Raw genomic sequence first — 44,195 nt, 5'->3', positions numbered from 1 at the left:
GGCGGGTCTAGTGGGACCCGCCCCGCTGGGTGGCTACTTGACGTACGAGCTCTTCAGGTCGGCCGGTGCCTCCTCGTGGTAGACCTGCTTCCACGCCTCGAGGACGTTCGAGTGGTCGACGGGCAGGGAGCTCAGGGCGATGTACGCCGGTGCCTTCTTGCCCAGGAGTGCGCCGGCGCCCAGCCTTGCCTCGGTGACACCCTGGTCGAACGGCACCTGGGCGCCGAGACCGACCACGAGCTGGTTCTTGGCAAGGGCGATGGCAACGTTCTTGCCCAGGTCCTCGGTCGCGATCTTGAGGTCCGTGCGGCCGGAGGCGCGAGCCGCGGCCATGATGCCCTCGGCGGGAACGTCCCAGACTCCCCAGATGCCGGACAGGTTGGGGTGCTTGCTCAGCATCGCGTTGGCCGCGCCCTGGGCGTCGCCGGCGAAGTCAGGTCCGGCGATCCCCTTCTCCTCCACGATCTTGATGTCGGGGTAGTCCTTGGTGATGGTCGTCTTGAACCCGTCGTAGCGCTGCTTCGTGACGAAGAAGTCGGCCTCGTGGAAGACGAGACCGATCTCGCCCTTGCCGCCCAGCGCCTTGGCCATGAGGTGGGCCGAGGTGACGCCGTTGCCGTAGTTGTCGGCGGACACGACGGAGACGTAGTCAGTGCCGGCCTTCATCCCCTGGGGGACGTTGTCCATGAAGACGAGCTTGGCTCCAGACGCTGCCGCCTTCTTGAAGGCGGAGGCAGTGGCCACCGGGTCGGTGGGGATGGAGACGATGATGTCGGGCTTGAGGTTGAGCACCGTCTCGAGGTCGGAGACCTGCTTGTCCGGCTTGAAGTTGGCGTCGGTGACGGCGACGACATCGATGCCCATCTTGCCGAACTCGCTCTTCAGGCCGGCCACCTGCGCGTTGGCCCAGTCGTTGCCGCCGTAGTGCATGACGATCGCAGCCTTGGCCTTGAGGCCCTTCACCTTGGCGATCTCGTCGGCGCTGAGGTCAGCCGCCGAGGCCGGCGACGGGTCCTCGCCGTTGGGTCCCTTGCTGAGCACGGTGCCCTTGATGTTCGCCAGGGCCGCCTCCGCCTTGGAGGACACGCCGGCGTCTGCCGTGGTGGTGGTGGTGGTCGCTGCGCTGCAACCGGCCGTAGCCAGGGCGAACGAGGCAGCCAGGCCCGCCAGGCGGTACGTGGACTTCTTCATGGAGTTTCTCCTGAGGGAAGGGTGCCGCCGGCGGTCGCGAGCAGCTCGTCGAGGTACTTCTTGCTGGTGGCGGCCGCCTCGCGGGGGTCGCCGTCGTAGGAGTCCAGCTCGACGACGATCCAGCCGTCGTAGCCGCTCTCGTTGACGGCCGCGATGACGTCGTGGAAGTCGACGTCCCCCTGGCCGAGAGGGAGGAACTGCGTGGTCGCCCGATCGACGTCCTTGAGGTGCACGTGACGCAGCCGATCCGCATACCGCCGGATCAGCTCGGCAGGGTCGCCGCCACCCGCAGTCAGGTGGGCCGTGTCGGGGCAGAAGCCGATCCGGGTCAGCGGCATCAGCCGGTCGAGCTCGTCGGGGCTCTCCACGATCGTGCTGAGGTGCGGGTGGTAGCACGCCGCGAGGCCATGCTCCTCCGCGATGTCCGTGACCTGGTCCAGGGCGGCACCCAGGGCTGCGTAGTCGTCGCCGGTGGTTCCGGAGGCCCGGCGGGCGCCGCCGCCCACGACGAGGTTCGCGGCTCCGAACTGGGCGGCCAGGCGGGCCGCCTGACGGACGCGGTGCAGCTCGTCGGCCAGGATGTCCGGGTAGATGAAGTTGCCGCCGGTGTAGACCCCTGCCAGCGCCAGGCCGGCATCGGCCAGCAGCGTCCGCAGCTCGTCGGGACGGTCCGCATAGTCGGCGACGTTGCCGTCGAACATCTCGACGCCGTCGTACCCCGCAGCCGCGATGTCACCGATCGCGCGGTCCATCGGGCCGTTCACGCGGTAGACGAGGTCCTTGACGCTGGTCACGCCGGTGGCGTCGCCGACGACGCCGCCCCAGGTGATGGTGTGGTAGCCGAGCCTCATCGTCGAGTCCGTCCTGTTCGCCGCGTCATCGCGTTCGTCGTCCGTTTGTGCTTCTTTCGTGCATACTTCTGCATGCTGTGTGCAAAAGTCAAGGGTTTGCGTGCTGATATCTTGTCGCGACCACAACAGAAGGAGCAGGAGTGGTGGAGCCCAGATCCGCCGGGGCCCTGGCCCCGGACCATGTCGACGACCTCGTCCGCGTGCTCGAAGCGGTGCGTTCCGGTCGGGCCGGCACGCGCCCCGAGCTCGCCCACGTCACGGGCATGGGCCGGAACGTCGTGACGCAGAGGGTGGCCCACCTGATGGACGCGGGCCTCCTGGCCGAAGGGCCGACGCTGCGCTCGACCGGCGGCCGCGCTCCACGGGGGCTGCGCTTTCCGGCCGAAGCTGGCCGGATCCTGGTCGCCGAGCTCGGTGCGACGAGCATCGGAGCGGCGGTCAGCGACCTCGAAGGGACGCTGCTCGCCCAGCGAGAGGAAGAGGCCGACGTGACGCTGGGACCGGACGCGGTGCTGTCGCGGGTGGCAGAGATCTTCGAGCAGCTCCTGCAGCAGGTCGGTGCGGGCCCCGCAGTCTGGGGTGTGGGGGTCGGGCTACCGGGTCCGGTCGAGTTCGCGACGGGAAGGCCGGTCGCGCCACCGATCATGCCCGGATGGGACGGATTCGACGTCCGTAGCTTCTTCGCGAAGCAGTTCCGCGCCCCGGTGTGGGTGGACAACGACGTCAACGTGATGGCGCTGGGTGAGCTGCGAGCTGGTTTGGCCAAGGGGCTGAGTGACGTCGTCTACATCAAGATCGGCTCCGGCATCGGCGCCGGACTCGTGTCCCAGGGGCGCCTGCACCGAGGGGCCCAGGGTTGCGCAGGCGACATCGGACACGTCACGGCGGAGGAAGGGTCTTCGGTGCTGTGCCGCTGCGGGAAGTTCGGCTGCCTCGAAGCCTTGGCTGGTGGTGCGGCACTGGCGCGCGATGGTGAGGCCGCCGCGCGCGAGGGTGCAAGCAGCTACCTCGCTGCAGTGCTCGAGCGCGGCAGCGCGATCGATGGGCGCGCCGTGAGTAAGGCCGCCGTCCACGGTGACCCCGTAGCCATCAACCTCCTCGGCGACTCTGCTCGGCTGGTGGGGCTGACGCTGGCGCGGATCGTGAACTTCTTCAACCCCTCCTTGATCCTGGTCGGAGGGGGCGTCGCAGAGGCGGGCGACTACTACCTCGCGGAGGTCCGGCAGACCGTCCTCAGCCGGTCACTTCCCCTGGCCACGCGCTCGCTCCAGGTCGTCCGCTCCCGCATCGACGACCGCGCAGGTCTGCGCGGAGCCGCCCACATGGTCATGGACGCGCTGCTGTCCGCAGAGATCCTCCCGACGTGGCTGGGCCAGGGAACCCCGGCGGGCCGCGCCGAGCTGACTGCCTGACCTGGTGTCCACGGAGGGGGCCTGACCGGTTGCGCCGGCCGCTTCGCCAGATGGCTCCCACGCTGATGCGTGTGGAGCGCCCGAGTGACTCAGTGAGTGACGACAGGTGCGGATTTGACGGACGTCGGGGGACTGTGGGGGAGTGGCTCGTGCTCAGTCGGAACCCCGATGACGGCTACGGTGTGAAGTTCGCGACGCACCGCCGCGGCGGTCATGAGTGTTCGGGTCCCTCGGACCGCACGTTCTCACCCCCCAACCGCCGCCTCAGCGTCTGGGGAGCGCAGCAGGAGTAGCTCTCGGTCACGAGCTCGGCCACCTCGTCCCAGTCGGTGTCCTTGTCAAGCACCATGCCGACGACGGTGGGGGACCACGGTGGCTTGTAGAACGGCGGGCCCGCGTTGGACAGCGCCGCCAGCTCGTCACCGGATGACCGAAAGGTCAGCACGGTGGTTGGCTCGGTCAACCCCGGTGACATCGCGGTAGGCCGACGTGTAGCCCTCCTGGGCGACGAGGATGTGCGCGAGGGTCTTGCTCCGGATCCGCCATCTCACGCCGGTCCAGGCGTCCGCCTCGTAGGACTCGGGCAGCGCCAGTGCCGTGGCGGCGACGCGGGCGACCAGGTCGCCAGGAGGCTCGATGCGCGGCGGCTTGGTCATGCCTTGAGTCTGTCAGCGGATGCAGACAGGTGGCCGTTGGTTCCTCCTGATCAACAGAGCGCTCCCACAGTCCCAATGATCGAGTGTGGATGCCCTGGCCCGACGGTCCACGACGTGAGCGTCGGACTGAACGACGACAGAGGACGAATATCCTTCCAATCCAGTAGGCGTTCAAGGCGTCCCCGACCTCCCGCAGTTCGGACGGCGCTTGCCTGTGTTCCCGTTGATCGCAGAAGATCGCCACGGCGACAACCGCTCACGATCGTGTTCGCTCCCGAGAGGAGTTTCTCCATGGCTGTCTCCACCGGCCGTCGACTCATCACTTTTGCCCTCGTCGGTAGCGCCTTGGCGATGGCCGCGGCGTGCGGCGCTCCCACCGACGAGTCGTCTGCTGCGTCGTCCAGCTCAACGGGGTCGACCTGCGAGGCCGCGACCTTGCCCACGGTGAAGGCCGGCACCCTGACCGTGGCGACGGACAAGCCGGCATACGGTCCGTGGTTCCAGGATGACGACCCGGCCAACGGCAAGGGGTATGAGTCGGCCGTGGCGTATGCGATCGCAGACAAGCTCGGCTTCGCCAAGGAGAAGGTGACCTGGGTGGTTGCCCCGTTCAACACGGTCATAGCTCCAGGACAGAAGTCCTTCGACTTCGACCTCAACCAGGTGTCGATCACCGACGACCGCAAGAAGGCCGTCGACTTCTCATCGGGTTACTACGACGTCCGGCAGACGGTCGTGTCCTTCAAGGGCAGCAAGCTCGACGGCAAGACCACCGTCGCCGACCTCAAGGGCGCAAAGCTGGGTGCGCAGGTGGGGACCACGTCGTACGCCGCGGCGACAGATCAGATCAAGCCGGACGCCAAGGTGGCGGTGTACGACTCGAACGACCTGGCGGTGCAGGCTCTGAAGAACAGGCAGATCGACGGCATCGTGGTGGACCTGCCGACCGCGTTCTACATGACCGGGGCGCAGCTCGACGACGGAGTCATCGTGGGGCAGCTGCCCTCGGCGTCCAGCAGTCCTGAGCAGTTCGGTGCGGTCCTGGACAAGGGCAGCAAGCTGACCGCGTGCGTCACCCAGGCGGTGGACGCCCTGCGCGCTGATGGCACCCTCACGCGGCTCGTGGACCAGTGGCTCTCCACCCAGGGCGCTCCCGAGCTGAAGTGACTCACGTGAGCAAGAGGCCGTCACCGGTTGGCGTGAGCCGCACCCTGGATCGGTGGGCGCCTTCGCCGGTGGAGCGCGAACGGCGGTCCCTTCGTCAGCGACAGGCTCGACGCTCAGCCGTGCTCGCCGCACTCTCGACACTGGCCCTCGTCGGCGTGGTCGGCGCGGTGATCGTCTCGTCACCGGGGTGGCCTCGCGTCCATGAGACGTTCTTCGACCTGGGGCGCGCACGTGAGGCGCTGCCGGCGGTCCTGTCCGGACTGTGGCTGAACATCCGGGTGATGCTCGTCTGTGCTGTGCTGATCGGCATCATCGGCCTGGGTGTGGCCGTGCTGCGCACGACGCGCGGCGCGGTGACGTTTCCGCTGCGACTGATGGCCACGGCATACGTCGATCTGTTCCGCGGCCTCCCACTCCTGCTCGTGCTGTTCCTCCTGGGTTTCGGCGCGCCGGCGTTGCGGCTGTCCGGCCTTCCCAGCTCCGCGCTGTTCTGGGGCGCCTGCGCGCTGGTGCTCACCTACTCGGCCTACGTCGCGGAGGTGTTCCGAGCCGGCCTTGAGTCGGTCCACCCGTCACAGCGGGCCGCCGCCCGCTCGCTCGGGCTGAGCTATGGGCAGAGTCTGCGATTCGTGGTCCTGCCGCAGGCCGTTCGCAACGTGGTGCCGGCCCTGCTGAACGACCTGGTGGCGCTGCAGAAGGACTCCGGCCTGATCGCCGTCCTCGGGGTGATCGACGCCATCAGGGCGGCACAGATCGAGACAGCCACCGACTTCAACTTCACCCCGTATGTCGTCGCCGGTGCCCTGTTCGTCTGCCTGACCGTTCCTCTGGCCCGCCTCACGGACTACATCGGTCGTCGGCAGGGTTATCGCGGCACGACCACGGTGCTGTGATGCTGCCGACCCAAGGACGCGTGGGCCAACCGTGACGCTGCTTCGGCTCCAGCATGTTCGCAAGTCGTTCGGCGATACCGTCGTCCTCCGTGACGTCGACCTCGAGGTCGAGCAAGGCCAGTGCATCGTGTTCATCGGTGCCAGCGGGTCCGGGAAGTCCACGCTGCTGCGGTGCGTGAACCTGCTCGAGGTCGTCGACGACGGGCAGATCTTCCTCGACGGTGCCGACATCACCGATCCGCGAGTGAATGCCGATGCCGTGCGATCGCAGATGGGCGTGGTTTTCCAGTCCTACAACCTGTTCCCTCACCTGTCCGTGCTGGACAACATCACCTTGGCACCGCGGCGAGTCCATGGCCTGGCTCGCGAGGATGCCGAAGAACGCGGACGGGCGGTGCTCGACCGCGTCGGCCTGAGCGATCGCGCCAACGCCCGGCCGGACGACCTGTCCGGCGGTCAGCAGCAGCGGGTCGCCATCGCTCGAGCACTCGTCAGCTCACCTCAGCTCATCCTTCTGGACGAAGTCACTTCGGCGCTGGACCCGGAGCTGGTGGGCGAGGTGCTCGACATCCTGCGGTCGCTGACGGCTGAGGGCATGACCATGCTCGTGAACACCCACGAGATGGGCTTCGCGAGGGAGGTGGCCGACGAGGTGTGCTTCCTGCACGAGGGGATGATCCACGAGCAGGGGCCACCCGAGCAGGTGCTCGATGACCCTCGTGAGGATCGGACGCGTCAGTTCCTGGCAAGGCTCAGGACCTGAGGGTCGCGACGCACCTCATGCCTTCTCGAAGCGACTCCTCCGAGCAACGTACGCTGACCCGATGTGACCTCTCTTGCCGCTGTCGCCGCCTGCCTGCTGCTGGGGGCTCTGGCGGTGTTCCAGATCCTGTTGGTCTGCGGCGCGCCTCTCGGGCGCTTCGCCTGGGGTGGACAGCATGAGGTCCTCCCGCCGCGGTTGCGCGTGGGCAGCTCTGTCTCCCTGATCATCTATGCGCTGATCGGGTGGGTGATCCTCTCCCGCGCCGGGCAGGACGGCGGTCGTCACGGAGTCCTGGGGCTGGCCACCTGGGTCATGGCCGGCTTCTTCCTCCTTGGCGCTGCAGGCAATCTGGCTTCACGAAGCCGTCCTGAGCGAGTCGTGATGACTCCCGTGGCGTTGGCCCTCTGTGGTCTGACGGCTGTGGTCGCTGCTCTCGGTTGACGTCCGGGCGGTCGGGACACCGGCCTGACGCCACCTGGGGCAGACTGCAGAGGTGTCCCGTTCCCCCTTGCCGTCCAAGCCGTGTGCCCGTTGTGGCCGAACCATCACCTGGCGAAAGGTCTGGGCCAAGGACTGGGACTCGGTGCGCTGGTGCTCGGACAACTGCCGCAAGCACGGCGTCGGCGAGGTCGACCGGCAGCTCGAGGCCTCTCTGGAGTCGCTGCTGGATGCGCGCTCAGCCAGTGCCTCGGTGTGTCCGTCGGAGGCGGCGCGTGCCGTCGGCGACGACGACTGGTCCGAGCTGATGGAGCCGGCGCGGATGGCTGCTCGACGCCTGGTGGCCGCGGGGCGTGCCGAGATCACCCAGGGTGGTCAGGTCATCGACCCGAGCAAGTTCAAGGGTCCGATCCGCGTGCGCCGACCACGATGAGCGCCGACGCCGGACGACAGGGCACCGTGCTGCCCACGCCGTCCGTCGGTGACGAGGTCGCGTGGGTCCAACGTCACCTCGGTCACCTCGCGCTCGAGCCGGAGGTGGCCGCCAGCCCCGACTTCCGTGGCGGGCAGAGCGCGGCCGACCTGGCTCTGGCGAACTTCGACGTGACGGGGTACGCGCGGGCACGGAACGAGGTCTGGCCCGAACGCAGGCGAGGCGCCAGCCGCCTGAGCCCCTACATCCGCCACGGTCTCATCGACCTGCCCTCGCTGTGGGCCCACGTCGCCGACGGCCCCGCCGGCGACCGTGACAAGTATCGCGACGAGCTGCTCTGGCAGGAGTACGCCCGCCACCTGCATGCCAGGCTCGGCGACGCCATACGTCGACCGCTGCGTCATGAGCCTCCACGTCGCGACCGCGTCGGGGAGTGGGGCTGGAACCGTGAGATGGCGTGTGTCGACCTCGCTGTCGAGGAGCTCGAGACCAGCGGCTGGCTGGTCAACCAGACCCGGATGTGGCTCGCCTCGCAGTGGTCCGTACGGGCCGGGTTCGACTGGCGGGAGGGGGCCGAGCACTTCGAGCGCCACCTGCTCGACGGCTCGGCCGCCGCCAACCTGCTGGGGTGGCAGTGGACCGTTGGCACCGGCACCGGCAAGCCCTACGGGTTCAGTCGCTGGCAGGTGCGCAAGCGCGCCCCCGGTCTTTGCGAGACCTGCCCGCTCAACGATCACTGCCCCATCGACGGCTGGCCCGACTCCGATGGCGGGCCGACGGTGACCCACCCGGATCCTTTGCTCCGTGCAGATCCCCGGGCCGCCGTCACCGCGGGGCCGGCCTCGGTCGAGAGGCTCGACGGTGACCTGGCCCCGGACGCGGTCTGGCTGACGTGGGAGTCGCTCGGCGACGGCGATCCGGCGCTCGTGGCGCATCCCGACCTGCCGGCCGTGCTCGTCCTCGACGAAAGGCTCCTGAAGCACAGGCGCCTCTCCGGCAAGCGTCTCGTCTTCGTCGCCGAGACCCTCGCCGACCTCGCCACCCGCCGCGACGTCGAGGTGCACCTCGGCAATCCGGCCACGGTGCTCACTGGTCGCCGCCTGGCCGCCACCGCGGCTCCGGTGCCGGGGTGGCGCCGGCTCGCCCCCCGCCTCGAGCTCGAGAAGCATCCGTGGCCGTGGCTGGTGCGTCCCGGTTCCGGCCCGGTCACGAGCTTCACCGCGTGGCGCCGGTCGAGCGGTGCCCCCACGACGGGTGCGGCCCGGACGGGCGCGCGACGCCCGCGTCGCTGAGGCGCTGTGCGCTCTTGGTTTGCGAGCGCGCTAACGGCCTCGCCATGAGTCCGAGGCTTGTTCGTGGCGCTGTCGTGCTCAGCGCACCCCGCCGTCGCCGAGGTCGGATCGCGTGGCGCGGTCTGGTCGGTGATCCACACCCGCCCTCGTCTGGTCCAGGGTCCACCGCCGATCCCACAACCAAGCCCCGAGAAGGAGCACGGCCAAGGCCAGGCCCGTGATGATCCAGAACCACATCATGATGGTCCTTCCTGACTCCGGGTCCCCACCCCCGGCCCATCTTTCCATCGAGACGCAGCGCCGCCAATGCTTGGTGCGGCACACAGGCGTAGCGTCACGCAGCGGGTGAGATTCCATCCCCCCAGCCAGCCTCACTCAGCGCTGACCCCCTCACGCCCTGCTGAGGGGGTCAGCGACGCTGGTCAAACGGAGCACCCTCTACTGCCAGGTCCACATCAGTCGGAGGCCCGCCAGCGCCCGCGGGCGCCTTCGGCGGCTTCCCGCCAAGTCGCTTCGACGTCATGGCGCTGGGTAAGAGATCAGTGTGAGTGGCCCCGTCCGCGCACAGGGGTGCCAGACGGGGCCACTCTCGAGGGGCGGTGGCGCAGTCCCGTCGGTGTGATTTCGGGGCGTGCCGAACCGGATCAACATCCGTCTTTAGGACGCCTCGGCCTCACCGGCGCCGATGCGTCGGTCGATGTCTCGCAGAACGTTGAGCAGGTTCCGTCCGGGGTCAGGACTCGAGTACGACGGGTTGGACAGTCCGCTCGCGATGTTTTCCGCGATCTCGGACAGCTTCGTGTTGGACCGACTCGAGTAGGCACGAAGGAGATCGAAGGCACCCTCATCATCGATGCCGAAGCTCAGCATCAGGGCACCCTTGGCCTGCTCGATGACAGCCCGGTGCTCGAGGGCGCCGGCCACCGCATCGGCAGCGTGAATGCGAAGCATCTCGGTGATGTCCACGACGAAGCCGAACAAGCGGGTGACCGAACCGCGTTCGGCCTCGGCGTGGCCCACGTAGCGGAGTCGACGTAGATGACCCTGGCCGTCCCGCATCTGATACGTGCACGTGTAGGGGCCCGGAGTCCTGAGGTGCTCGGCGAATCTTCGGCTCATGTTGTCACGATGCTCGTCGAGCATGCGCTCAAGCATGAGTTCTGTAGTTGGGACATCATCGGGACCCAGGCCATGCAGCTCCCGCAGCCCTGGTGCCCAGGACCAGCGCTGGGCCGGAACGTCGTACTCGAACGCGAGAGCGATCTCGTTGGTTCGCGTCGAAGACATCGGGGGACCTCCTACCGACAGGCGACCCAACAGAGCCGCGATGAGGGTGGCCGCTCCTTGACCGGAGACAATCTTGCCACTGTCATCGCGGCACGAGAATGTTTGCCTCCCCGTTCTGTGTTCACGCGCGGAGCGCGCCCGTAGGAAGACCTGGTGCTCGTGAGGAACACGGGGGGTGACGCAACACCTACGGGTCGGCACCTCCTGCGAGCCTCGTGGCGACCTCCAGGATGACGCATCGAGTGTGTTAGACAGTGGATCCACTCGAAGGGGTATCCGTGCAGCAGCTCAGCCTTGGAATCGTCTCCCGCTCACGCAAGGAGAACGAACGCCGACTTCCCATCCACCCGCGGCACCTGGAACGCCTCGACCCGGCACTGCGGGGGCAGGTCTTCCTCGAGCAGGGGTACGGCGAGAACTTCGGGATCTCGGACGAGCAGCTGCGCCCGTTCGTCGGCGGGATCCTCTCCCGCCAGCAGCTGGTGGACGAGTGCGACGTCATCATGCTGCCCAAGCCCCTCGCGGCCGACGTCGCGGAGCTGCGGGAGGGCCAGGTCCTCTGGGGGTGGCCGCACTGCGTCCAGGACGCCGAGATCACCCAGCTGGCGATCGACAAGCGGCTGACGCTCATCGCGTTCGAAGCGATGAACCACTGGCGCCCCGACGGTGCCTTCAACCTGCACGTGCTGCACAAGAACAACGAGCTCGCCGGCTACGCGTCCGTGCTGCACGCGCTCTCGCTGGTGGGATCGACAGGTGACTACGGACGTCGACTGAGTGCCGCCGTCATCGGCTTCGGTGCCACGGCCCGTGGCGCAGTGACCGCCCTCTGCGCCCTGGGCCTCAACCAGGTGGACGTCCTCAGCCTGCGGGAGGTCGCCGAGATCGCGTCGCCCATCCACTCGGCGAACATCGTCAACTTCGACCGGCCCGAGGGCGGGAGCAGCAGCGTCGCCTACACGGAGAACGGCCCGGTGCCGTTGGCGACCTACCTGGCCGAGCACGACATCATCGTCAACTGCGTGCTGCAGGACCCGAACGCGCCGATGGTGTTCCTCCACGACGCGGACCTGCCGACGCTGGCGCCCGGCACGCTGGTCATCGATGTCTCGTGCGACGAGGGCATGGGTTTCAGCTGGGCCAGACCGACGACGTTCGAGGACCCGATGTTCACCGTGGGTGAGCACGTCCGCTACTACGGGGTCGACCACAGCCCGTCCTACCTCTGGGACTCCGCGACCTGGGAGATCAGCGAGGCACTGCTTCCCCACGTGGCGACGGTGCTGGCGGGGTCCGCCGCGTGGGACTCGGACGAGACCATCAAACGCGCCGTCGAGATCCGTGACGGCGTGATCGGCAACCCCGCGATCCTCGCCTTCCAGTCCCGCGACGAGGAGTACCCGCACGTCAGGGCCTCGGAGCGGCCCTGAGCCGCGGTCCCCGCGCAGCAGGTCACGATTCGGGGTTGCCTGAAGTCAAGGCGGTGTATGCCGCCCAGCGCTGGGTACTGTCGGCGGCAGTCAGACGTGGGTCGACCACGTTCACTACCGCCTAGGAGTACTCCGGTGACCACCTCACGCACACGCCGCGCCAGCGCCCTCGCTGTCGTCGCGCTCACGTCCACGTTGGCCCTTGCCGCGTGCGGTTCCGGTGACGATGCCGCCCCCGCCGCCACGAACTCCGCTGGCGTGGCGCTGATCACGGGGGGCAAGCTCAAGGCCTGCACCCACCTGTCCTACAAGCCGTTCGAGTTCAAGGAAGGCTCCAAGGTCGTCGGCTTCGACGTGGACCTCATGGACCTCGTCGCCAAGAAGCTCGGGGTCGAGCAGGAGGTCGTCGACATCGAGTTCGCGACGATCACGTCGGGTGCTGCCTTTGCGGCCAAGAAGTGCGACGCCGGCTACGGGGCGACGACGATCAACGACAAGCGCAAGCAGGCCATCAGCTTCTCGGACCCGTACTTCGACTCGACGGCGGCACTCATCACCAAGAAGGACTCAGGTGTCACCGACCTCGCCAGCCTCAAGGGCAAGAAGATCGGCGTCCAGACCGACACCACGGGCCAGGAGTTCGCCGAGAAGGAAAAGGGGGCCAACGGCTTCACGCCGGTGGTCTTCGATGACCTGCCGACCCAGCTCGCGGCCGTGCTCGCAGGTCGGGTGGACGCCGCGATCAACGACAACGGGCCCCTCCTGGACTACGTGAAGGACAACCCGACGACCGCGGTCGTCAAGGAGTTCGACACCGGCGAGCAGTACGGCCTGATGTTCAAGAAGGACGCCAACGGTCAGAAGCTCACCGAGCTGACCAACGAGGTACTCAAGGCTGCAGTCGCCGACGGCAGCTACAACACGATCTACAAGAAGTGGTTCGGAGTCGACGCACCGAAGTGACCTCGCGCAGCGTGGGGGGCGGCAGTACGGTTTCGACCGGCCGTCGCCCCTCGGCGTTGCGGCCCATGACCCCGCAGGTCGGCAGGAGAACTGATGAGCGCCACCCACACCGAAGCGCCACCGAAGAAGAAGCTGTCCCCGCGCAGGCGCGCCCAGCGGATCCGGTGGGTGCAGTACGCAGTTCTCGTCGGCGTGGCGCTGGTCATCGCGTTCGTCGCGGACTGGGGCCAGATCCAGCAGCAGTTCTTCCGCAGCGACCTGATCAGGACCACCCTGACCGAGGGCGTCGGGGGTGCGCTCAAGAACACCATCGTCTACACAGCCGGCGCCTTCGTCATCGGCCTCCTGCTGGGCACGGTGCTGGCCCTCATGCGACTGTCGTCGGTCGCCCCCTACCGGTGGATCGCGACCATCTGGATCGAGTTCTTCCGAGGCCTTCCGGCGATCATCGTCTTCATCGCGTTCGGCCTCATGTCGCTGGCCTTCGAGGGGTTCGTCATCCCGTACGACCCCTACGGAACGGTGTGGGTCGCCCTCGGCCTCGTCGCCTCCGCCTACATGGCCGAGACGATCCGAGCGGGAATCCAGGCCGTACCGCCCGGACAGATCGAAGCTGCTCGTTCGCTCGGTATGCCGTCCGGCGTCGCCACGCGGAAGATCGTCCTGCCGCAGGCCTTCCGGGTCATCACTCCGCCGTTGACGAATGAGCTCATCCTCCTCGTCAAGGACTCCTCGCTCGTCTACGTCCTGGGGCTGTCGGCCTCGGGCTACGAGCTGACCAAGTACGGACGCCAGCTCTCCAGCGACAACGCCAGCCTGACACCTCTCGTGGTGGCCGGCTTCTGCTACCTGATCATCACCCTCCCGCTCTCCATCATCGTGCGCCGCATGGAAGCCCGACAGAAGAAGGAGCGCTGAGCCGTGACCGCACCCACCCCGGCCGCCCCGATCGTCGAGGTCACCGACCTCCACAAGTCGTTCGGCGCCAACGACGTCCTGCGCGGGCTGAGTGCCACCATCCGCCAGGGCGAGGTCGTCTGTGTCATCGGTCCCTCAGGTTCCGGCAAGTCGACCTTCCTGCGCTGCATCAACCTCCTCGAGAGCCCCACGAGCGGCTCGATCAAGGTGGGAGGGGAGGAGGTCAACGACCCCGACTGCGACATCGACGCCATCCGTCGCAACATGGGCATGGTCTTCCAGCAGTTCAACCTCTTCCCGCACCTGTCGGTCCTCGAGAACTGCACGGTCGCCCAGACCACGGTGCTCAAGCGGAGCAAGGACGAGGCCCAGGCCAAGGCCCGCGAGAACCTCGAGAAGGTCGGCCTCTCCGAGAAGGAGGACGCCTTCCCCGCGCAGCTCTCGGGTGGTCAGCAGCAGCGCGTCGCCATCGCCCGAGCGCTGTCGATGGACCCCAAACTGATGCTCTTCGATGAGCCGACATCCGCCCTGGACCCCGAACTGGTGGGTGACGTCCTCTCAGTCATGCGCCGGCTCGCCAGCGAGGGAATGACGATGTTCGTCGTGACCCACGAGATGGCCTTCGCCCGCGATGTCGCCGATCGCGTGATCTTCATGGACGGTGGCGTCATCGTCGAGGAGGGCGCGCCCGAGCAGGTCATCGGAGAGCCCACCGAGGAGCGGACCAAGGTCTTCCTGCAGCGCGTGCTCGACCCGACGCACGTCGAAGCGGGAGCCGAGGACGCGGCATACGCCAAGCGTCACGTGGGTGAGGTCGCAGCCGACGACGTCGATGAGCGCCACCCGGCCACGCACGGTCGCAACGGCGGTGGCGCCGGCCGCGGCTGACAGAGCACCCAGGGGGCGGTTCCGTCCGTGAGCCGTGCGCCTTCCCAGCGCCCTCAGGAATCGGTGACGGCTCGCTCTGCGCCCTCGGCGAAGAAGGCCGCCACGTCGTCCAGCTCTGCCATCAGCCTGGCCGCCCCGAACGACTGGTTCCAGAAGTCGCCCTGTCGCCGCCGCCACGGACCGACGTAGGCGTAGGGCTCGGGGATGACCGCATCGCCGGGGGAGACCCCGTAGTTGACCTCGCCGAGCGAGATTCCGATGTCGAAGTGCTCGGGCCAGAGCACCGGCTCCTCGGACGCCGCGAACGTGCGCAGTGCCGCGTCGCCCCGGGCGAACGCGTCGAGCAGCACGCCGACGTGGTCGGGGTCGGTCACGATCGAGTCCTCCGGGGCGACGTCGACGGTGTCGCTGTAGACGTCGCCCAGCCCGCGGGGCGTCACCCCAAGGACTGCGGCCGCCGCGGCATAGGTCCCGGTCAACGGGTGCCGCCCGCCCGGTCCGACCAGCTCGGAGCCAAGCAGCCGCAGGTCGGGCCGGGCCACGGTCGCGATGCCGCCGGGGACGACGCGCAGGCGGATGTCGCCGCAGGCGTCGTACTGGGGGCCCGCGAGGAGGAGCTCGGCCACCGCGTGCAGGCTGGTGCGGGTCTGGGTGAGGTCCACGTCGTTCTCCGATCGACTCCCGGCCACAGGAACGTACTTCTGACTAGGCGGGCAGGCGGACGACGAAGCGGCAGCCGTTGCCGTGGTTGCTGACGGTCACGGTTCCCTGGTGTGCCTCGACGAGCCCTCGCACGATGGCCAGACCGAGGCCGGCGCCGGTGTCCGGGCCCGGTGTCCGGGCGCGGGTGCCGCGCCAGCCCACCTCGAACACCGACTCGAGGTCGTCGGGGTCGATGCCGCCACAGCCGTCGCTCACGGTGAGCTCGACGGTGTCCCCGGCTGTGCGGCCCTCGACGAGGACGACCCCGTCGGTCGGGGTGTGGCGGATGGCGTTCATGACGAGGTTCCCCACCACCCGGGACAGCGCCGTGGCGTCGGCGCGGACCTCGACGTCGGGCACGACGTTCCCGCCGAGCTCGACACCGCGGGTGGTGGCCACCGGGGTGGCGCCGGCGATGGACTCGCTGACGACGTCCCGCAGGACCATGGGTTCCAGGGTCAGGTTGAGCGCGCCGGCGTGGATGCGGGACAGCTCGAACAGGTCGTCGACCATGCCGGCCATCCGGTTCGTCTCCGTCAGCATCTGCCGGTGGTAGCGCCGGGGGTCGCTGGCCACGCCGTCGTCGAGCGCCTCGGCCATGGCACGCAACCCAGCCAACGGGGTCCGCAGGTCGTGGGACACCCAGGCGACGAGCTCGCGGCGCGACTGCTCGAGCTGGCGTTCGCGCGCCTGGGAGGTACGCAACCGTTCACTGCTGCGTGCCAGCTCGTCCGCGACCTCGCGCATCTCTGACGGGTCTCCGGCGGGCGCCTCCACGTCCTGCCCCGCGCCGACAGCAGCGGCCATGCCTCGGAGTCTTCGCGCGGACAGGGTCAGGGTGCGGGCCAGCAGGAGTGCGAAGGCTGCCGACACCACACCGGAGACACCGCAGACGAGGACGATGACGCCCAGGTCGTGGCTCGACAGGAACATCGCCCGCGCAGTTCCGACGACGCCGGCCACGACCCCGCCGACGGCGACGACGGCGATGAGCCCGGCGGACCAGCGGATGGGAGCACGCCTGATGCGCCATCCGATGAGGGCACCGACGACACCGACGCCCAGGGACCAGCCGGCGGCGATGAGGACCACGGTGACCTGGTCGCCGGTCACTGCGGTTCCCACCGGTAGCCGACGCCCCACACGGTGAGCAGCCGGGCCGGGCGACGGGGGTCGGTCTCGACCTTCTCGCGCAGGCGGCGGACGTGGACGGTGACGGTGGACTGGTCACCGAACGACCAGCCCCACACCTCGCGCAGCAGCGCGTCGCGGGACCAGACCTGTCGGGGGTTGGCGACCAGGAAGTGCAGCAGGTCGAACTCGCGCACCGTCAGCGGGAGGACGGCACCGGCCAGCGTGGCCGTGTGCTCGGACGGCTCGACCACGAGGTCGCCGTCGGTCACGGTCGCACCCTTGGGGTGTCGTTGCCCGACGCGACGCAGGACGGAGTCGACGCGCAGGGCGAGCTCGCGGGGACTGAACGGTTTCGTGACGTAGTCGTCGGCACCGAGCCTGAGCCCGACGAGGCGGTCGGTCTCGGCGCCGAGCGCGGTGAGCATGATGATCGGGACGTCGCTGCTCTCGCGCAGCCGTCGGCACACCTCGAGCCCGTCGACGCCGGGGAGCATCAGGTCGAGGACGACCAGGTCGGCACCGCGGCCGCGCATGGCTCGCAGCGCACCCTCGCCGTCACCGGCTTCCTGTACGCGGTGTCCACCGGCCCGGAGGTAGGACACGACGACCTCGCGGACGGTGAGGTCGTCGTCCACGACGAGGACCTCAGCCACGGGGTGCTCCTTCGCGTCGGTCGTGGACGGCCACAGCTGCCGCTGCGACCAAGACTACGGCGACGACCGCGGCCCATCCTGCGGCATACGGACGGTCGAGGAGGGTGGGGTTGTCGGCCTTCGCGCCGAACCGGCCCAGCGCCGGCACCGCCAGCAGCGTCAGCGGGCCGAGGACGACCAGGACCAGGAGTGCAGCACGACGGCTCCAGGTCGGCAGGACGCGCGCCGCTGCGACCCCGACGAGGACGATCACGGGGGCGACGAGCCCGTCGTGGACGACCACGACACCGGCCAGCCAGGGGACGGTCGCCAATAGGTTGCCCCAGCCGAGGCCGAGGAGGCGCACGACGCCATACAGGCCGAGCACGAGCCCCACCGCGCCGATGACGGTGCGTGTGCCGCGCAGGGTGCCGGTCATGCCTGCACCTCGATCCGGTTGACCCACTTCGTCTGCAGCGCGCCGGGGCGGTTGGGAGCGATGATCCGGCACGGGTACCCGTGGTCGAGGGACAGTCGTTCGCCGTCGAGGGTGAGGGCGAGGATGGCTTGCGGATCGGCAGCCACGTTGGCCGGCAGGCGGCTGCGACTCGACGCACCGCCGCGTTGGAGGGACTCGACGAGGACGGCCGAGCCGGTGGGCGCGTCGAGCAGGGCCATGAGGTCGGTGATGCGCACCCCGGTCCAGGTGCCGGTGGCGCTCCACCCTTCGACGCAGGCGATGGGCAGGGTGGCAGTGGTCTGCGGCATGGACTCCAGGTCTGCTCGGGTCAGCTGTCGGTGGGCACCGCCCAGGCTGACGGTGAGGGTGAACCCGGGGTCGGCCGCGGCGGTCGTGACGCCTGCGGCGGCAGCGGTCTTGTTGATCGGCACGTTGCCGGGCCCTGTGCCGGAGCGTGGGGCGAGGACCGACAGGCGCCTGACGCTCGGGACCCCGGAGGCGGCGCTGGTCACCACGGCGACGCCGGCCGCCGCCCAGGTGGCCCGCAGGATGGTGCGCCGGGACACAGCGCCCGGCACGGGTGCCACCTCTGGCCCCAGCCAGGCGCTGCGAATGACGGGCAGCTTCACCGCGACGTGGACGAGCAGGGAGCCCATGGCTACCCAGCCGAGGGCGAAGTGAGTGGACCGGAACGAGAACGACCACGGGTACCACTGGGCGGAGTTCGCCAGACCGGTGACGAGCTGGAACGACGCGCTGGAGACCAGCACCAGGATGGACAACCGTTCGACGGCGTCGAGCAGCCTGGCTCGGGTCGGCGTCGGTGGGCGCCGGAACAGCTGGGGGAACACCGACCACAGCTTGACCAGCAGCAACGGCACGGCCGCGGTCCCCGCCGCGACGTGCACGCCCTGGGTGACCCGGTACAGCCAGATGGGTCGGGTCGGCAGGGGGACCAGCGGGTTCGGCAGCTGTGCGAGGTGGCTCCAGACACCGGTGAGGAAGGCCACCAGGAAGCAGACGCCGAGCCAGGTCCCGACCCGCGCCGTGAGCTGCGGGCTGCGGGCAGGGCTGGTGAAGTCCTCCGGCGTGGGGGCTCGGTCGAGGAGGCTCGTGAGGGAGTCGGTGACCCGGGTGCCGCTCACGACTTCACGCCGGTGGACGGGGCCAGGACGCCGACCGTGCGTCCGTGTCGTTGGGTGACGGCAGCGACGACGAGGCCGGCCGCGGAGGCAGCCTGCGGCAAGGCGTCGGGGCCGAGCTCGGCCCACGGGAACGACGTGGACGCGAGTCCGCCGGCGCGCAGGTGCAGCTGGTGGACGCGCAGGCCGGTGCCCGCCTTCGCGAGGTCGACGACCACTTGACCGTGGTCGTGGATGAGGTGCCTGGCGCGGGCGAGGAGGGCGGTGGGGTCGCCGCCGATGCCGATGTTGCCGTCCGCGAGCAGGACGGTCTCCCACGTTCCCTCACCCGGCAGGGGGTCGAACAGGCTGCCGCACTCGACGGGCACGCCACGTCGTCTGGCTTCGACCAGCGCTGTTCGGGAGGTGTCGACGCCGAGGACGTCGTGGCCCCGGGTGCGGAGCTCGGCCGCCAGGCGACCGGGACCGCACCCCAGGTCGATGGTGGAGCCGTGGCAGTGGTCGAGCAGGAACCTGTCGCTGCGGGAGGCCTTGCCCGTCCAGCTCCGGACGGGGAGGTCCCGATGGGTGGTGTGCCCCTCGATCACCGCCGTGAGCGTCCCCAGGGCGAGGGCCGTGGCGAACACCCGTGCAGGTGAGGCATGACCGGGACGGCCCCCCGCCTCCGCGTCCGTGAACGGGCCGACGCGAGCAGCCCCCGCGGTGGTGCCTCCCGGGCTGGTGACGGTGCTCATGCGGTCCTGCTCTCCGGGGTGGTGTCCAGCTGCCGCCACGCGTGGGCGAACCTGGTGTGCGGTGCTGCTGCGGCGACTGCGTGGGCGTCGGCGGCGGTGTCGACGTCTCCGAGCTCGGCGGTGTGCAGGACGGTCCCGGCAGCGCCCTCCACGGCGGCCCGGGTGCGCACCCACGTGTCCGGGTGGGACATCGGCACCAGGGGCAGCCCGGCCACGTCCCCGGGCGAGGTGGTGGCCAGCACCCACCAGCCTCCGTCAGGCGCACGCCCCAGGACGGGGCGACCGCCACGTGTGGCCGCGATGACGTGCTCGAGGTGCCGGGCGGTGACGTGGGGGGTGTCCATCCCGAGCTGGACGACTGGGCCGCCGTGGGTGGCGTGGACGTCCCGGTGCGCGGTGGCGAGCCGGTGCGCGAACGTCGGACCGTCCTGGCCGACCACGTGCCAACCGGTCAGCGCCTGGAGCAGCTGGGCGGGGTCGACGGTCCGGTGGATGCTCCCGGCCAGCGCGAGCACGCGACGTCCCCGCGGAAAGACGGACTCGCACACGGCCAGCGTGTCCAGCAGGGCCGCCTGCGCCAGGCGTGCGGCGTGGTGTGCTCCCACGGTGGCTGCGAGACGGGTCTTCACCTCACCAGCGACCGGGGCCTTGGCCACGACGAGGATCGTGGCGCCGGTCACGGGAGGGCCTTGACGAGGTCGTGCGCAGCCCTGGCCGAGCCGAGCAAGGACCCGGACACCTTGGAGGTCGTGCCCTCGGCCCGCGGCAGGTACGTCATGTCGTGCTCGACGACGGACCATCCTGCTCGGTGTGCCCTCACCAGGACCTCCACCGGGTACCCGAAGCGCAGGTCCCGGACCCCGAGCGCGAGCAGGTCTGCGCGGCGCGTCACCCGCACGGAGGGGATGTCATGCAGCCGCATCCCGGTGCGTCTGCCGATCCACCACGCCGCCACCACGTTGAACACCTTCGCGTGCCAGCTCATGGTGGCTCGGGTGACGGGGCGGCGTCGCCCGACGGCCATCGTGGCCCGGCCTCCGGCGACGTGCTCGAGCAGGGGGAGCAGCTCCGCCGGGTCCAGCGAACCGTCGCCGTCCATCACAGCGACGTACCTCGCTCGGGCCGCGGCCACTCCTGCTTGGACCGCTGCGCCGTACCCGGGACGGTGCTCGACCACCACGCTCGCCCCCAGCCCGCGGGCGACGTCGGCGGTTCCGTCGGTCGAGCCGTTGTCGACGACCAGGACGGACATCCCCGCGGGAACCCTGGCGAGCAGGGCCGGCAGGGCTCGCGCCTCGTTGCGGCACGGGAGGATGAGTTCGCAGTCCAGGACCATACGACGACGCTATGGCGGCCACCGATCGCGTTGCGGGGCCAAACATTACGGAAGTCTGACCAGTGAGCCCGTGGCCGGTCACCGGTGCCCGGGGCGTGCGAGGGTCAGCGACGTGACCACACCACGTGCAGCCACGGCTCCCACGCACGCAACCGCCCAGTCGGCGACGCCGACGCCGACGCCGACGCCGACGCCGACGCCGACGGCGACGCCGACGTCGAGGGCGACGCCGACGGCGACGGCGACGGACCACGAGCCGCGCGCGGACGCCGGGTCCCGGAACGAGCGGGCACTGCTGCGGGGTGTCCTGGTGGCGATCTCGCTCATCACCGCCGCGGTCGTGGTGGCGCACCTGCCGGGGGTGAACGTCCACGGCGGCGCGGCAGCGCCGTTGCAGGCCGCGTGGTCCCCACGAGTCGGCGTGGGCACCCTCCCGGCGCTGGGGTTGCTCGGGTGGGCCGCGACCCCGCATCCGTGGACGGTCATGGCGCGGTTGGGCTGGGGCAGGCTCCTGCTGGCGGTGTGGGCACTGTCGGTCGCCTGGATGGTCTCCCTCGCTCTCGTGGACGGTCTGGACGGGATCGGCACAGTGCTGGACCACGACACCGAGTACCTGGTCAGCGCTCGAGGCGTCGGTGACACCGGCGAGCTGCTTCGCTCGTTCATCGGTCGGATCCCGTTGACTGCCAACGACAACTGGCCGGTGCACGTGGCCGGTCACCCACCGGGCGCACTGCTCTTCTTCGTCGCCCTCGTCCACCTGGGACTCGGCTCCGGGCTGGCCGCCGGCCTGGTCGTGGTCGCCGTCGCGGGGACCGTCCCGGTCGCGGTCGCCGTGACCTGCCGGGCCCTCGGCCACGACGCCCGGGCCAGGGGAGTGCTGCCCTTCCTGGTGCTGGGTCCGTTCGCCGTCTGGCAGGCCGTCTCGGCTGATGCGGTGTTCGCCGCCGTCGCGGCCTGGACCGTTGCCGTGGCTGCGTTGGCCGGTACCGCGCCCACCCGCGTGAGGTCCTCGGCGTTGGCGGTCGCCACGGGACTCGGCCTCGGTGGCTGCGCCATGCTGTCCTACGGGCTGCCCCTCGTGGTGGTGCTGGTCCTCGCGGCACTGGTCGCCGCCCGAGGTTGGCACCGTGACGTGGTTGCGCTGGCGTCAGTGGTTGCCGTCGGGGCAGGCGTCGTCGTGGGTGCCTCTGCCTGGTCCGGGTTCGCGTACTGGCAGGCGTATCCGGTTCTGCACCAACGGTACTGGGACGGCCTCGCCTCCGCCCGGCCCGCCTGGTACTGGGTCTGGGCCAACCTGGCCCTGCTTGCCGTGTGCGCCGGGCCGGTCCTGTTCGGCGCCCTCGCCGCGTCGGCCGGACGCCTGCGGGCCACTGCTCACCGACCCGACGGTGACCCGGTGCTGACACTCGTGGTCGGTGCCGTCCTTGCGATCGTGGTCGCGGACCTGTCGCTGATGAGCAAGGCCGAGGTGGAGCGCATCTGGCTCCCGTTCGTCCCGTGGCTGCTGCTGGCCACGGTCATGGTCCCCGTACGGGCACGGCGGTGGGCCCTCGTGGGCCAGGCTGCGCTGGGGCTGCTGGTCCAGTCGCTGCTGGTGACGCCGTGGTGACGCAGGCTTCGATGACCGTGCTGGTGACCGGCGCGGCGGGGTTCATCGGCACGGCGACAGCAACGGCCCTGCGCGCCGCAGGACACGACGTGGTGGCCGTGGATGCGATGGTGCCGCAGGCCCATGTCCGTCCAGTGACGGCACCGGAGGGTGTGCACGTCCTCGACGTCCGCGCCGCCGACGACTGGGTCGGGCTCCTGCGCGGCGTCGATGTCGTGTGCCACCTTGCCGCGATGGTCGGCGCCGGCGTGACGGTCGCCGACCTTCCCCTGTATGCCGCACACAACGACCTCGGTACCGCCTCCCTCCTTGCCGCCATGGCCAGGGCCGGGGTGCCACGGTTCGTGCAGGCGTCGTCGATGGTCGTCTACGGCGAAGCCCGCTACCGGTGTCCGGACCACGGTCACCAGACGCCGGCACCCCGCACCGTGGAGGACCTGGAGGCGGGCCGGTTCGACAACGCGTGCCCGCGCTGCGGCAGGGTGCTGGACTGGGAGACGGTGACCGAGGACGCCCTCCTCGACCCGCGCAGCAGCTACGCCGCGAGCAAGGTCGCCCAGGAGCACTACGCGACGGCGTGGGCACGCCAGGCTCCCGGCTCGGCCATCTCGCTGCGCTACCACAACGTGTACGGGCCGGGGATGCCCAGGAACACCCCGTACTCGGGCGTGGCCGCCATCTTCCGGTCGGCCATGGAGGCCGGGCGGGCTCCGGTCGTCTTCGAGGACGGCGGTCAGGTGCGCGACTTCGTCCACGTCGAGGACGTCGCCCGCGCCAACGTGGCCGCGGTGCAGGCCGTTGGCGGGCGCGACCAGGGCAGCCACGCCGCCTACAACGTGTGCTCCGGTGAGCCGGTGACCATTCTCGACGTGGCCCGGATGGTCACCGCCGGCTCGGCGGCCTCACTCAGCCCGGTCGTCTCGGGGGAGTACCGGCTGGGCGACGTGCGACACGTCGTCGCCTCACCGGCGCGTGCAGCCGACGAGCTCGGATTCACCGCCCGGGTGGGGCCGAAGGAGGGGCTGGCACGGTTCGCCCGGGACCCGCTCCGCGCGTGAACGCCTCGGCCGGTACGGATCGATCTCGTCCGTCAAGGGACAGCCCAGCGGCGCCGACCACGCTGCTGTCAGGGACTCATCACTGTTGCTCGCCCACGAGCTGATCGACGAACCCGCGCAGGCGCGCCACGGCAACGGGGTCGGGCACCGGTCGTCCCGGCCAGCGCGACAGGGCCCGGTGCAGGGTCCGGTGCTCGTTGGCCACCTGGGCGCAGGTCTCACAGGTCGCCAGATGCGACTCGAGCCGGGACACCTCGCCGGGCGTCAGCAGTGCCGCTGGATCGGCATCGAGGTATCGCTGGATGCGTCGCGCGCTCCAGTGGCAGGTGACCACGGCACGCAGCGAGCGGATCATGGAAGCCTCCTTGCGGTGAGGATGTTCGGGCCGAGGTGGTGGCGGACGCGTTCTCGGGCACGGCTGAGCCGGGACATCACGGTGCCGACAGGCACGCCGAGCGCCGCGGCTGCTTCGGCGTAGCTGAGGTCGTCGACGTCGACCAGCCACAGGACCGCACGGAAGCGCGGGTCCAGCTCGGCCAGAGCGCGTTCCAGGTGGTCATGCAGCTCCAGGCCGATGACCTCCTCCTCGGCGCTGTGCGGCGCGCTTGCTCCGAAGGCCGGTCGCGTCCTGCGCAGCGACTCCCAGTCCGCCACCGTCTCGGGCCGTTGGCGACGGTGCATGTTCAGGTGAGTGTGTCGAAGGCTGGTCAGCAGCCACGCCCGGGGATGACGTCCGTCGAAGCGGCCGACCGCGTTGTAGGCGCGGATCAGGGTCTCCTGGGTCAGGTCCTCGGCGTCGGCAGCGTTGCCCGTCAGAGACTGAGCCACGCGCAGGAGCACCTCGAGCTGTGGTTCGACATGCTCACGGAACGCGCGGGCCGACGCCTGCGCGTCAACGTCCGGTCGGGGTTCGGGCACACCCCGGGAACCCGCTGGGTGGCTCATGGTGTTCCCGTCAGGTGGGTTCGGTCCCTCACGAAGGTCTCGGCCGCCTTCGGTTCCGGGCGAAGGTCCAGCACATGAGGACGCTGGTGCGACAGGCTGACATCGCACCAGTGGAGACGAAATCGCGCAAGGAGTCATCGATGAGCACAGAGATCAGGCCTCGGCCAGGGTTGGTCGTCTTCGACGTCAACGAGACCTTGTCGGACATGAGCGGGCTGCAGCAGACCTTCGCCGATCTGGGCGCCCCGCCCGCGCTGGCCGGGATGTGGTTCGCGTCGCTGCTGCGCGATGGTTTCGCCCTGACCGTCACCGGGGTCAACCCCGACTTCGCCGACCTGGCCGCCACGTCGTTGGCAACGGTGCTGCGGCCGCTGCAGCTCGATGACGTCGACCTGGCGGTCGATCGGGTGATGGCTGCATTCGCCACCTTGCCTGTTCACCCCGATGTCCTGACCGGGATCCCGGCGTTGGCAGCCTTGGAGATCCGACTCGTGACCCTGAGCAACGGCTCGACCGCTGTGGCGGAGGGTCTCCTCCACCGCAACGGCCTCACGACCACGTTCGAGCGACTCCTGTCCGTGCAGGCGGCGCCCCTGTGGAAGCCGGCCGGGGCCGCCTACCAGTACGCGTTGGACGTCTGCGGGGTGGCTGCCGATGAGGCGATGTTGGTCGCCGTCCATCCCTGGGACATCCACGGCGCGCACCACGCCGGCCTGAGGACGGCGTTCATCAACCGGACGGGTGCCACCTACCCGAGCTGCTTCGCGCGCCCCGAGGTGGAGGTGACATCACTGCTCGAACTCGCTGAGGTGCTGGGCGAGCTCTGAGCGTGGGTGCGTGGCGACATTCGTGACGGCAGACCTGTTGTCGGACAACGCAATTCTTTCGTCCTCCTTACGGACCCCGAAACCGGGAAGCACGGGCACCTGAGGGGTGGTTTCGAAGTCATCGCATCCACCAACTCAACGGGAGAACCTCATGAACACCACACGCACATCAGTCCTCGCTGCAGCTGCAGCCACGGCGGCTGCACTGATGCTCGCCACGACTGCGGGCGGCGCCTCCGCCCATGAAGCCAGGGCGGGCGACGCGGTCGTCGGCCACGTGTACGAGGCCACGAACGCAGCGGCAGGGAACGCTGTCGCCGTCTTCGACCGCACGCAGGACGGTTCGCTCCGCGCAGCTGGAACAGTCGCTACCGGAGGTCTCGGCGCCGGCGCATCGCTGCACTCCCAGGGGGGTGTCGCCCGGGACGGCCGGATCTTGTTCGTGGTCAACGCCGGCGACGGTTCGGTGTCGGCCCTGGTCTCGACCCGCCGCGGTCTTGTCCTGCGAGACCGGATCAGCTCCGGCGGCGACTTCCCGGTGAGTGTCACGGTGCGGGATGGGGTCGGCTACGTGCTGAACCAGGGCGACGACACGATCCGAGGCTTCCGCTACGACGCCGACGGAGATCTGCACAGCCTGCCGGGTTCCACACGGAGCCTCACCCCCAACCCGGCAGGCGGCACCACCGACGCCGCGCAGGTCTCCTTCACCCCCGATGGGCACTCACTCATCGTGACCGAGAAGGCCGCCAACCGGATCGAGACGTTCCGAGTCGTCGGCGGCTACGCCGGGGACGCGAGGCCACACGCCTCGGCGGGTACGACGCCCTACGGCTTCGACTTCGACCGACGCGGACACCTCATCGTGTCGGAGGCGGCGACCGGATCCGCATCCTCGTACCGGGTCCGGCCTCTACGGCCCATCACCAGCGCCCTGGCCGACACGCAGAAGGCGGCCTGCTGGTTGGTCGTCGCGGGCGACTGGGCGTACGTCGTGAACGCGGCCAGCACCTCCATCTCGGCCTACCGCATCTCCCACGACGGCTCGCTGTCGCTGGCAGCGGCCGTTGCTGCGACGACTGGCGCCGGTCCCACGGACGCCGCGGTGTCGTCGGACGGACGGACCCTGTCGGTGCGTCTGGGTGACGGTTCGGTGTCTTCCTTCCGGGTCGGTGCCCAGGGAGGGCTCACCTCCACCGGCACCGCTGCCGGCACGGCATACGGAACCTCGGGCCTGAGTGCCGACTGACGGACGTCGACACCAACGGTGTCCGCTCCTCGGGGTGGGCACCGTTGGTACGGACCGGTGCCGCCCGCGAAGGACGGTCTTCGCGCCCGACGGGCGTTGTTCTCGTGACCGAACCGAGGCTGGCAGGCCATCGCGGCTCCCGGCTCCGCGACGTACCGTGGGCGGGGTGATCCGCTCGTGGCGATGGCCGGTGGTGGTGGGTTCGGCGCTGACCATCGCGGCGGTGCCGCTGGTGCTCCGTGTCCTGCCGGTCGGCGGGGAGCACGACGATGCTGCTGCTCTGCTCCAGCGGATCGTGGCGGCCAGGGGGGCGGCCTACTCGGGGTACGCCGAGTCGACGGGTGCGTTGGCCCTGCCCGTCGGCGACGAGTTCAACGACGTGTCGACCCTGCTCGGTGGTCGCACCGAGCTGCGCGTCTGGTGGCGGGACGACGACGAGTGGCGCGTGGACACCCTCGACCCGGGCGGTGAGCGGAGCCTGCGGGTCAGCCCCTCCGGGTCGTGGTCGTGGGACTTCGAGGACAACCGGGCCACACGGGCCGCCGACGCCCCCGCGGGCACGGTCCGACTGCCGAGGGCCGACGACGGTCTTCCCCCGGCGCTGGCTGCACGCCTCCTCGGTGGGGCCACCGGTGCCCAGGCGTCGATGCTGGCGGCCCGCCGGGTCGCGGGCCGGGCCGCCGACGGGTTGCGCATCCGGCCGCAGGACCCGCAGAGCAGCATCGACCGCGTGGACGTCTGGGCCGACCGTGAGTCCGGCATCCCCGTGTCGGTCGAGGTCTACGGCCGGGGCGAGTCCCGCGCAGCCATGTCGACGACCTTCCTCGACTTCGCCCCCGGGCGACCCCCGGAGGCGGCGATCTCGTTCACCCCGCCGCCGTCGGCGCGGGTGCGGATCAGCAGCCGGTTCGACCTCGTTGACGCGATCGCGCGGTTCTCACCGGCCCAGCCCCCGGACGTCCTGCGCGGGTACCCACGCCAGGACCCGCTCGCAGGCACCCGCGGCGTGGGCCTGTACGGCAGCGGAGTCACCCAGCTGGCGGTGGCCGGACTCCCGGGCCGTAGGGCGCGGTCCCTCGACCAGCAGCTGCAGCTCGCAGCGGGCTCGCACGCCGTACCGGCCGGCACCGCCGTCGACGTCGGCCCCCTCGCCCTCCTCCTGACCCGGCCCGACCGGTCGGGGATCCAGTGGCTGCTCACCGGGACGATGACCCCCCTGGGCCTCTCCGAGGCCGCGGACGAGCTGCTCCACGGTCAAGGGGCCCCGTCGTGATCCGCACCGAGGGCCTGGTCAAGCGGTATGGCGCGGTCGCGGCCGTCGACGGGATCGACCTCGACGTGCGTCCCGGTGACGTCTACGGCTTCCTCGGTGCCAACGGATCGGGCAAGACCACGACGGTGCGTTGCCTGCTCGGGCTCGTCCTGGCGACCTCGGGGGAGGTCCGGGTCCTCGGACAGCCGATGCCCGAGAACGCGGCCAGCGTGCTGCCCCGTGTCGGGGCCCTCGTCGAGGGCCCGGCTGCATACGGCCACCTCTCCGGTGCAGCGAACCTCACCATCCTCGACGCGAGCGGTCCGGCGCCCCAGGGTCCGTTGGGTGGTGGCCGTCGCGGCCGCCGGGACAGGGTGGCGCAGGCCCTCTCGCTCGTCGGCCTCGCGTCCGTGGGCCGTCGTCCGGTGCGTGCCTACTCGCTCGGCATGCGTCAGCGGCTGGGGCTGGCCGGTGCCCTCCTGCGCCAGCCCGAGCTCCTCGTCCTCGACGAGCCGACGAACGGGCTCGACCCCCAGGGCATCCTCGAGGTCAGGACCCTCCTGCAGACCCTCAACGCCGCCGGCACGACGGTCTTCCTCTCCAGCCACCTGCTCGCCGAGGTCGAGGAGCTCTGCACCCGCATCGGGCTGCTCGACCGTGGCCGGCTGGTCGTCCAGGAGGACCTCGCCACGTTGCGGGCACCCACCGGCAGAGTGGTGGTGCGCACCCCTGACGCCGACGAGGCGCACCGCCTCCTCGACGGCCGCGTCGAGGTGCGGGAGGACGACCTGCTCTTCGTCCGCACCGCCGACGCCGCTGAGATCAACGCCCGGCTCGTGGCCGCGGGGCTGCGCGTCGTGGAGCTCGGACCCGAGCGCCGCCGCCTCGAGGACGTCATCGCCGAGCGCACCAGCGCGCGGGCTCCGGGAGAGGTGGCCCGGTGATCGTCGTCGAGCTCGGCAAGCTCTTCCGCCGCCGCCGCACCTGGCTGACCATCGCCCTGCTCAACCTGCTGCCGACGATCGTGGCGGTGCTGCTCGCGGTGACCGGTATCGCGCCGCGTCCGGGTCAGGGGCCCGCCTTCCTCTCGGCCGTGGTGGCCAACGGGTCGCTGTTCGCGATCGCGGCCCTGGCCATCGTGCTCCCGCTCTTCCTGCCGATCTCCGTTGCCGTCGTCGCCGGGGAGGCGGTGGCGGGTGAGTCCCAGGCAGGAACGTTGCGGTACCTGCTGATCCGCCCTGTCGGCCGTACGCGGCTGCTCGTGGCCAAGCTGGTCGCGAGCACGGCATACGTCCTCGTGTCGGTGCTCACCGTGGCTGCCGTCGGGTTCGTCGTGGGGCGGCTCACGCTCGGGAACGCACCGCTGTCGCAGTCCATGGTCAGCGTCTCGGGCACCCTGCTCACTCCCGGTCAGATCGCCTGGCGCACCGTGCTGGCGATCGCCTTCATCACCTTCTCGATGCTCGGGGTGGCGACGATGGCGCTGTTCCTGTCGACGCTGACCGACTCACCGCAGACGGCGACCCTGGGCGCACTCGCCTTCCTCATTGGGTCCTCCCTGCTGCTCACGATCGACGCGGCCCGTCCCCTGCAGCCCTACCTGCCGACGCGGTACTGGCTGACGTTCGTCGACCTCTACCGTGACCCCCTGCTGCTGAGCGGGGTCGAGCGGGGCGTCGGGTTGCAGGCCGTCTACGTCGCCGTGCTCCTCGGGGCTGCATGGGCCAACTTCGCCACCAAGGACATCACGAGCTGAGTCGGGCGCAGTCCGACGGACCCCACGCGGGGATGGGCTCCGCGCCGATGGACCCGGCCACCAGGCCCACGACGACGACGTCCTCGGGCAGACCCGAGTGGCGCACCCCGTCCGTGGGACACACCTGCTGGACCGAGACGCTGGTCGCGCCGTCGAGCTCGGCCGACGCCGCGGGCACCACCACGTCGTCCTGGGTCGTCCACACCGCGAGGTAACGGGGACCGCGGGGGAGTGGAGCGCTGTTCAGCCGAGCCAGCACGGGACTCTCCGGGGCCAGCTGCTGGCACGCCACCGGGCAGGCGCCGGCGACCAGCGAGCCGAGGGCGGCGAGCTGGGTCCCGTGGTGGGGCGACCCGAGGGTGACCAGCCGACGCACGGAGCTGGCTCCGCCGCCCTCCTGCACCCAGAGCCGAGCCACCACACCTCCCGCGGAGTAGCCGACGACGTCCACCGAGGTCGCCCCGGTGCGGGCGAGGACGCCGGCTGCGACGTGGGCGAGCTCGTCGGCCTGGCGCTGCAGGTCGCCGAGGGCCTGGTCAGGCAGCTGGACGACCGTGACGTCCCGGCCTGCCGAGCGCAGGGTCGAGGCGAGTCGGCCGAACGCGGAGGTCGAGCCGCCGTACCCGGGAACGAGCAGCACCGGTCCCGGCACGGCCTGGTCGACCGGCCTGGCCGCGCCGTCGCGTCCCACGACGACGGCGACCCCTGAGGCAGCGATCGCGACGAGGACCAGGCCGCCGACAGCAAGGGTCAGGCGCCGTCTGGCCGGGGCGAGGGAAGAGAGCACCCGACCATCATGCGTCCGGCCCCCCCGACTGGGAGAAGCAGCGGCCCCGGCTCCCTTGTTTCGCCTTCCCGAGTGTGGTTGCGTGGCGAGACCGTCCCCGCCGTCCGGCGAGGTGCCACAGCGAGGTGGGATCGATGGACTCGTACGACTACGTCATCGTGGGGGCGGGATCGGCGGGCGCCGTGGTCGCTGCCCGGCTGAGCGAGGACCCGGACGTCCGGGTCTGCCTGCTCGAGGCCGGCGGGCCGCCACCTCCCGCAGAGCTGGTGCCGGCCGCCGTCGCCAGCCTGCAGAACGACCCCGCGACCGACTGGATGTACAACGGTGATCCCGGCGGGGTCGGCAAGGGCCTGGTCGGCGGTCGGATGATGGTGCCCCGCGGGAAGATGCTCGGCGGCTCCTCCGGACTCAACTACATGGCGTACGTGCGGGGGCACCCGGGCGACTTCGACTCGTGGGCCGCAGGGGGCGCGGTCGGCTGGTCCTACGAGGAGGTCCTTCCGTACTTCCTCAAGGCCGAGGGGTTCGTGGGCAGCCCCGACCTCCACGCCGACCCCGACGCCCACGGCCACGACGGCCCGGTGGGGGTGTCGGTGCGTCAGCCGATCCTGCGTGCCTCGGTGCAGTTCGTGGAGGCCGCGGGCGCCGCAGGACTGAAGCAGGGTGACTACAACGGTCGTGACCGCCTCAACCCCGACGGGGTTGCCTCGCTCTTCCAGACGACGACGAAGGACGGCAGGCGGAGCTCGACCTTCCACGCCTACCTCGAGCCGGCGATGGACCGGGACAACCTGACGGTGGTCACCGGCGCCCTCGTCGAGCGGGTCCTGTTCGAGACGGCCGGTGAGGTGCCTCGCGCCACCGGGGTCGCCTACCGCACCGAGCACGGCACGTCCGAGACGGTGGCCGCGAGCACCGAGGTGGTGCTGTGCGCAGGCGCCATCGGGTCGCCGCACCTGCTCCTGCTCTCAGGGGTCGGGTCCCGAGAAGAGCTCACGGACGTCGGGGTGGCCTGCGTCGTGGACCTCCCCGCCGTCGGGCGCCATCTCAAGGACCACCTGCACACACCCTTGATGTTCGCCGCCGACGGCATCGGGGAGACGATGACCGAGGTGGCGATGTCGCTCGGGCCGGATGCACTGCGGGCCCCCGCCGGACCGCTGCCGGCCGACCCCGCGGACGACGACGACCTGCCCGAGCCCCTCGCGGCGGCCAAGGCCGAGGCCGAGCGCCGCATCGGCGAGTGGTTCACGACCGGCAGCGGCCTCGCCTCGTCCTCCCTCTACGACGCGGTCGCGTTCTTCTCGACCGGACTGGGCGACGACCACACGCACGACGCGCAGATCGGCTTCCTCGCGACCGGCTACACACCGGCGATCTGGGAGGGCGTCTTCCGGCTGCCGCCGGCTGCCTTCTTCGAGGATCCGGAGACCTTCCTGGACCCGACGCGCGGGCAGGTCGTGGTGCTGCCCAATCCCGTGCAACCCCACTCCGAGGGTTCGGTGACGCTGGCCAGTGCGGACCCCGCGGTACCGCCGACGATCGACTTCAACTACTTCGGCGACCCGCACGACGTGACGGTCATGATCGCCGTGATGCGCCGAGCACTCGAGGTCGCGCAGGCATGGCCCGGCGGCGGCCTCGGCGAGCCGGTCATCCCGCCGCACCTGGCTCAGGCACACGGCCACGTCGCCGGCTCCGAGCCGAGCGACGAGCTGCTCGAGGACCTTGCCCGCCACTACGCGCTGACCGTCTACCACGCGACGTCGACCTGTCGGATCGGTGACGTCGTCGACCCGCGGCTGCGGGTCCACGGCATCGAGGCCCTGCGCGTGGCCGACGCCAGCGTCATGCCGAACGTCGTCAGCGGCAACACCAACGCCGCCGCAATCATGATCGGGGAGAAGGCCGCCGAGCTCATCGCCGCGGACCACGGGGTCCACCTCCACGAGGTGGTCGGCTGACGGCCTGGTCGGCTCGCGCCTGCAGGGACCCCGGACTCAGGCCGGCGGCACTCGTGGGCCCCTTCGTGGGGAGCGCGACGGCTGGGTCGAGATGCGCAGCAGCTCGGCAGCCGGCCCGCGGGGTCGTTGGTGGGGGTTCCAGATCGCTCGCAGGGCGCGCGGCATGGAGAGGTCGGTGACCTTCACGCGCACCAGGCGTCCGGTCGCGAGGTCGTCCACGACGGCAAGGGAGGACAGGATGGTGGGAACGCCCATGGTGCGGGCCGCGTCGCGCACGGCTGCCGTGGAGGCGAGGGTGTGCAGGGGCGAGGCGTGGCCCGGCAGTGCCTGCTGGATGTGGGTGCGGGTCCCGGAACCGTCCTCCCGCAGGATGAGCGGGGTCATCGACAGCTCGGCCGTGTCGATGCCTCGCCGCCTCCGCGCCCAGGGGTGGTCCGGCGGCGCCACGACGATGAGCTCGTCGTGGGCGACGGTCCTGGAGCGCAGCCCTCGGGGGATCTGCGGCGTCTCGACGTAGCCCAGGTCGACCGCACCGTTCGTGACGGCCTCGATGACGGACCGGGAGTTGCCCGGTTCGACCTGGAGGGCGACATCCGGGTGCGCGCGGCGCAGCCGGGTGGCCCACTGGGGGAGGAGCGCCTCGGAGATCGTGTTGCTCGCCGCCACGAGGAGGGTGCGCCCGGAGGCGTCCATCCCCTGTATGCCGTCGCCCAGGTCCCGGGCTGCCTCCAGCACCCGCTCTGCCCAGGCAAGCACCAGCTGTCCTTGCCCCGTCGGCCTGACGCCGCCGCTCGACCGCTCGAGCACCGCGAGGCCCATCAAGGTCTCTGCGGCGGAAATCCGTGCACTGACTGCCTGCTGGCTGATTCCCAGCTCACGGGCAGCAGCCCCCATGCTGCCGTGGGCGGCGGCAGCAGTCAGGGCCGACAGCTGCTCGAGCGACGGGATGCGATGGAGGCTCTGCACCCCTGCACCCTAGGGGCTCACAAGCATCTCTTGTGGCGCGACACCATCGGGCCGGGTACCGCACGTCGCCTCGCGGGCCCAGAGTGAGGCTCATGAGAACCGTTGTGGGCCAGGTCGCCACGCGCCTGCCCCGAGAGCGAAGTGGGCGCTCGGCTCGACCCGTCCTGCCTCCGGCGGGACCGGTGTGGTTCTCCTCCGTCATGGGAACGGGGATCCTGGCGACCCTCCTTGCACGTGACGCCTCCCAGGTCCCGGTCCTGCTGGTGCCGGCGTCGCTGCTGACGCTGGTCGGCGTGCTGCTGCTCATCGGGCTGACGGCTTCTTTCGGTGGGCGTGCCGCTCGCGACCCGGCCGTCCTGACGAACACCCTCCGCGACCCAGCAGTGGTGCCGACATGGGGCACCGTGTCGATGGGCATCCTCTCGATCGGTTCAGCGCTGCTCACCGTGCTGCCACAGCTAGGGGCGCACGCCGCTTCCGGCGCCCCCGCCCGATGGGTGGTGGTCACCGATGCAGGGTGCTGGGTGGTGGGCACGGGCCTCGGTGTCGTCACCGCCTTCGGGTTCGCCACCGTCCTGCTCAGGCGAAACCTCCGGGACCCGGTCCCCGCGTGGGGGCTCCCGCTGGTGCCGCCGATGGTGTCCGCGACGACCGGCGCGGCCCTGATCCCCCAGGTCGGCCCCCACGTCCGCATGGCCCTCCTCGTGGCCGTCGTCGCCTGCTTCTTCCTCGCGCTGTTCCTCGGGACGCTCGTCTTCGCGACGGCCTACCACCACCACTTCCGGAGAGCGGCCCTACCGATCGCAGCCTCGGCCTCGGCCTGGATCCCGTTGGGCATGGTCGGTCAGTCGATGGCCGCGGCCCAGGTGATCGCGAGCCAGAGCTCGCCGCTCCTCACGCCCTCAGCGGCCGATGCCGCTCGACGCCTGGCCGACGCCTACGGCTACGTGATGCTCGCCGTCGCCGTGCCGGTGGTCGCCCACGCCGTCACGATGACGGTGCGAGGAGTCCGCGCACGTATGCCGTTCAGCCCGGGATGGTGGGCGCTGACCTTCCCCATCGGCACCCTGGCCCTCGGTACGCGGCTCCTGGGCAGCTCGACGAGTCACCCCTGCATCACGGCGGTCGGCGTGGCCGCGACCGCGGCGCTGTGTGGCACCTGGGCCCTCTGCGCCGTCGCGAGCGTGGTGACGATCCGGCGGGTGCACGCCCGGCGGTGACGCCGGCGGACGTGACGGCCGGGGCCACCCGGCACACAGGTCCGGTGGCCCGCCGTGCTTCCGGCCGCGCGGGGTCAGGATCCCTGGCGCGCCGCCTGCTTGGCCGCCCGCTCCTCGCGGCGGGCGACGAAGCGAGCCGCCTCCTCGTCGAGGGAGGCGACCGCGGTCGCGAGCTCCTCCCGGGCCTGCTCGCCGGAGGCGTCAAGGCCCTCGAGGTCCCAGACACCCCACTGGCGCAGCATCGGGGTCACGATGTCGTCATGGTGGATGCGCAGGTCGTAGATGCCGGCCATGGCCATCTGCACCGCCTTGCGCCCGAAGCCGGGGATGATCGAGCCGGGCATCTGGAACGTCACGACCTCGTCGGTGATCGCCCGCATGGTCTGGTTCGGGGTCAGCTCCAGGGCCGCCTGGACGAGGTTCCGGTAGAAGATCATGTGGAGGTTCTCGTCCTTGGCGACCCGCGTGAGCAGCTTCTCCGCGATCGGCTCCTCGGTGTAGCGGCCCGTGTTCCGGTGCGAGACACGGGTGGCCAGCTCCTGGAACGAGACGTAGGCGCAGATGTTGAGCAGCGCCTTGTCACCTGAGTCGTAGCCGGTCTCCATCGTGTCCATGCGGGCCCGCTCGAGCTCGTCGGGGTCGACGCCCCGGGTGACGAGCAGGTAGTCGCGGATGCAGAACGCGTGTCGCCCTTCCTCGGCGGTCCACCGGTTGACCCAGGTGCCCCAGGCACTGTCGCGGCCGAAGGCCTGGTCGATCACGCGGTGGTAGCTGGGCAGGTTGTCCTCGGTGAGGAGGTTGACCTCCAGGGCCGTCCGGGCGATCGGCGAGAGCTGCGACTGGTCCGGTGACCACGGGTCGCCCCCCAGCTCAGCGAAGTCGCGGCCCATCGACCACGGCACGTACTCGTGCGGCATCCAGTCCTGGGCGGCCTCGAGGTGACGGTTGAGGTTCTCCTCGACCACCGGCTCGAGTGCGGCGAGCAACTGGGCGCTGTCGAGTGTGGCGGCCACGGGGTCCTCCTCGGTGACGAACGCGAAGGTCGCGCCCACCCCCTGCCTACACCCTCACGAGCCACCGGGCCAGAGCGACGGACCGGCCACGACGTACCTGCGTGCCGGGCGAAGCGGCCGACGCCGACCGCGTGTCCGAAAAGTGGCGATCGCCCTGTCTGCGCCGGAGATTGGCCGCCAAGGTGAACTCTGTGTGCGCGGGGCTCGTGGTGAGCAGTATCCGACCACGCGTGCTCAAGCGCGCTCGAGCAGAGGAAGTCTGATGAGAGTTCACAGATCCATCGCTCTGGCCGCGGTCGCGGTCATCGCCGTCGCCGCCCCGGTGGCTGCGGCCACTGCCCTCGCAGATCCCATCCCTTCACCCATCCCGGTCAGCAACACCCGCATCGCTCTCAAGCCCGTGGCCACCGGTCTGGTGGCTCCCGTCACCGGCGCCGTGGCTCCCGGAGACCACGACCACCTCTACATCGCGGACCAGGGCGGCCAGATCTGGCAGGTCGACGTCCGCGGGAGGTCACCGAAGACCTTGGTCGCCGACCTGTCCGCGCGGCTCGTCTCGGACCTCGCCAAGGTGATCCCCGGACTGCCCTACGACGAGCGGGGCCTGCTCGGCCTCGCCTTCGACCCGGGGTACAAGCACAACGGCCTGCTCTACACGTTCACGTCCGAGAACCCCACTCCCTCACCGGACTTCACGACGCAGCCCGGGGTCACGCCCGGGGGAGGACAGACCGTGATCGCGCAGTGGAAGGTCCGGAACGCGCGGGCCGAGCACCCGGTGGTCGACCCGAGCACGCGACGCGAGCTGATGCGCATCGACAAGCCGCAGTTCAACCACAACGGCGGTGAGATCGCCTTCGGTCCCGACGGCAAGCTCTACATCGCGATCGGTGACGGGGGCGCTGCGGACGACCAGGGTCCGGGGCACGTCGCGGGTGGCAACGCGCAGAGCCTCGCTGCGGGCAACGTCCTCGGCAAGGTGCTGCGCATCGACCCGCACGGACACAACTCGGCCAACGGGCAGTACGGCATCCCCAGGAGCAACCCGTTCGTCGGTCGCGAGGGTGCGGACGAGATCTGGGCCTACGGCTTCCGCAACCCCTACCGGTTCTCCTTCGACTCCCGCTCCGGTCGCCTCGTGGTCGGTGAGGTGGGCCAGAACGACATCGAGGAGGTGGACGTGGTTCGCCCGGGCCGCAACTACGGCTGGCCGGTCAAGGAGGGCAGCTTCCTGTTCGACAACGGCGGCGACGGCCCCGGCTTCGTGACGGCAAATTCGCCGGGCAGCCCCGCAGGGCTGGTCGACCCGGTGCTCGAGTACGACCACACCGCGCCCGGTGGGACGCGGTGCGGCGGTGGGGCGCCGGCCAGCGCCTGCCAGGGCATCGCCGTGGTGGGCGGTTACGTCTACCGCGGCCACGACGTGAAGGCCCTTCGTGGGCACTACGTCTTCGGTGACTACTCGCGGGCCTTCGCCCAACCGCTGGGGCGGTTGTTCGTCAACAAGGGCTCGGCGGTCACCTCGCTGCAGGACCCCGGCATCGCCGTGTTCGGGTTCGCCCAGGACCGCAGGGGTGAGCTCTACGTCCTCGGCAACACCACTGGGGTCCTGTCCGGGACGACCGGCACCGTCCTGCGGATCACCCGGCCCTGACCTCCGGTCGACCGGTCGCCGGCCCCGGCGACTGCGTCGATGCCCCGGCCCCTCTCATCGTCGGATGAGGGGGGCCGCCGCATGCGTCCCACCGCAACCAGGGCCCTGAGAGGTCAGGGCCGTCAGCCCGTGGACGGTTGACTGCCCTTGCGTGCCAGGCGCAGGCGGGCGTTCTCCTCCTCGAGCACGAGGACCATCCCGATCCCCGCGAGGTTGAGGCCCGCATCGAGGAGGTCGCCGATCCGGCGCAGCCGGTCCAGGTCGTTGGCGCTGTAGCGACGGGTGCCTCCGTCGGTGCGGTTGGGCTCGATCAGCCCACGCGCCTCATACAGGCGCAGGTTCTGCGCGCCCATCCCGACCAGCTCGGCGGCCACGGAGATCGCGTAGACGCCGCGGTCGCCGTCGGGGGCCGGTGTCGCTGCGGGCGCGCGCCCTGCTGAGGAATCCTGTCTGGCCACTTGCGACAGTATGGTCAGTGGTGCTACAAGAAATCTATAGCAGCGGCATCAGATGTTGCTCTGGATGGTGCCGCTGTGGGGAGCATCAGAACAACACAACGGAGGTGAAGACGATGCTGATGCGCACCGACCCGTTCCGTGAGCTGGACCGGCTCACCCAGCAGGTGTTCGGCCCGGACGGCACCTTGGCCCGTCCTTCGGTCATGCCCATGGATGCCTGGCGTGAGGGAGACGTGTTCCACGTCGAGTTCGACCTGCCCGGCGTGAGCCAGGAGGCGATCGACATCGACGTGGAGCGCAACGTCGTCACGGTCAAGGCCGAACGTCCGGCCAGGGCCAGCGACGCCGAGCTCCTCGCCGCAGAGCGACCGCGTGGGGTGTTCAGCCGGCAGCTCGTGCTGGGCGACAACCTCGACACCGGCCACATCGAGGCCAGCTACGACACCGGAGTGCTCTCGCTGCGGATCCCTGTCGCGGAGCAGGCCAAGCCCCGCAAGGTCGAGATCGCCAGCAGGCACGAAGGACAGCAGGCGATCAGCGCCTGAGCCGCGGGTGGTGGTGACCATGGCCGCGAGCCCCGCTGATCGCAGCGACCTCGCCACTGGATCGTGCGAGGACTTCTTCGACCTCGTGCTGGCCGATGAGGACTTCCTGCGCGAGGAGTTCGACGCGATCATCGGCGAGGCATGGGCGAAACCCCCAGCGGGACGTGGGAGCGCGAGAGGGGCGACGGCACCGGGCGACCGGCCGAACCCACGACGGTCCGTATGGCTCCGGGCCGCCACCCCCGCGCGACCGCAGCCACGACCCGTCAAAGGTCGCCGTCGACAGCGCTCACCTCCGGGCGCGTCTCGGCCCCGCGTCGGGAGGTGACGGCACAGCCAGCCGGTGGGCGTGTCAGCTCGTGCCCGCCGGCTGGCCAGCGTCCGTGGTGTTCGGGCGTTTCGAAGAAGTTTCGAAGGGGCTCCTGCCATCATGCCGACATGAGACCCGGCACCGGCGACGAGTCCGCCCTGGACGCCCGGCTGACGGGGCTGGCCCGGGTGACCGCCGAGCTGATCGAGGCCAGGACCTCGGACGCGGTCACGAAGGTGGTGGTCGAACACAGTGCGGTCGCGGTCGGTGCCACCATCGCGTCCCTGACGCTGCGTGCCGAGGACGACGAGGTGCGACTCGCGGGTCTGTTCGGCGGGCTCGACGGGGACGCGGAGGTGTTCGCCTCGTATCCGCTCGCCACCGCGACTCCAGCGGCGGACGTCATCCGTTCAGGACGACGGATGGTGCTGGTTGGGCGTGAGGCGATCCTCGAGGCGTACCCCACGGTGCCCCGGATGGACCGAGGGGAACGCTCCATCCTGGTCCTGCCGCTCAACACGGCGGACGGCACGCTGGGTGCGGTCGGACTGTCCTTTCCCGGACGCCGGCACTTCGAGAACGCCGAGCTGAACTTCCTCGACATCCTTGCCGACAGCTGCGCGCAGGCGCTGCTGCGCATCCGGGCCGAGGGGCAGGCTGCTGAACGACAGGCCCAGCTCTCCTTCCTGGTCGAGGCGTCGGCCGAGCTCGCCAGCAGCCTCGACTACGAGGCCACGCTGGCTCGGGTCGCGCAGCTTGCTGTCCCGAGCCGCGCCGACTGGTGCGCCATCGACCTGGTCAAGGACAACCGACTTCGACGCCTCGCGGTGGCCCACGTCGATCCTGCGAAGGTCGAGTACGCCCACGAGCTGGCACAGCGGTATCCGAGCGACCCGGACTCGGGCAATGGACCGTGGCAGGTGATGCGCACGGGACGCAGCGAGCTCATCCCCGAGATCACGGACGAGATGCTCGTCGCCGCGGCCCGCGACGACGAGCACCTCCGGATCGCACGGGAGCTGGCGCTCCACAGCGCGATCACCGTGCCGCTGATCGCCCGTGGACGAACCCTCGGGGTGATGACCTGGGTCAGGGCCGAGTCCCGGGTCCGCTACGACCAGGCCGACGTCGAGCTCGCCGAGGAGCTCGCGCGCCGGGCCGCCGTCTCCATCGACAACTCCGACCTGCACAGCCAGACGTCGGCAGTGGCGGGACGTCTCCAGCACGCCGTGCTCCCACGCGCCCTGCCGGCGCTGGTGGGTTGTGATGCAGCCGCGCACTACTCGCCCTCCGGTCGCACCGGTGTCGGTGGAGACTTCTACGACGTGCTCTCCCTGCCCGACGGACGGGTTGCCGTGTTCGTCGGGGACGTGATGGGCCGCGGGGTGGAGGCCGCAGCCTCCATGGCCCAGATGCGTGCCTCCGTGCGCGCGTATGTCGCCGTGGACCCGCGACCCGACGTCGTGCTCACCAAGCTGGACATGATGATGGCCGCGTACGGGGAGGACCAGCTCGTCACGCTCGTCTACCTGGTGGCCGACCCGAGCAGGAACGAGATCGTGGTGGCCAACGCAGGACACCCGGCGCCGACCCTGCTGCGCGACGGCGGGGTGGTCGAGCACCTTCCCTGCGCTGACGGGGCTCCGCTCGGGATCGTCGGGCCGCGGCGTCGCCGGAGCACGTTCAGCTTCTGCCCCGGCGACACGATCGTCGTGTTCACCGACGGCCTGATCGAGCGGCGCACCGAGGACATCGACGCGGGTAGGACTCGACTCGAGGAGGCGCTGTCCGGCCTCCGCGGCGACGACCTCAGCAGTGGCCTCGACGGCTTGGTCGGGCGAGTGCGCGACGACACCCAGGACGACGACGTCGCCGCGGTGGCCCTCCGCCGACACGGCGGCGGACTGCAACCACACCTCTCGAGCTAGGCCCCCGAGAGCCCACCACCGGCAGAGCTTCGGGTGACCACACCAGTGCCGTCACCCGCCTCGGCCGCGAGCCCGATGACGATGTCCAGCAGGCTTCGCGCCGGCTCTTCGCGGGAGAAGGCCGGATCACCGAGTCCATCGACGATCCGGTCGGCGACGGCTGCCAGCTTGATGTTGTGCTGGCTCGAATAGGTGCGGAGGAGGTCGAAGGCCACGTCCTCGTCGATGCCGAAGGTGACCATCAGGGCGCCCTTGGCCTGCTCGATGGCGGCCCGGTTCTCGGCCGACGCCGCGACCGCGACCCGGGCCCCCTCGCGCATCGCCTCGGTGATGTCCGCGACGAACCCCGTCAGTCGCTTGACCGTTCCCGCCACTGCCTCGCTGCGACCCACGAGGACCAGCCGACGGGCTCGCCCGTGCGCGTCGGTCATGGTGTAGACGCACGAGTAGGGACCGGCGTCCTCGAGGTGGTGCTGGAACCGGGACAGCATCGCGGCCCGGTCGTCGAGGACGATGCGGGCAAGCATCGCCTCCGTGGTGGGCTCCTCACCCTCGTCGAGGCCGTGCAGGTCACGGAGCCCCTGTGACCACGACCAGCGGCGCCCCTCCACCTGGTACTCGAAGAACATCGCCTGTCCGTCAGGCTGCACTGCGTGCCGGGCCACCGTTTCCTCCTACGTGACGACCCTGGGGATCTCTCAAGCGAGAAGGCCACTCCTTGACCGATCCCGATGGTACGACGGGCAGCGACCGGTGCCAACACACCGGGTCGTCGCTCGACTCGCGGTGCAGGAGGAACCGGGCCCAGGGCAATTCGAGGCCGTGGCGGTGCGCAGCACAGCCTCCTCTGCGGCCCGGAACCGCTCGGTCACGCGCTGTCGGCCGACTGGCTGTCGCGCCGGCTCGACACGGCCCGCGTCAGCTCCCGGCACAGCTCGTCAGGGTTGGCGAGGACCCACGTCGCGCCGGCTTCGTCGAGCTCGCACCTGCTGGTGCCGCCGCACTCCAGCCCGACGGATCGCGCGCCGACCGCTTGGGCCGCCTTGACGTCCCACACCGAGTCACCCACGACCAGGATCTCGCTCGGCTCCAACCCCATGCGCGACAGGGCGACGGCCACGAGGTCCTGGCTCGGCTTCGAATCCCGGACGTCGTCGATGGTGACGACCACGTCGAAGTCCGGGTGGTCGAGGACCCGCAACATCGCCTCGAGGTCCCGGCCCGCGGACGACGAGGCAAGGGCCGTGGTCAGACCCATCCGGTGGCACAGACCCACCAGGTGGCAGGCGCCCGGCAGCTCCTCGACGCGGTCGTGCCAGGTGGCGAAGATGACGTCGTGGGCGTTGACCATGTCCTCGTCGTGCCGGGGGTCACGTCCGTCGCCGAGGACGTGTGGAAGGAGGCGGTCGGCACCCATGCCGACCGCACGGTGCAGTCGCGCCATCGGGACGACGTAGCCCGACAGCTCGAGGGCCTGCCACCACGCCAGCGCGTGGAGGTAGGTGGTGTCGACCAAGGTGCCGTCGAGGTCGAAGACGATGCCCGCGGGCACGGTCAGCACAGGGTCCACGGATGACGTCACCCCGACCGGCGCCAGGTGACGTGGGCGGAGCGCGCCGCGACGGCGCCCGCCGCGAGGGTCGCCGCCGCTGCGGCCGGACGCATCCAGTGTCGTCCCCAGCGACCGTGCAGCGCCTCGCCCGCAGGCTGCGGTTCCAGAACGTTGCCCGCAGAGTTGGCCGTGGCGGAGTGGGACAGGCCGCCGATCTGCATCAACGGGGTGACGAGGGCGTCGAACAGGCCGGGGAACACCCGGAACCCGGTCACCGCCAGGTGGTTGGCTGCTCCGACGGAGACCTCGCGCCGTGAGCGCCCCAGCGCTCGGACGATCGCCCGAGCGACCTTCTCGGGCGGGTCCACCGGCGGCGGCGGACGACCGTGCCGACGGAGGTACGTGCCGGCCTGGAGGTAGACCGGGGTGTCGACCCCACCGGGGGAGACCAGGCTGACGTGGATGCCCGGCGTGCTGCGGGCCTCGACCTGGAGGGTGCGGACCAGCCCGTGCACCCCCCACTTCGCGGTCACGTAGGAGCTCATCCACGGGGTGCTGATCTTGCCCAGCAGGGAGCCGACCACGACGAGCGAGCCTCCCTCGGGGGATCGCGCGAAAGCCGACAGGGCGCTGCGGGCCACGTTCGCCGTTCCCAGGAGCGTGGTGCGCACGGCTGCGTCGAACACCTCCACCGGTACGTCCTCGAACCGGCCGTAGGCCAGCGACGCAGCCGAGTGCACGACGGCGTCGACCCGGCCGAAGACCCGCTCCGCCGAGCGGAAGGCAGCCGCCACGGCCTGGTCGTCACCCACGTCCGCCACAGCCACTCGTGCTCGTGCCCCTGCGCCCACGCACTCGGCCTGCACGGCTTCGAGTGACGCCTGGGACCGGGCGACGAGCACGAGGTCGGCGCCCTGCGAGGCGAGCAGCAGTGCGGTTGCCCGCCCGATGCCGCTGGAGGCGCCGGTGACGAGCACGGTCCTGCCGGCCCAGGACCTCACGGCTGCAGGACCACCTTGACGCAGCCGTCGGCCTTGGCCTGGAACAGCTCGTAGCCACGGGCCGCGTCGGACAGCGGGAGGATGTGCGTCGCGAGCTTCGCCGTGCCGAGCGGGTCGGCGGGGTCGAGCACGAACGGCATGATCTCGTCGATCCAGCGCTTGACGTGGCACTGACCCATCCGCAGCGAGATCCCGCGGTCGAACATCTCCATGAGCGGCAGCGGGTCGACCTCTCCACCGTAGACGCCGCTGATCGACACGGTGCCGCCTCGACGAACCGCCTTCAGGGCGGTGAGCAACGCGTCGAGCCGGTCGACCGCGAGCCGGTCGATGAGCGGCTTGGCCAGGGCATCGGGGAGCAGCCCGACAGCAGCCTGGGCGGTCTTGGCGACGGGGTTGCCGTGGGCCTCCATGCCGACGGCCTCGAGGACGCCGTCGGGCCCGCGACCCCCGGTCATCTCGATGAGCGCGGCGGCGACGTCGTCCACCTCGCGCAGGTCGAGCGTCTCGATCCCGTGCTCCCGGGCGAGGGCCAGGCGCTCGTCGACGAGATCCACGCCGATGACTCGGCCGGCACCCAGGAGCTTGCCGATCCGGGTGGCCAGCTGGCCGACCGGTCCGAGCCCGATCACGGCCAGCGTCCCGCCCTTGGGCACCTCGGCGTACTTCACGCCCTGCCACGCGGTCGGGAGGATGTCCGAGAGGTAGAGGAAGTGCTGGTCCGTGGGTCCTTCCGGCACGACGATCGGCCCGAACTGGGCCTGCGGCACCCGCAGGTACTCGGCCTGTCCACCCGGCACCGCGCCATACAGGCTGGTGTAACCGAACAGGGACGCGCCCTTTCCCTGGTCGCGGACCTGGGTCGTCTCGCACTGGGCGTAGAGGCCTCGGTCGCACATCCAGCAGTGGCCGCAGGAGATGTTGAACGGGATGACCACCCGGTCGCCCGGCTTGAGGTTGGTGACCTCGGGCCCGACCTCCTCGACGATGCCCATCGTCTCGTGACCGAGGACGTCGCCGGGCGTGAGGTACGCGCCGAGCACCTCGTACAGGTGCAGGTCGGAGCCGCAGATGGCTGTGGAGGTGACCTTGATGATCGCGTCGGTGGGCGCCTCGAGCTCGGGGTCGCGCACCTCCTCCACGCGCACGTCACGCTTTCCCTGCCACGTCAGTGCCTTCATCGGTGAGGTCCTTTCCCACGTCGCGCGTCCGAACCGGACGCGTCGTCCGTCAGTGCAGTGCCCCGTCCACCGCCGTCCCAAACCCCCGCGAACGGGGCGTGGGGGATGAGACCGACGCGCGAGCGGTGTGGCAACAGGCAACCGGCTCACCGGGGGAGTAGACCAAGGCCGTGAGCACACAGATCCACCGTCGAC

At 70.4% G+C, this 44,195-nt stretch carries 48 protein-coding genes (1 of these 48 running past the window's edge); 24 read left to right on the top strand and 24 right to left on the bottom strand.

All coding sequences use genetic code 11. The features are described 5' to 3' along the window. Window positions 1-33 precede the first annotated feature (33 nt). Complete coding sequence (locus ASD62_RS02680) at window positions 34-1,191, bottom strand: substrate-binding domain-containing protein (protein WP_056914646.1); 1,158 nt, start codon at window positions 1,189-1,191, stop codon at window positions 34-36. After that, entirely contained in the window at window positions 1,188-2,042 is an 855-nt protein-coding gene (locus tag ASD62_RS02675) for a sugar phosphate isomerase/epimerase (protein ID WP_056914645.1), read from the bottom strand. Before ASD62_RS02675 ends, ASD62_RS02680 begins: the two co-directional genes overlap by 4 nt. Window positions 2,043-2,185: 143 nt before the next feature. On the opposite strand from ASD62_RS02675, the gene ASD62_RS02670 reads away from it, so the two are divergent. Beyond that, window positions 2,186-3,454 carry an ROK family protein gene (locus tag ASD62_RS02670; RefSeq protein WP_200956840.1) on the top strand — a complete coding sequence of 423 codons (1,269 nt, stop codon included), beginning with the start codon at window positions 2,186-2,188 and terminating at the stop codon, window positions 3,452-3,454. A gap of 211 nt (window positions 3,455-3,665) precedes the next feature. Here the strand turns inward: ASD62_RS02670 and ASD62_RS20425 are convergent, their stop codons facing one another. Next, a complete protein-coding gene (locus ASD62_RS20425) occupies window positions 3,666-3,899 on the bottom strand; it encodes an MmcQ/YjbR family DNA-binding protein (protein WP_200956839.1) in 234 nt (77 codons plus the stop codon). Continuing rightward, on the bottom strand, window positions 3,874-4,110 hold the full coding sequence (locus ASD62_RS20420; RefSeq protein WP_200956838.1) for a hypothetical protein: 237 nt from the start codon (window positions 4,108-4,110) through the stop codon (window positions 3,874-3,876). The genes ASD62_RS20425 and ASD62_RS20420 overlap by 26 nt, the downstream gene beginning before the upstream one ends. 291 nt (window positions 4,111-4,401) lie before the next feature. On the opposite strand from ASD62_RS20420, the gene ASD62_RS02660 reads away from it, so the two are divergent. The 6 genes from ASD62_RS02660 to ASD62_RS02635 all read left to right on the top strand — a co-directional run bounded on the left by ASD62_RS02660 (window position 4,402) and on the right by ASD62_RS02635 (window position 9,096). Then, a complete protein-coding gene (locus ASD62_RS02660; protein ID WP_056914644.1) occupies window positions 4,402-5,277 on the top strand; it encodes an ABC transporter substrate-binding protein in 876 nt (291 codons plus the stop codon). A 155-nt stretch (window positions 5,278-5,432) separates the two neighbouring features. Next, window positions 5,433-6,170 carry an amino acid ABC transporter permease gene (locus ASD62_RS02655; RefSeq protein ID WP_369818741.1) on the top strand — a complete coding sequence of 246 codons (738 nt, stop codon included), beginning with the start codon at window positions 5,433-5,435 and terminating at the stop codon, window positions 6,168-6,170. 31 nt (window positions 6,171-6,201) lie between these two features. Further along, complete coding sequence (locus ASD62_RS02650) at window positions 6,202-6,933, top strand: amino acid ABC transporter ATP-binding protein (RefSeq protein ID WP_056914642.1); 732 nt, start codon at window positions 6,202-6,204, stop codon at window positions 6,931-6,933. A gap of 63 nt (window positions 6,934-6,996) precedes the next feature. Then, a complete protein-coding gene (locus ASD62_RS02645) occupies window positions 6,997-7,374 on the top strand; it encodes a hypothetical protein (protein WP_056914641.1) in 378 nt (125 codons plus the stop codon). Window positions 7,375-7,426: 52 nt separating this feature from the next. Continuing rightward, window positions 7,427-7,804: a DUF2256 and DUF3253 domain-containing protein gene (locus tag ASD62_RS02640; protein WP_056914640.1), complete on the top strand. Its 378-nt coding sequence runs from the start codon at window positions 7,427-7,429 to the stop codon at window positions 7,802-7,804. Further along, entirely contained in the window at window positions 7,801-9,096 is a 1,296-nt protein-coding gene (locus ASD62_RS02635) for an FAD-binding domain-containing protein (protein ID WP_082580532.1), read from the top strand. Before ASD62_RS02640 ends, ASD62_RS02635 begins: the two co-directional genes overlap by 4 nt. 657 nt (window positions 9,097-9,753) lie before the next feature. Here the strand turns inward: ASD62_RS02635 and ASD62_RS19570 are convergent. Further along, the gene (locus tag ASD62_RS19570; protein ID WP_082580531.1) at window positions 9,754-10,383 is read right to left on the bottom strand and encodes an ANTAR domain-containing protein; all 630 of its coding nucleotides are present in this window, start codon (window positions 10,381-10,383) and stop codon (window positions 9,754-9,756) included. A gap of 278 nt (window positions 10,384-10,661) precedes the next feature. Between ASD62_RS19570 and ASD62_RS02625 the strand changes: the two genes are divergently transcribed. From ASD62_RS02625 to ASD62_RS02610, 4 genes are all read left to right on the top strand, one after another. After that, window positions 10,662-11,813, top strand: a complete 1,152-nt coding sequence (locus ASD62_RS02625; protein WP_056914638.1) for a N(5)-(carboxyethyl)ornithine synthase — start codon at window positions 10,662-10,664, stop codon at window positions 11,811-11,813. 135 nt (window positions 11,814-11,948) lie between these two features. Continuing rightward, window positions 11,949-12,776, top strand: a complete 828-nt coding sequence (locus ASD62_RS02620; RefSeq protein ID WP_056914637.1) for an ABC transporter substrate-binding protein — start codon at window positions 11,949-11,951, stop codon at window positions 12,774-12,776. 93 nt (window positions 12,777-12,869) lie between these two features. Beyond that, complete coding sequence (locus tag ASD62_RS02615; protein ID WP_082553133.1) at window positions 12,870-13,694, top strand: amino acid ABC transporter permease; 825 nt, start codon at window positions 12,870-12,872, stop codon at window positions 13,692-13,694. Window positions 13,695-13,697: 3 nt separating this feature from the next. Further along, window positions 13,698-14,582: an amino acid ABC transporter ATP-binding protein gene (locus ASD62_RS02610; RefSeq protein WP_056914636.1), complete on the top strand. Its 885-nt coding sequence runs from the start codon at window positions 13,698-13,700 to the stop codon at window positions 14,580-14,582. 53 nt (window positions 14,583-14,635) lie between these two features. Here the strand turns inward: ASD62_RS02610 and ASD62_RS02605 are convergent, their stop codons facing one another. The 9 genes from ASD62_RS02605 to ASD62_RS19995 all read right to left on the bottom strand — a co-directional run bounded on the left by ASD62_RS02605 (window position 14,636) and on the right by ASD62_RS19995 (window position 21,049). Then, the gene (locus ASD62_RS02605) at window positions 14,636-15,244 is read right to left on the bottom strand and encodes a hypothetical protein (RefSeq protein WP_056914635.1); all 609 of its coding nucleotides are present in this window, start codon (window positions 15,242-15,244) and stop codon (window positions 14,636-14,638) included. Window positions 15,245-15,287: 43 nt separating this feature from the next. Beyond that, window positions 15,288-16,397, bottom strand: coding sequence for a sensor histidine kinase KdpD (locus tag ASD62_RS02600; protein ID WP_056914634.1), 1,110 nt, complete (start codon window positions 16,395-16,397; stop codon window positions 15,288-15,290). Beyond that, on the bottom strand, window positions 16,394-17,071 hold the full coding sequence (locus tag ASD62_RS02595; protein WP_200956837.1) for a response regulator transcription factor: 678 nt from the start codon (window positions 17,069-17,071) through the stop codon (window positions 16,394-16,396). The genes ASD62_RS02600 and ASD62_RS02595 overlap by 4 nt, the downstream gene beginning before the upstream one ends. Further along, window positions 17,064-17,489, bottom strand: a complete 426-nt coding sequence (locus ASD62_RS02590) for a hypothetical protein (RefSeq protein ID WP_056914633.1) — start codon at window positions 17,487-17,489, stop codon at window positions 17,064-17,066. The genes ASD62_RS02595 and ASD62_RS02590 overlap by 8 nt, the downstream gene beginning before the upstream one ends. After that, a complete protein-coding gene (locus tag ASD62_RS02585) occupies window positions 17,486-18,655 on the bottom strand; it encodes a molybdopterin-dependent oxidoreductase (protein WP_056914632.1) in 1,170 nt (389 codons plus the stop codon). The genes ASD62_RS02590 and ASD62_RS02585 overlap by 4 nt, the downstream gene beginning before the upstream one ends. Beyond that, a complete protein-coding gene (locus ASD62_RS02580) occupies window positions 18,652-19,386 on the bottom strand; it encodes a class I SAM-dependent methyltransferase (RefSeq protein WP_056914631.1) in 735 nt (244 codons plus the stop codon). The genes ASD62_RS02585 and ASD62_RS02580 overlap by 4 nt, the downstream gene beginning before the upstream one ends. After that, a complete protein-coding gene (locus tag ASD62_RS02575) occupies window positions 19,383-20,066 on the bottom strand; it encodes a DUF2064 domain-containing protein (protein ID WP_056914630.1) in 684 nt (227 codons plus the stop codon). The genes ASD62_RS02580 and ASD62_RS02575 overlap by 4 nt, the downstream gene beginning before the upstream one ends. Further along, entirely contained in the window at window positions 20,063-20,722 is a 660-nt protein-coding gene (locus ASD62_RS02570; protein WP_056914629.1) for a glycosyltransferase family 2 protein, read from the bottom strand. Before ASD62_RS02570 ends, ASD62_RS02575 begins: the two co-directional genes overlap by 4 nt. A 78-nt stretch (window positions 20,723-20,800) precedes the next feature. Then, the gene (locus tag ASD62_RS19995) at window positions 20,801-21,049 is read right to left on the bottom strand and encodes a hypothetical protein (protein WP_157581243.1); all 249 of its coding nucleotides are present in this window, start codon (window positions 21,047-21,049) and stop codon (window positions 20,801-20,803) included. On the opposite strand from ASD62_RS19995, the gene ASD62_RS02565 reads away from it, so the two are divergent. Both ASD62_RS02565 and ASD62_RS02560 read left to right on the top strand, forming a co-directional pair. Beyond that, window positions 21,033-22,334, top strand: coding sequence for a hypothetical protein (locus ASD62_RS02565; protein WP_157581240.1), 1,302 nt, complete (start codon window positions 21,033-21,035; stop codon window positions 22,332-22,334). The two genes, ASD62_RS19995 and ASD62_RS02565, sit on opposite strands and share 17 nt — an antisense overlap. Before the next feature lie 11 nt (window positions 22,335-22,345). Then, a complete protein-coding gene (locus tag ASD62_RS02560) occupies window positions 22,346-23,392 on the top strand; it encodes an NAD-dependent epimerase/dehydratase family protein (protein WP_056917108.1) in 1,047 nt (348 codons plus the stop codon). Between the two features lie 79 nt (window positions 23,393-23,471). On the opposite strand, the gene ASD62_RS02555 is transcribed toward ASD62_RS02560, so the two are convergent. Continuing rightward, on the bottom strand, window positions 23,472-23,747 hold the full coding sequence (locus ASD62_RS02555) for an anti-sigma factor (RefSeq protein ID WP_056914628.1): 276 nt from the start codon (window positions 23,745-23,747) through the stop codon (window positions 23,472-23,474). Beyond that, window positions 23,744-24,337, bottom strand: a complete 594-nt coding sequence (locus tag ASD62_RS02550) for an RNA polymerase sigma factor (protein WP_056914627.1) — start codon at window positions 24,335-24,337, stop codon at window positions 23,744-23,746. Before ASD62_RS02550 ends, ASD62_RS02555 begins: the two co-directional genes overlap by 4 nt. Before the next feature lie 140 nt (window positions 24,338-24,477). Here ASD62_RS02550 and ASD62_RS02545 point away from each other — a divergent pair, with 140 nt between their 5' ends. From ASD62_RS02545 to ASD62_RS02525, 5 genes are all read left to right on the top strand, one after another. Next, entirely contained in the window at window positions 24,478-25,164 is a 687-nt protein-coding gene (locus tag ASD62_RS02545; RefSeq protein ID WP_056914626.1) for a haloacid dehalogenase type II, read from the top strand. A gap of 151 nt (window positions 25,165-25,315) precedes the next feature. Continuing rightward, window positions 25,316-26,413 (top strand): beta-propeller fold lactonase family protein, encoded by a 1,098-nt coding sequence (locus ASD62_RS02540; RefSeq protein ID WP_056914625.1) that lies wholly within the window; start codon window positions 25,316-25,318, stop codon window positions 26,411-26,413. Between the two features lie 166 nt (window positions 26,414-26,579). Then, window positions 26,580-27,686, top strand: a complete 1,107-nt coding sequence (locus ASD62_RS02535) for a transcriptional regulator (protein WP_157581237.1) — start codon at window positions 26,580-26,582, stop codon at window positions 27,684-27,686. Further along, on the top strand, window positions 27,683-28,609 hold the full coding sequence (locus ASD62_RS02530) for an ABC transporter ATP-binding protein (protein WP_056914623.1): 927 nt from the start codon (window positions 27,683-27,685) through the stop codon (window positions 28,607-28,609). Before ASD62_RS02535 ends, ASD62_RS02530 begins: the two co-directional genes overlap by 4 nt. Next, window positions 28,606-29,421: an ABC transporter permease gene (locus ASD62_RS02525; protein ID WP_056914622.1), complete on the top strand. Its 816-nt coding sequence runs from the start codon at window positions 28,606-28,608 to the stop codon at window positions 29,419-29,421. The genes ASD62_RS02530 and ASD62_RS02525 overlap by 4 nt, the downstream gene beginning before the upstream one ends. On the opposite strand, the gene ASD62_RS02520 is transcribed toward ASD62_RS02525, so the two are convergent. After that, window positions 29,411-30,208 (bottom strand): alpha/beta fold hydrolase, encoded by a 798-nt coding sequence (locus tag ASD62_RS02520; protein WP_082580529.1) that lies wholly within the window; start codon window positions 30,206-30,208, stop codon window positions 29,411-29,413. The two genes, ASD62_RS02525 and ASD62_RS02520, sit on opposite strands and share 11 nt — an antisense overlap. Window positions 30,209-30,342: 134 nt before the next feature. On the opposite strand from ASD62_RS02520, the gene ASD62_RS02515 reads away from it, so the two are divergent. After that, entirely contained in the window at window positions 30,343-32,172 is a 1,830-nt protein-coding gene (locus ASD62_RS02515; RefSeq protein ID WP_056914621.1) for a GMC family oxidoreductase, read from the top strand. A gap of 36 nt (window positions 32,173-32,208) precedes the next feature. Here the strand turns inward: ASD62_RS02515 and ASD62_RS02510 are convergent, their stop codons facing one another. Then, window positions 32,209-33,138, bottom strand: coding sequence for a LysR family transcriptional regulator (locus tag ASD62_RS02510; protein WP_056914620.1), 930 nt, complete (start codon window positions 33,136-33,138; stop codon window positions 32,209-32,211). A 92-nt stretch (window positions 33,139-33,230) separates the two neighbouring features. On the opposite strand from ASD62_RS02510, the gene ASD62_RS02505 reads away from it, so the two are divergent. After that, the gene (locus ASD62_RS02505; protein ID WP_082580528.1) at window positions 33,231-34,358 is read left to right on the top strand and encodes a TDT family transporter; all 1,128 of its coding nucleotides are present in this window, start codon (window positions 33,231-33,233) and stop codon (window positions 34,356-34,358) included. Window positions 34,359-34,432: 74 nt separating this feature from the next. Here ASD62_RS02505 and ASD62_RS02500 read toward each other — a convergent pair whose 3' ends face one another. Further along, complete coding sequence (locus tag ASD62_RS02500; protein WP_056917105.1) at window positions 34,433-35,371, bottom strand: acyl-ACP desaturase; 939 nt, start codon at window positions 35,369-35,371, stop codon at window positions 34,433-34,435. 262 nt (window positions 35,372-35,633) lie between these two features. Between ASD62_RS02500 and ASD62_RS02495 the strand changes: the two genes are divergently transcribed. Then, the gene (locus tag ASD62_RS02495) at window positions 35,634-37,025 is read left to right on the top strand and encodes a sorbosone dehydrogenase family protein (protein WP_056914619.1); all 1,392 of its coding nucleotides are present in this window, start codon (window positions 35,634-35,636) and stop codon (window positions 37,023-37,025) included. A 122-nt stretch (window positions 37,026-37,147) separates the two neighbouring features. On the opposite strand, the gene ASD62_RS02490 is transcribed toward ASD62_RS02495, so the two are convergent. Beyond that, on the bottom strand, window positions 37,148-37,483 hold the full coding sequence (locus ASD62_RS02490; RefSeq protein WP_235529166.1) for a MerR family transcriptional regulator: 336 nt from the start codon (window positions 37,481-37,483) through the stop codon (window positions 37,148-37,150). Window positions 37,484-37,596: 113 nt separating this feature from the next. Here ASD62_RS02490 and ASD62_RS02485 point away from each other — a divergent pair, with 113 nt between their 5' ends. Continuing rightward, complete coding sequence (locus ASD62_RS02485; protein WP_056914618.1) at window positions 37,597-38,028, top strand: Hsp20/alpha crystallin family protein; 432 nt, start codon at window positions 37,597-37,599, stop codon at window positions 38,026-38,028. 438 nt (window positions 38,029-38,466) lie between these two features. Continuing rightward, window positions 38,467-40,266: a GAF domain-containing SpoIIE family protein phosphatase gene (locus ASD62_RS02480; protein ID WP_056914617.1), complete on the top strand. Its 1,800-nt coding sequence runs from the start codon at window positions 38,467-38,469 to the stop codon at window positions 40,264-40,266. Here ASD62_RS02480 and ASD62_RS02475 read toward each other — a convergent pair. From ASD62_RS02475 to ASD62_RS02460, 4 genes are all read right to left on the bottom strand, one after another. Beyond that, entirely contained in the window at window positions 40,263-40,931 is a 669-nt protein-coding gene (locus ASD62_RS02475) for an ANTAR domain-containing protein (protein ID WP_157581234.1), read from the bottom strand. The two genes, ASD62_RS02480 and ASD62_RS02475, sit on opposite strands and share 4 nt — an antisense overlap. A gap of 203 nt (window positions 40,932-41,134) precedes the next feature. Next, window positions 41,135-41,836 (bottom strand): HAD family hydrolase, encoded by a 702-nt coding sequence (locus tag ASD62_RS20265; protein WP_162246834.1) that lies wholly within the window; start codon window positions 41,834-41,836, stop codon window positions 41,135-41,137. A gap of 8 nt (window positions 41,837-41,844) precedes the next feature. Further along, on the bottom strand, window positions 41,845-42,819 hold the full coding sequence (locus tag ASD62_RS02465) for an SDR family oxidoreductase (RefSeq protein WP_056914614.1): 975 nt from the start codon (window positions 42,817-42,819) through the stop codon (window positions 41,845-41,847). Continuing rightward, window positions 42,816-44,000 carry a zinc-dependent alcohol dehydrogenase gene (locus ASD62_RS02460; RefSeq protein WP_056914613.1) on the bottom strand — a complete coding sequence of 395 codons (1,185 nt, stop codon included), beginning with the start codon at window positions 43,998-44,000 and terminating at the stop codon, window positions 42,816-42,818. Before ASD62_RS02460 ends, ASD62_RS02465 begins: the two co-directional genes overlap by 4 nt. A gap of 170 nt (window positions 44,001-44,170) precedes the next feature. Here ASD62_RS02460 and ASD62_RS02455 point away from each other — a divergent pair, with 170 nt between their 5' ends. Further along, a protein-coding gene (locus ASD62_RS02455) for a hypothetical protein (RefSeq protein WP_056914612.1) crosses the window boundary here: on the top strand, window positions 44,171-44,195 show its 5' portion. Its footprint extends 671 nt past the window's final position; 25 of the gene's 696 nt are visible here — the first part of the coding sequence; the start codon lies at window positions 44,171-44,173; its stop codon lies off the right edge, out of view.

Source organism: Phycicoccus sp. Root563 (assembly GCF_001427915.1).
Lineage (GTDB): Bacteria > Actinomycetota > Actinomycetes > Actinomycetales > Dermatophilaceae > Pedococcus.
The sequence above is the reverse complement of the archived record's forward strand: the minus strand, read 5'-3'. Positions and strand labels throughout refer to the sequence as shown.

Bases quoted from the DNA above. Each gene is read 5' to 3' on its own strand.
- ASD62_RS02550 (WP_056914627.1), bottom strand. From the start codon at position 24,337: ATGAGCCACCCAGCGGGTTCCCGGGGTGTGCCCGAACCCCGACCGGAC.
- ASD62_RS02675 (WP_056914645.1), bottom strand. From the start codon at position 2,042: ATGAGGCTCGGCTACCACACCATCACCTGGGGCGGCGTCGTCGGCGAC.
- ASD62_RS02635 (WP_082580532.1), top strand. From the start codon at position 7,801: ATGAGCGCCGACGCCGGACGACAGGGCACCGTGCTGCCCACGCCGTCC.
- ASD62_RS02580 (WP_056914631.1), bottom strand. From the start codon at position 19,386: ATGAGCACCGTCACCAGCCCGGGAGGCACCACCGCGGGGGCTGCTCGC.
- ASD62_RS02495 (WP_056914619.1), top strand. From the start codon at position 35,634: ATGAGAGTTCACAGATCCATCGCTCTGGCCGCGGTCGCGGTCATCGCC.
- ASD62_RS02505 (WP_082580528.1), top strand. From the start codon at position 33,231: ATGAGAACCGTTGTGGGCCAGGTCGCCACGCGCCTGCCCCGAGAGCGA.
- ASD62_RS02515 (WP_056914621.1), top strand. From the start codon at position 30,343: ATGGACTCGTACGACTACGTCATCGTGGGGGCGGGATCGGCGGGCGCC.
- ASD62_RS02485 (WP_056914618.1), top strand. From the start codon at position 37,597: ATGCTGATGCGCACCGACCCGTTCCGTGAGCTGGACCGGCTCACCCAG.
- ASD62_RS02545 (WP_056914626.1), top strand. From the start codon at position 24,478: ATGAGCACAGAGATCAGGCCTCGGCCAGGGTTGGTCGTCTTCGACGTC.
- ASD62_RS02680 (WP_056914646.1), bottom strand. From the start codon at position 1,191: ATGAAGAAGTCCACGTACCGCCTGGCGGGCCTGGCTGCCTCGTTCGCC.
- ASD62_RS02555 (WP_056914628.1), bottom strand. From the start codon at position 23,747: ATGATCCGCTCGCTGCGTGCCGTGGTCACCTGCCACTGGAGCGCGCGA.
- ASD62_RS02560 (WP_056917108.1), top strand. From the start codon at position 22,346: ATGACCGTGCTGGTGACCGGCGCGGCGGGGTTCATCGGCACGGCGACA.
- ASD62_RS20420 (WP_200956838.1), bottom strand. From the start codon at position 4,110: ATGACCAAGCCGCCGCGCATCGAGCCTCCTGGCGACCTGGTCGCCCGC.
- ASD62_RS02615 (WP_082553133.1), top strand. From the start codon at position 12,870: ATGAGCGCCACCCACACCGAAGCGCCACCGAAGAAGAAGCTGTCCCCG.
- ASD62_RS19570 (WP_082580531.1), bottom strand. From the start codon at position 10,383: ATGTCTTCGACGCGAACCAACGAGATCGCTCTCGCGTTCGAGTACGAC.
- ASD62_RS02540 (WP_056914625.1), top strand. From the start codon at position 25,316: ATGAACACCACACGCACATCAGTCCTCGCTGCAGCTGCAGCCACGGCG.
- ASD62_RS02480 (WP_056914617.1), top strand. From the start codon at position 38,467: ATGAGACCCGGCACCGGCGACGAGTCCGCCCTGGACGCCCGGCTGACG.
- ASD62_RS19995 (WP_157581243.1), bottom strand. From the start codon at position 21,049: ATGAGCGAGATCGCCACCAGGACACCCCGCAGCAGTGCCCGCTCGTTC.
- ASD62_RS02570 (WP_056914629.1), bottom strand. From the start codon at position 20,722: ATGGTCCTGGACTGCGAACTCATCCTCCCGTGCCGCAACGAGGCGCGA.
- ASD62_RS02660 (WP_056914644.1), top strand. From the start codon at position 4,402: ATGGCTGTCTCCACCGGCCGTCGACTCATCACTTTTGCCCTCGTCGGT.
- ASD62_RS02590 (WP_056914633.1), bottom strand. From the start codon at position 17,489: ATGACCGGCACCCTGCGCGGCACACGCACCGTCATCGGCGCGGTGGGG.
- ASD62_RS02460 (WP_056914613.1), bottom strand. From the start codon at position 44,000: ATGAAGGCACTGACGTGGCAGGGAAAGCGTGACGTGCGCGTGGAGGAG.